45 protein-coding genes and 3 pseudogenes are annotated in these 57671 nt (G+C 43.8%); 26 read left to right on the top strand and 22 right to left on the bottom strand.

The features are described from left to right. Positions 1–374: 374 nt before the first annotated feature. The gene (locus LYNGBM3L_RS22935) at positions 375–1550 is read right to left on the bottom strand and encodes an RNA-guided endonuclease InsQ/TnpB family protein (protein WP_009149317.1); all 1176 of its coding nucleotides are present in this window, start codon (positions 1548–1550) and stop codon (positions 375–377) included. An 824-nt stretch (positions 1551–2374) separates the two neighbouring features. On the opposite strand from LYNGBM3L_RS22935, the gene LYNGBM3L_RS44130 reads away from it, so the two are divergent. From LYNGBM3L_RS44130 to cobN, 4 genes are all read left to right on the top strand, one after another. Beyond that, positions 2375–2536, top strand: a complete 162-nt coding sequence (locus LYNGBM3L_RS44130; RefSeq protein ID WP_154659885.1) for a hypothetical protein — start codon at positions 2375–2377, stop codon at positions 2534–2536. A 218-nt stretch (positions 2537–2754) separates the two neighbouring features. Next, the gene (locus LYNGBM3L_RS22930; protein WP_009149314.1) at positions 2755–3927 is read left to right on the top strand and encodes a sugar-transfer associated ATP-grasp domain-containing protein; all 1173 of its coding nucleotides are present in this window, start codon (positions 2755–2757) and stop codon (positions 3925–3927) included. Positions 3928–3978: 51 nt separating this feature from the next. Further along, complete coding sequence (locus LYNGBM3L_RS22925) at positions 3979–4197, top strand: hypothetical protein (protein WP_009149312.1); 219 nt, start codon at positions 3979–3981, stop codon at positions 4195–4197. 18 nt (positions 4198–4215) lie between these two features. Continuing rightward, positions 4216–8244, top strand: a complete 4029-nt coding sequence (gene cobN, locus LYNGBM3L_RS22920; RefSeq protein WP_009149311.1) for a cobaltochelatase subunit CobN — start codon at positions 4216–4218, stop codon at positions 8242–8244. Between the two features lie 243 nt (positions 8245–8487). Here cobN and LYNGBM3L_RS22915 read toward each other — a convergent pair whose 3' ends face one another. Then, on the bottom strand, positions 8488–9786 hold the full coding sequence (locus LYNGBM3L_RS22915) for a family 10 glycosylhydrolase (protein ID WP_009149307.1): 1299 nt from the start codon (positions 9784–9786) through the stop codon (positions 8488–8490). A gap of 344 nt (positions 9787–10130) precedes the next feature. Then, complete coding sequence (locus tag LYNGBM3L_RS22910) at positions 10131–11294, bottom strand: AAA-like domain-containing protein (RefSeq protein WP_009149305.1); 1164 nt, start codon at positions 11292–11294, stop codon at positions 10131–10133. 499 nt (positions 11295–11793) lie between these two features. Between LYNGBM3L_RS22910 and LYNGBM3L_RS48900 the strand changes: the two genes are divergently transcribed. Both LYNGBM3L_RS48900 and LYNGBM3L_RS22905 read left to right on the top strand, forming a co-directional pair. Continuing rightward, positions 11794–11916, top strand: coding sequence for a hypothetical protein (locus LYNGBM3L_RS48900; RefSeq protein WP_267872079.1), 123 nt, complete (start codon positions 11794–11796; stop codon positions 11914–11916). A 71-nt stretch (positions 11917–11987) separates the two neighbouring features. Next, positions 11988–12305, top strand: coding sequence for a DUF4359 domain-containing protein (locus LYNGBM3L_RS22905; RefSeq protein WP_009149304.1), 318 nt, complete (start codon positions 11988–11990; stop codon positions 12303–12305). Between the two features lie 159 nt (positions 12306–12464). Here the strand turns inward: LYNGBM3L_RS22905 and LYNGBM3L_RS34210 are convergent, their stop codons facing one another. The 3 genes from LYNGBM3L_RS34210 to LYNGBM3L_RS22890 form a co-directional block, all read right to left on the bottom strand. After that, complete coding sequence (locus LYNGBM3L_RS34210) at positions 12465–13628, bottom strand: hypothetical protein (RefSeq protein ID WP_009149302.1); 1164 nt, start codon at positions 13626–13628, stop codon at positions 12465–12467. A gap of 332 nt (positions 13629–13960) precedes the next feature. Next, entirely contained in the window at positions 13961–14215 is a 255-nt protein-coding gene (locus LYNGBM3L_RS22895; RefSeq protein ID WP_009149299.1) for a hypothetical protein, read from the bottom strand. Positions 14216–14495: 280 nt separating this feature from the next. Next, complete coding sequence (locus tag LYNGBM3L_RS22890; RefSeq protein ID WP_009149298.1) at positions 14496–14765, bottom strand: hypothetical protein; 270 nt, start codon at positions 14763–14765, stop codon at positions 14496–14498. Positions 14766–15009: 244 nt separating this feature from the next. Between LYNGBM3L_RS22890 and LYNGBM3L_RS22885 the strand changes: the two genes are divergently transcribed. Further along, positions 15010–15492 carry an IS607 family transposase gene (locus LYNGBM3L_RS22885; RefSeq protein ID WP_044494422.1) on the top strand — a complete coding sequence of 161 codons (483 nt, stop codon included), beginning with the start codon at positions 15010–15012 and terminating at the stop codon, positions 15490–15492. After that, positions 15449–16711, top strand: coding sequence for an RNA-guided endonuclease InsQ/TnpB family protein (locus LYNGBM3L_RS22880; protein ID WP_009149294.1), 1263 nt, complete (start codon positions 15449–15451; stop codon positions 16709–16711). The genes LYNGBM3L_RS22885 and LYNGBM3L_RS22880 overlap by 44 nt, the downstream gene beginning before the upstream one ends. Before the next feature lie 181 nt (positions 16712–16892). On the opposite strand, the gene mutS is transcribed toward LYNGBM3L_RS22880, so the two are convergent. Beyond that, on the bottom strand, positions 16893–19934 hold the full coding sequence (gene mutS / locus LYNGBM3L_RS50535) for a DNA mismatch repair protein MutS (RefSeq protein WP_009149291.1): 3042 nt from the start codon (positions 19932–19934) through the stop codon (positions 16893–16895). 558 nt (positions 19935–20492) lie between these two features. On the opposite strand from mutS, the gene LYNGBM3L_RS22870 reads away from it, so the two are divergent. The 3 genes and pseudogenes from LYNGBM3L_RS22870 to LYNGBM3L_RS22860 all read left to right on the top strand — a co-directional run bounded on the left by LYNGBM3L_RS22870 (position 20493) and on the right by LYNGBM3L_RS22860 (position 23290). After that, positions 20493–21038: a tachylectin-related carbohydrate-binding protein gene (locus tag LYNGBM3L_RS22870; protein ID WP_131827198.1), complete on the top strand. Its 546-nt coding sequence runs from the start codon at positions 20493–20495 to the stop codon at positions 21036–21038. 506 nt (positions 21039–21544) lie between these two features. After that, positions 21545–22832, top strand: a pseudogene (iscB, locus tag LYNGBM3L_RS50530) (RNA-guided endonuclease IscB). A 197-nt stretch (positions 22833–23029) separates the two neighbouring features. Continuing rightward, positions 23030–23290, top strand: a complete 261-nt coding sequence (locus LYNGBM3L_RS22860; protein ID WP_009149283.1) for a MoaD/ThiS family protein — start codon at positions 23030–23032, stop codon at positions 23288–23290. Positions 23291–23459: 169 nt separating this feature from the next. On the opposite strand, the gene LYNGBM3L_RS22855 is transcribed toward LYNGBM3L_RS22860, so the two are convergent. From LYNGBM3L_RS22855 to LYNGBM3L_RS22835, 5 genes are all read right to left on the bottom strand, one after another. Then, positions 23460–24653, bottom strand: a complete 1194-nt coding sequence (locus LYNGBM3L_RS22855; RefSeq protein ID WP_009149282.1) for an RNA-guided endonuclease InsQ/TnpB family protein — start codon at positions 24651–24653, stop codon at positions 23460–23462. Continuing rightward, a complete protein-coding gene (locus LYNGBM3L_RS47755) occupies positions 24644–24781 on the bottom strand; it encodes a helix-turn-helix domain-containing protein (RefSeq protein ID WP_229414658.1) in 138 nt (45 codons plus the stop codon). The genes LYNGBM3L_RS22855 and LYNGBM3L_RS47755 overlap by 10 nt, the downstream gene beginning before the upstream one ends. An 899-nt stretch (positions 24782–25680) precedes the next feature. After that, positions 25681–26997, bottom strand: coding sequence for a recombinase family protein (locus LYNGBM3L_RS22850; RefSeq protein ID WP_009149277.1), 1317 nt, complete (start codon positions 26995–26997; stop codon positions 25681–25683). 27 nt (positions 26998–27024) lie between these two features. After that, entirely contained in the window at positions 27025–27402 is a 378-nt protein-coding gene (locus tag LYNGBM3L_RS22845; protein WP_009149275.1) for a VOC family protein, read from the bottom strand. 592 nt (positions 27403–27994) lie between these two features. Beyond that, positions 27995–29479, bottom strand: a complete 1485-nt coding sequence (locus LYNGBM3L_RS22835; RefSeq protein WP_009149271.1) for an Ig-like domain-containing domain — start codon at positions 29477–29479, stop codon at positions 27995–27997. 1442 nt (positions 29480–30921) lie between these two features. Here LYNGBM3L_RS22835 and LYNGBM3L_RS50525 point away from each other — a divergent pair. From LYNGBM3L_RS50525 to LYNGBM3L_RS22810, 4 genes and pseudogenes are all read left to right on the top strand, one after another. After that, a pseudogene (locus LYNGBM3L_RS50525) lies at positions 30922–31317 on the top strand (DUF29 domain-containing protein); the annotation flags it as partial. 36 nt (positions 31318–31353) lie between these two features. Further along, positions 31354–31689 carry a XisI protein gene (locus LYNGBM3L_RS50520; RefSeq protein WP_044494438.1) on the top strand — a complete coding sequence of 112 codons (336 nt, stop codon included), beginning with the start codon at positions 31354–31356 and terminating at the stop codon, positions 31687–31689. Between the two features lie 371 nt (positions 31690–32060). After that, entirely contained in the window at positions 32061–32489 is a 429-nt protein-coding gene (locus tag LYNGBM3L_RS22815) for a hypothetical protein (RefSeq protein WP_131827199.1), read from the top strand. A 189-nt stretch (positions 32490–32678) separates the two neighbouring features. After that, a complete protein-coding gene (locus LYNGBM3L_RS22810) occupies positions 32679–32915 on the top strand; it encodes a hypothetical protein (RefSeq protein WP_009149254.1) in 237 nt (78 codons plus the stop codon). A 241-nt stretch (positions 32916–33156) separates the two neighbouring features. Here LYNGBM3L_RS22810 and LYNGBM3L_RS48895 read toward each other — a convergent pair whose 3' ends face one another. Continuing rightward, on the bottom strand, positions 33157–33291 hold the full coding sequence (locus LYNGBM3L_RS48895) for a hypothetical protein (protein ID WP_267872078.1): 135 nt from the start codon (positions 33289–33291) through the stop codon (positions 33157–33159). A 368-nt stretch (positions 33292–33659) separates the two neighbouring features. Here LYNGBM3L_RS48895 and LYNGBM3L_RS22805 point away from each other — a divergent pair, with 368 nt between their 5' ends. Further along, entirely contained in the window at positions 33660–35468 is a 1809-nt protein-coding gene (locus LYNGBM3L_RS22805; protein ID WP_009149253.1) for a DUF7380 domain-containing protein, read from the top strand. 301 nt (positions 35469–35769) lie between these two features. Here the strand turns inward: LYNGBM3L_RS22805 and LYNGBM3L_RS22800 are convergent, their stop codons facing one another. Then, entirely contained in the window at positions 35770–37371 is a 1602-nt protein-coding gene (locus tag LYNGBM3L_RS22800; protein WP_009149252.1) for a serine/threonine-protein kinase, read from the bottom strand. Between the two features lie 604 nt (positions 37372–37975). Here LYNGBM3L_RS22800 and pheT point away from each other — a divergent pair. Next, positions 37976–40420, top strand: a complete 2445-nt coding sequence (pheT, locus tag LYNGBM3L_RS22795) for a phenylalanine--tRNA ligase subunit beta (RefSeq protein ID WP_009149251.1) — start codon at positions 37976–37978, stop codon at positions 40418–40420. 165 nt (positions 40421–40585) lie between these two features. Here the strand turns inward: pheT and iscB (LYNGBM3L_RS22790) are convergent. The 6 genes and pseudogenes from iscB (LYNGBM3L_RS22790) to grpE all read right to left on the bottom strand — a co-directional run bounded on the left by iscB (LYNGBM3L_RS22790) (position 40586) and on the right by grpE (position 47806). Beyond that, positions 40586–41882: pseudogene (gene iscB, locus LYNGBM3L_RS22790) on the bottom strand (RNA-guided endonuclease IscB). Positions 41883–42132: 250 nt separating this feature from the next. After that, entirely contained in the window at positions 42133–43260 is a 1128-nt protein-coding gene (rsgA, locus tag LYNGBM3L_RS22785) for a small ribosomal subunit biogenesis GTPase RsgA (RefSeq protein ID WP_009149234.1), read from the bottom strand. Further along, the gene (locus tag LYNGBM3L_RS22780) at positions 43253–43528 is read right to left on the bottom strand and encodes a sulfurtransferase TusA family protein (protein WP_009149233.1); all 276 of its coding nucleotides are present in this window, start codon (positions 43526–43528) and stop codon (positions 43253–43255) included. Before LYNGBM3L_RS22780 ends, rsgA begins: the two co-directional genes overlap by 8 nt. Then, positions 43525–44649, bottom strand: a complete 1125-nt coding sequence (gene dnaJ / locus LYNGBM3L_RS22775) for a molecular chaperone DnaJ (protein WP_009149232.1) — start codon at positions 44647–44649, stop codon at positions 43525–43527. Before dnaJ ends, LYNGBM3L_RS22780 begins: the two co-directional genes overlap by 4 nt. 198 nt (positions 44650–44847) lie before the next feature. Next, positions 44848–46860 carry a molecular chaperone DnaK gene (dnaK, locus tag LYNGBM3L_RS22770; protein ID WP_009149231.1) on the bottom strand — a complete coding sequence of 671 codons (2013 nt, stop codon included), beginning with the start codon at positions 46858–46860 and terminating at the stop codon, positions 44848–44850. 148 nt (positions 46861–47008) lie between these two features. Continuing rightward, positions 47009–47806 (bottom strand): nucleotide exchange factor GrpE, encoded by a 798-nt coding sequence (gene grpE / locus LYNGBM3L_RS22765; protein WP_009149230.1) that lies wholly within the window; start codon positions 47804–47806, stop codon positions 47009–47011. Between the two features lie 588 nt (positions 47807–48394). Between grpE and LYNGBM3L_RS22760 the strand changes: the two genes are divergently transcribed. From LYNGBM3L_RS22760 to LYNGBM3L_RS48890, 5 genes are all read left to right on the top strand, one after another. Continuing rightward, entirely contained in the window at positions 48395–50401 is a 2007-nt protein-coding gene (locus LYNGBM3L_RS22760; RefSeq protein ID WP_009149227.1) for a GspE/PulE family protein, read from the top strand. A gap of 98 nt (positions 50402–50499) precedes the next feature. Continuing rightward, the gene (locus LYNGBM3L_RS22755; RefSeq protein ID WP_009149225.1) at positions 50500–51618 is read left to right on the top strand and encodes a type IV pilus twitching motility protein PilT; all 1119 of its coding nucleotides are present in this window, start codon (positions 50500–50502) and stop codon (positions 51616–51618) included. A 255-nt stretch (positions 51619–51873) separates the two neighbouring features. Beyond that, positions 51874–53091, top strand: coding sequence for a type II secretion system F family protein (locus LYNGBM3L_RS22750; RefSeq protein ID WP_009149224.1), 1218 nt, complete (start codon positions 51874–51876; stop codon positions 53089–53091). A 4-nt stretch (positions 53092–53095) separates the two neighbouring features. After that, on the top strand, positions 53096–53692 hold the full coding sequence (locus LYNGBM3L_RS22745) for a hypothetical protein (protein WP_009149223.1): 597 nt from the start codon (positions 53096–53098) through the stop codon (positions 53690–53692). 131 nt (positions 53693–53823) lie between these two features. Further along, complete coding sequence (locus tag LYNGBM3L_RS48890) at positions 53824–53946, top strand: hypothetical protein (protein WP_267872077.1); 123 nt, start codon at positions 53824–53826, stop codon at positions 53944–53946. Positions 53947–53955: 9 nt separating this feature from the next. On the opposite strand, the gene bioU is transcribed toward LYNGBM3L_RS48890, so the two are convergent. Next, positions 53956–54996 (bottom strand): (S)-8-amino-7-oxononanoate synthase BioU, encoded by a 1041-nt coding sequence (gene bioU, locus LYNGBM3L_RS22740; protein WP_009149222.1) that lies wholly within the window; start codon positions 54994–54996, stop codon positions 53956–53958. 85 nt (positions 54997–55081) lie between these two features. On the opposite strand from bioU, the gene LYNGBM3L_RS41530 reads away from it, so the two are divergent. From LYNGBM3L_RS41530 to LYNGBM3L_RS22720, 4 genes are all read left to right on the top strand, one after another. Continuing rightward, on the top strand, positions 55082–55261 hold the full coding sequence (locus LYNGBM3L_RS41530; RefSeq protein WP_154659884.1) for a hypothetical protein: 180 nt from the start codon (positions 55082–55084) through the stop codon (positions 55259–55261). A gap of 379 nt (positions 55262–55640) precedes the next feature. Further along, positions 55641–55850: a DUF2997 domain-containing protein gene (locus tag LYNGBM3L_RS22730; protein WP_044494432.1), complete on the top strand. Its 210-nt coding sequence runs from the start codon at positions 55641–55643 to the stop codon at positions 55848–55850. A gap of 39 nt (positions 55851–55889) precedes the next feature. Next, positions 55890–56276 (top strand): DUF1257 domain-containing protein, encoded by a 387-nt coding sequence (locus tag LYNGBM3L_RS22725; RefSeq protein WP_009149212.1) that lies wholly within the window; start codon positions 55890–55892, stop codon positions 56274–56276. Next, on the top strand, positions 56276–56728 hold the full coding sequence (locus LYNGBM3L_RS22720; protein WP_009149209.1) for a ferredoxin: 453 nt from the start codon (positions 56276–56278) through the stop codon (positions 56726–56728). Before LYNGBM3L_RS22725 ends, LYNGBM3L_RS22720 begins: the two co-directional genes overlap by 1 nt. Before the next feature lie 121 nt (positions 56729–56849). Here LYNGBM3L_RS22720 and LYNGBM3L_RS47750 read toward each other — a convergent pair. After that, on the bottom strand, positions 56850–57671 hold an 822-nt coding region (locus LYNGBM3L_RS47750), incomplete at its 5' end, for a zinc ribbon domain-containing protein (RefSeq protein ID WP_009149207.1).

Genomic DNA, 57671 nt, shown 5'->3' with positions numbered 1-57671 from the left:
TTAGGTCAGTTCAATTTGCCTATTCTCCTCTCAGAGATTACGGATATCGTAGTAATGACTCCGTGAGAGTAGAGAATTTATTCCACATATTTTATTCAGGTTGTGGTTGCCGTCTTAGACACTTTTTTAGAACTACTTAGACCTGGTCGCCTCCCCGTTAGCGCCAGTGTTGTTACCTGCTTTTGGTCAACTGATTGCGCCCTGTTACCAGCGTCACTCTGTGAGTTGCCGCTCACTCGGTGTGGTCAGATAGGGAGTCACTTGTCTCTTCAAGGGTGGGACTTTCACCCACATCCTGAGGATAGTTAGGATTTTTGAGGTTAGACCTCACGAATCCCCCTAATCATACCCCTTTCTATTACGAAAGGCTCCTATTAGGAACGAGCCGCACTACTACTGACGGAATGCCCTACCGCCAAATTTAATACATTGATCGCCGCATTCACATCCCTATCTGCTGTGTATCCACAATGAGGACAAGAATGAATGCGGTCTTTAAGTTTTTTTGGTACCTTTTTCCCACAATTTGAACAGTTTTGGCTAGTATTTCGAGGATTCACTGCAACTGTAAGTAACCCAGCATTTTCGGCTTTGGTTGACAGTATAGACAGGAATTGACCCCAGCCAGCGTCTAGTACAGACTTGGCCATTTTAGTCTTAGCCAAACCCTTAATATTTAACTTCTCATGAGCAACTAGGTCGTGATTGTCTAGTAAGTTTTTCGCTGTTTTGAAGTGAAAATATTTTCTAGTATCGGCCACTTTTTTATGAGCTTTCCCTAGTTTAATAACAGCCTTTTTTCTGTTGTTGCTACCTTTTTTGGATCTGCTAACGGCTTTTTGAATCTTCTTTAGTCGTTTTTGAGCTTTCCGATAGTATTGAGGAATTGGCACCTCAGAGCCATCCGACTTAACCAGAAAGGACTTAAGACCCATATCTATCCCAACAGGACTAGAGGCGCTATCTACTGGGATAATATTTGGAACAGAATCATCCTGAATAGATAGTGTGACGTAGTACCCGTCAGCTTTTCGGGTTATGGTAGCCGTTTTGACTTTAAACCCTTCGGGGATAGGCCGATGGTAAATCATTTTGACCTTCCCAAATTTAGGAAGAGTCAAAATACTCCCAGTTATCGGGTTCTTAGAAAGAGCGGGGAAAGTAAACGATTTGTATCTATTTTTACTTTTAAATCTTGGCCTGCCACTTTTCTTTCCGTTACTGTCTCCTTTCAGGAAACGTTTAAAGGCTAAGTCTACCCGTTTAACGCAATCTTGCAAAACTTGAGACTGAACTGCCCCGTACCAAGGTCTATCCTTTTTTAGTTGAGGTAAAGTCTTTTTCTGAGAAAAGTAATCAGGATTATTTCTTAGTTCTGGCAAGTGACACACCAAAGGACAGGAGTTTATAGAACAACGATTTTGCTCATACCAGCTAAACCGATCAGCCAATAAGTAGTTATATTGATGACGGAGCATATCCAACCATCTTTCTACTTCCGCTTCTTGTGGCTTTGTTAATCTTAACCGGTACTGATAAGCTGACCTCATTGTTGCTATCTCCTATTTTTCGACCTACTATAAAGGTAATAAATGTTATAACATTTGTCAATTCAAAAATAAAATATCAACAATTTGTAATCAGAATGAATAATTTTGAAAAACACCAGTTAAAACAGGAAGCCGACCGAAGGGGGATGACTTCATCTGAGTTGCTAAGAAGTTTAATAGCTCGTTTCCCTGAGCCAAAAAATACCTAGTCGGCAATTCCGTTTCACTTCATTGCCCCGCTATCATCCTAGGGACGAAACCTTAGAATAGTGGAGCCTTAATCAATAAGTTTTAACTCTTTTATGCATAGCCTGCCAACCATAAAGGCTCCACTATTCTTACGGTAACTTCAAGACGCTCACCTTATCAGGTAGAGCGCGGGGCTTCTCGCGGACTAGCTAATAATACGGTATTACAACTGGAATTGAATTTATAACTCAATAATTTGATATGATCAAGCCGATTGATAGGTTGGTTTGAAGGACAAAGCCCAACAAGACCCCAGCCATCCCTAGCCGTGTTAACAGGGTGACAATGGGCAGGTCGAAGCTGGAGATTATTATAGGGATTCCCAGTTATGCTCCCAGTTACCGCCTTTTTACTCCCCTTGAAAAATTGGTCACCAGTGGCTACTGTAGCATTAATCCTGTCACCTCAGCACTAGGGCAGAGGGACTTTCACCCTCACGGTTATTCAGTTACAAGGCGCAAGTCCTTGCAATTTTTCCCTAAGTCATAATAGCCTAATTTAGGATGAACGAATCGTACACACCTGGCTGCACCTGAAGCTTGGTATTTCAAGGCGTCCGGGCACATTTCTCAAACTTGTCCACCCAGGTAAACCCCATCGTTAGACGGAATGGCAGCGTAAGCATTCAGCACTCAGCCGTCAGCCGTCAGCCGTCAGCCTTGTGGCACAGGCTTTGGCCTTGGCCGTTGGCCACGCTACGCGAATGGCCACGCTGTGCGAACGATGCTGGGAGGTAACTCAGCATTATTCCAATGCTTACCGGTTTTATTCAAAAGCTGTTCGCTTAGCGTGCGAGGAGTAGCGCATTAGCTGATACGCGACACGCTGATAGCTGAATACTTACATGGCAGCAGATTTCCAAGCTGACAAAAGAGCGCCGCTAAATATTTGGCGTTTTGGTATATAATACAGAAATAAAACCTAATTTTCTGGAAAATTGTGTGTTTAAAGCTTAATGTATAACCTTAATGATTTTTTAAAATATGCTAATGTTTCACAGCGCCCAATCCTAGAAATTGCCTTGGAAGCTTTGAGGCTCCGATTCTCCTCCCCTTATCTCGATCTATCCGAGTATCTAGATTTTAAACTATACCTTAATGACCTTACTTTATCCGAAAAGGCAGCCTTTTGTGGACATCGCATGCAATCTACTCTTATAGAGATACTAGTCGATGAATACTCTAAATTTATGAGTATTGACAAGGTAACAATGTACTTATTGTTTCGTGCTAGTGGTTTTCCAACACCCGAGATTCATGCAATTTATCGGTCTCGTCGCCCAAGTGTTTTACTAAATATTGCTACACCACAAGACCTTGAAGACTACCTTAGAAAGCCAGGATCATTACCGATTTACTTTAAGCGGTCTTCAGGTTCCTATGGTCACGGTAATACCTTGGCTGATCACTTAAATGGCGACATGCTCCACCTTGGTACGGGTTCTTCAGAACCACTCAGGGATTTTTGTTGCTCCCTTGATGACGGAGGAACCCTGGGATGGATTTTGCAGGAACCTCTCACTGCTCATTCTGAAATTGCTGAGATTTCTGGTACAGAGAAAATTTCGAGCATCAGAATACACACTATTTTATTGGACTCTGGCCCGCAAATAATGAAAGCAATCTTTAAAGTAAATGTGGGCAATTTAGACTGTGACAATTTTCTGAATGGTACAAGTGGAAATCTGTTGGCGGCTGTAGATATCAAAACGGGTAAAATCTTCCGTATTATCTCTGGTACTGGCCTGGATCAAATTGAAAATCCTTTACATCCGAAAACTGGCAGGAATCTACTTGGATTTCAGATCCCCTACTGGAACAAGGTAGTCGAACTTGTAATCGAAGCACATCTGGCCTTTCCAGGCTATCTTTGTCCTTCTTGGGATGTTGCTATTTGTGAGACTGGACCAACAATACTTGAGCTTGGCTACTTTGGTGATGCTAACGTTTCTCAGCATGCCTATCGGCGTGGATTTATGGATCCAGAATTCATGAATTTTCTCCAGATTTGGAAAATTAATAAAATGCTCTACATGACACCAAAAAGAAGACGAAAACTCCTAGCTTCATCTGGGGCATCATCAATTAAGGGACATGTAGGCATAAAAAGATATCATTGGCAATGGTAATTAATAACAAATTTTCAGGTTAAAAAAAATCAACTAAACTAATACAATAAAATGAAAATTCTATCTCCAAAAGCGTCATTTGATGAGTATTATACCCTTTATTATCCTAAGCGTTATGTTCCTGCCTTGCTCAAAGAAAAAAATTATTACTTACCATTTTATGCTATGGAGCTTCTCGGAACCTATCTGAGACAGATGAACTCTCCAAAAATTTTGGAAACAGTCTTTCTTGGAAGTGGGCATGGCTTAGAGGTTACAGCATTAAAATAACGAATCGCACCCTAAACTATGCATCGCATCGCCGCAACTCCAGGAGGATGGAACCCTGAAGCTGAAGGGGTTATCTTCATCGAACAAACCCCAGCACCAATTATTTTCCTGACTGCTGCTGACACCGATATCCAAACCCTAGCCGCATCGGTATCCCAACTTCCCCCAGATTTCCCAGCTATCCGAGTCGCTAATCTGTTGCAGTTGCAGCAACAACTAACCATTGATACCTATGCTGAGGATATCTTGGGCAAAGCACGGATTATCATTATCAGATTATTGGGGGGACGCTCGTACTGGTCTTATGGCTTAGAAGTGGTGAAAGAAACAGTAGAACAAACTGGCGCTACATTATTTGTTTTACCAGGGGATGACCGACCAGATCCGACGTTAACTAGTCACTCCACAGAAACTATTCCGATAGTGAATCAATTATGGCGCTACTTTACAGAAGGCGGTGTTGAGAATTTCACTAACGCTCTGAAATTTGTAGCAGATGTATGCCTAGACCAAACTAATAATCCACCACCACCAAAACCTGTGCCTCGGGTTGGGGTTTATCCATGGAAATCGGAGATAACTGCAGAAGCTACTGGCAATGTTACAGGAAATTTCGCCCCCCTAGCCCCCCAGCGAGCAATCCCTCGCTGGGGGGAAATGAAGTTAAAGTCCCCCAGAATTGGGGGATTTAGGGGGCTTGCAGCTAAAGGTAGTGAGGTAAATTCATCTGAAAACGGCTGTAAAGCCAATCTTAAAGTAGGTATCCTGTTCTACCGTGCCCATTACTTAGCGGGAAATACAGCACCGATTGATGGGTTATGTCAGGCTTTGGTAGAACGGGGGTTGGAACCGGTGCCAGTATTTGTCTCTTCTCTACGGGATCTAGAGGTACAACGGGAATTGTTAGGCTATTTCCAAAATCCCGATAGCTCTAGTAGTGCGATTGAGCTTTGCTCACGCTACGCGATCGCAGTGTTGCTGAATACGACAAGTTTCTCGGTAGCTAAGTTGGATGCTGAGGTACATCAGTTGGAGTTGTGGGAAGGGCTGGATGTACCTGTGTTGCAGGTTATTTTAAGTAGTGGCACGGTGGAACAGTGGGAGTCTGGGTTTCAGGGATTGATGCCTAGGGATACTGCTATGAATGTGGCGTTGCCGGAAGTGGATGGGCGAATTATTAGCCGTGCGATTTCCTTTAAGTCGGCGCAACGGTGGAATCCTGCTCTGGAAACGGATGTGGTGGTTTATGAGCCGGTATGCGATCGCATTCAGTTCGTAGCAGATTTAGCCATGAATTGGCTACGGTTAGGGCAAACCCTACCGAATCAGAGAAAAGTTGCTCTGATTTTAGCTAATTATCCTAATCGAGATGGCAGGCTGGCCAATGGCGTAGGATTAGATACCCCGGCCAGTTGTGTAGAGATTTTAAAAGGGTTACGGGATGCTGGGTATTGGGTTGAGAAGATTCCGGAAAGTGGCGATGAGTTGATTGAGTGGTTAACCGCTGGGGTGACCAATGATCCGGAAGGATGGCAGTTACGTTTGGTACGACAAGAGTTGAGTTGGCAGGAGTATTGGGACTATTTTCAAGAGTTACCGATAGCGGTTCAAAAAGGAATCCGTGAGCGTTGGGGAGAGTTTGATCTTAACGGTAATGACAACAAAGATGGCCAGGGAGAGATAACAGAGATTTCAGCATTTCCCATTTCAGGGATTCAGTTGGGAAATGTGTTTGTAGGGATTCAACCCTCTCGGGGTTATGATATTGACCCAGCTTTGAATTATCATGCTCCCGATTTGGAACCAACTGATGGGTATTTGGCATTTTATTATTGGTTGCGGAAGTGTTTTGGTGCCCAAGCGATTGTTCATGTGGGCAAGCATGGGAATTTAGAGTGGTTACCGGGTAAGAGTGTGGCCTTGTCAGAGTGCTGTTATCCAGAAGTCGCCTTAGCAGCCATGCCTCATTTGTATCCATTTATTGTTAATGATCCCGGAGAGGGAGCTCAAGCAAAGCGTCGCGCTCAAGGGGTGATTATTGATCATTTAACCCCTCCCATGACTCGTGCTGAACTTTATGGTCCTCTGCAACAGTTGGAGGGATTGGTTGATGAGTATTATGAAGCGCAGAGTTTGGATTTGTCTCGGTTACCAATTATTCGCGTCCGCATTGTTAAACTTATCCTTGATGAGCACTTGCACGAAGATTTGGGGATTGCAGTAGATGACATCGAAGCTGGAGAATCGGAAATTACTAATCAAATTGATGCTTATCTTTGTGAATTGAAAGAAGCTCAGATTCGAGATGGTTTACATGTGTTTAGTCAATGTCCCCAAGGACGTCAATTGCAGGATTTAATAGTAGCAATTGCTCGTCATCCAGGAAAGAATCGCATCGGCTTAACTCGTGCTTTGGCTCAGGATTTAGGTTGGGATTTTGACCCCCTAACGGAAGAGTTTTCAGTGGTTAAGGATATCGCAAGAAGTAGTATAGATTCGATATCAAAATTAATGACAAGGGAAGAGGCAACAGAGGAATGCTATACTGGGAAATATACTGTTGGTGATTTGGTTGAAGTATTGGAAGAAGAAGCATCTGAATTAGTAGAACAAATCATCACTAATTCCCCAATAGCGATTACTGATTACCGATTACCGATTAGTAAAACAACAAAACAAGAATTAGATTGGATACGCGATCGCCTGTTACCAGCACTGCAACAAACTAATCAAGAACTCACCCAATTGTTAAGGGGATTAGATGGGAGATATGTACCCAGTGGGCCATCTGGTGCGCCGACTAGAGGACGACCGGACGTTCTGCCCACAGGTCGCAATTTTTACTCTGTTGATATCCGTGCCATACCCACAGAAACAGCGTGGGATGTGGGCAGAAAGGCAGCTGAAGTGCTAGTGGAGCGCTATACCCAGGAAAATGGTGAGTATCCCAAAACCCTAGGGATTTCCGTATGGGGCACATCTACCATGCGTACCGGGGGAGATGATATTTCCGAAGCCCTGGCGTTGTTGGGAGTGCGACCGATTTGGGATGGGTCCTCACGGCGGGTGGTAGACTTTGAAATATTGCCAGTGTCTGTGTTACAACGTCCCCGGGTGGATGTGACCCTGCGCATTTCTGGCTTCTTTAGAGATAGTTTCCCCAATTTAATCGACCTATTTCACAATGCAGTAGTTGCTGTGGCAAGCCTGGATGAATCACCATCAGACAATCCTCTAGCAGCCCAGGTGAAACAGGAAACAGACTCTTGGTTACAGGTAGGGTTGAGTCAGTCCCAAGCCCAAATGCGATCGCACTACCGCATCTTTGGCTCAAAACCAGGAGCCTATGGTGCCGGGTTACAAGGTTTGATTGAATCTCAAAACTGGCAAGATGAGCAGGATTTAGCTCGCGCTTACATTAACTGGAGTAGTTACGCCTACAGCTCATCTTCCCCCAAAGGAGCCCCAGAAGCCTTTGAGCAGCGTCTCAAACAGATGCAAATTGTATTACACAATCAGGATAATCGGGAACATGATTTACTTGATTCAGATGATTATTACCAGTTTCAGGGGGGGTTAACCGTAGCGGTGCGGGGGTTGACTGGCAAAAATCCTCAAACCTACTTTGGGGATAATTCTATCCCTGAAAAGCCCAAAGTTCGACAGCTAAAGGAAGAGATTGCCCGAGTGTACCGTTCTCGTGTCGTGAATCCTAAGTGGATTGAGGGAGTGATGCGCCATGGTTACAAAGGAGCATTTGAAATGGCAGCAACAGTAGATTATTTGTTTGCCTATGATGCTACCGCTAATTGTGTGGCAGACCATATGTATCAAGGAGTAGCTCAAGGGTATTTATTTGACCCAGATGTCCAAGAGTTTGTCCAACAAAAGAATCCATGGGCATTGCGAGATATGGCAGAACGGTTACTGGAAGCCAATCAGCGGGGATTGTGGCAGTCAGTTGAACCAGATACTTTAGAAAAATTGAGAGCGATCGCATTAGAAGCAGAAGCAGTGATTGAAGGGGAAAATTTTGGCATTGTATAGCTCCGGAAGTCTAGTTAGATGCTTAGTAAGCATTCAGCCGTGAGCCAAAGCTCACCCTACTTGAGGTGCGGTCAGCCGTCAGCTTATTTTATTCAAAGGTGCGCTTGCGCGTAGCCCATTAGCTGATAGCTGATAGCTGATAGCTGATTGCTGATAGCTGATAGCTGATTGCTGATAGCTGATTGCTGATTGCTGATAGCTGATTGCTGATAGCTGATAGCTGATTGCTTACGACGCTTACATCTATTTAACATAAAATTGTTTTAACTTAGAAGCTACGTCTTCTGGATTTGTCCGATCAGGAAACACTAAAATAGCCTTAATTTTATTATTAGCCACTATTTCTGGCAAGCGATGGAATTGTTGATCAGTAATAGCAATTCCATCATAGGTTTCGGCATAATCTACTTCTTTGGTAAAATTTTTATCATTATAAGCTTGAATAAAAACTCGATCTACATTCCATTTTGGCCAGTCGGCAGCAAAATATTTTTTAGCCCAATAAGGATTATGATGACAAAGATCAAAACTAACCTTTGGGTTAGCTTGTTTCATAGCACCGATCATTTCTTGTGAAAAAGTGGTTAGCTTCTTAGTGCGATTTACTTTCCCTGGTAACTCGGCATGGTAACCCAGATAATCGTCCCATTGGACTGCATCAATTTTAGGATATTTTTGGACAAATTCCACTAAAATATCTCTAAAGAAATTAGCAACTTCAGGAATTTCTACATCCAGAATATAATGCTCGATTCCTGGATAGGTGCGGTCAACGCCAGGTACAACCCATTTGCGTTCAATAGCTAAATCAAAAATCGGGCTATTTTTATCTATTTTGATACCTTTTTCAAAGTAAGCATGAACTTCCATGCCGTGTTTGTGTGCTTCATCAATTAGCCAAGTTAACCAGCGGTCGCGAAACTGATTGGGACAACTTTTATAACCGAAAGTTTTTTGCATCACTTCACTAGTGTACATAGGACAAATATTACCCCATACACCATGAATAATCGTATTAATTCCTTGAGAGTGATAATGACGAACTTGTTTTCTAATTTTCTCTTCACTAGCATTATTAGTTACGTTATAACGACTTATATAAATTCCTCTGATTGCTTTTTTCTCCAAAGGAGTTTGAGTTGTTGGTGATGCTGGCTGATGATTAGGTTTAACAATTGGTGTTTTTAATTTTTGAGCTGTTTGAGGTTTTTGAGGTTTTTGAGCTGTTATTGGTGTTGGTGAAGGTGGCTGATGATTAGGTTTAACAATTGGCGAATTTGGGAAGGAAGGTGCAGTGGTTACAGAAGGCTTAGTAGGAGCCGAAGGTTGTGGTTCGGCTGGTGTCGAATTTAAACCAGGAATAGCTATTGGTAGATTTTGAGGAATAGCTATGGGGAGATTTTGAGGTAATTTGCTAATAATAGCGAAACCTCCTTGATGGTTCAACCACCAATAACCACCGCCTAAAACCAGTAAGATTACAGAAATGGGAATATTTGCGCATCCACATCCACTGTTTTCCTTTGACTTTTTATTAGACATGGTGAAATTCTTGCCTAGCAAGAGTTTGGGACATTAGTTTAAGTTAGTTTAAGCGGCTGAAGCAAAAAATCGTAAGCATTCAGCCGTCAGCCGTCAGCCGTCAGCCGTTGGCCACAGGCCCAAAGCTGATACGCGACACGCTGATAGCACCTCAAGTAGCGTGGCACAGGCTTTGGCCTTGGCCGTTGGCCACGCTACGCGAATGGCCACGCTGTGCGAACGACGCTGGGAAGTAGCTCATTAGCTGATAGCTGATACGCGACACGCTGATAGCTGAATGCTTACAAAAAATCGAGATATAGCTAGGGTTTTAGTCGCTTAAACTAACAGTATATAATACTAAGTCAGGAATAGCAAAATTGTTTACTATCGGGACGCAGATTCTCTAGTTGTTTGGTAACCCATTCACGATTAAAAATTGCTTTGTATATAGGGTTGTTCACCCTTAGCCGTCCTTGTTGATTAACCACCAAACCCGATAGCAACAATTCGTTGCACTCTTCGCTGTTATCCATCGGTACATCATCTCCAGCTAAAATCTGCTGATAACGTCCCAGCAATTTGTCAGCATAATATTTATTACTCAAATTATTACTCAAAAGGCGAGCCGAGATACTTCGTAAATGCTCGGGTTCATCCTGGGATTCCCAATGATCAATAATTTGATTATGTACGATTTGGCTAACCCAAGATTCCTCATTACCAGGAGCAATAGTCAACCCGACCCTTACTGAGTCTACTACCAACTGACATAGTTTTTGGGTCAGAAAGGGTTGTCCTCCTGTCCAAGCCAGTATCTCCTTGAGAATCCTTGTAGGGTTACCCCCTGTTCCCTCTAATCCCTTGGCAAGGGGATATGCTTCATGGAATTCAAAGCCATGTAGTTCTATGGCTTTCCCGATATTAAACAGTGTCCGCTTTTTGCCAGTAATCAAATCCCTTGGCTTAGCTACTCCGAACAAAGCAAAGACAATGCGATTATAGTCGGGATTAGTTGCTCTTTGGTTATAGCAGAATCGGATCAGGGCCAAAAAATCCTCAACCGGAAAAGGTAAGTTGAGAATAGTATCAATTTCATCAATGAAGATAACAATTCGTTCAGTAGTAAATTTTACCAGCAGGATATCTTCCAGGAAATTACTCAATCGCTGAAGCAGTGAAAGATACTTTTCCTGGTGCCACCAGGATTGGAAATTAAAGTGACCGAATAACTTCAACCCTCGTACTAACTCAGCCACCACTCCTTTGTACCACTGAGTTGGGGTAATTATTTCGCTACCGATGCGCGTCATATCAATAGTACTGCATTTAAATCCTTCTTGTTCTAGCTGATGTCTGATTCGCACCGCTAGAGAAGACTTACCCATTTGTCGGGGAGCCATAACATAACAAAACTCACCCCTTTTTAAGGCGTTATAGAGTTGGACATCTGCTTGTCTTTCTACATAGCTAGGCGAATCACTGGCTAGACTACCACCGACTTGGTATCGAGGGTAATTATTAATCATATTGTTTTATTAATTATGGTCTGTTATTCCGACATAAATCAAAGGATTTTACTTTGATCAAAAAAATAACTCATAACCAGATTACTATAACGTTACTAGATAAAAAATATAATCATAGCTTGTGAATAAAGTGTGAAAATACCGTAGTAATTGGAATTGTAAAGTTTACTATTTTAGGGAACGGGGAACTTAATATCGGCGAAAATAGAATTATATCAAGTCCGGTTAATCATTTGGAAAATAGCCGATTTAGCAGCAATAGCAATCAAGAGGTTAGATTATCCGGAATAGACCCACAACGTAACGAAAAAATATTTAACAAAGGAATTTAACTGGGCTTTCCCTAGGTCGAGCTTAGATCAAATCCGGTTGACTAATCATCCTATGGCTGACCGGGTAGAGTGCATCTCATTAAAGCTGTTTGACCCGGTGAGTGGAACCGGCATCTTTTAGGTGCGCTTTCCGCATCTAATTATTAAATTCGCCACGGGTCGCACCTGTGGAACGGGCATCAGGCGTGGAACGGGCATCTTGCCCGTTTCAATTTCCGGGCAGCAACCTAACACTGGCGGTGCGTTACGGGGCGGACTATCCCAAGGCTGGCGGTCGAGGCGAACAATAAGGGCAAGTCCGCTCCTAACACACCCTACGCACCCTACGCAACTAATTACCAACATTTAATAACAAGAAATTATGTATCAGCGCATCAATAACACCGTTTTCTTAGCTTTAGTGTCCAGCATTATGGCACTCACCAATCCAACTAAAGATGCTTATCTTGATCATGCGTCATGGCACTTACACGATACTTACTGCCAGCAGAAATCCCTTCCTCTTGGGGTAAAAGCAGCTTGTTTTGTCGGTAAACCTTTACCACCTGGTGCAGTTAAGCCAGTGATCGAAAGCTACACTCGTCACCAAAACTATTTTCTTTTCAGTATCTATACCACCAACTTCTGGGGGAAAAAATTCCACACTGTTGGGCTAGGGGGCAAATTTTTTGTGTTTTAATTATATAAGCATTCAGCTATCAGCTATCAGCTATCAGCTATCAGCTATCAGCTATCAGTTATCAGCTATCAGCTATCAGCTATCAGCTATCAGTTATCAGCATATGCCCTAGGCGCATATGCTTACTTAATTCTATCAGAATTGCAGCCCTATAAGAAACTATGATCGTGGAAAATCTTCTATATCAAGGGATTCATAGTCTAAATCAGAGGCTGTAAACCGATATCTTTTACCTCGTTCTAAACTCCTGGTTTTGATAGTACATTCTTTAGCCTTGCTTCCATCCTCGGTTCCTACAGAGCAAGATTCAAACTTTATGTTTAAAAAGTTATTGGTATAGATTTTATCGCTTCCTGATGACAATTTTTGTATCCTATCATTGATCCAATACTTTACCGAGTAGGGAGTCTGATTGGATATAAGTGTAGCAACTTCAGGGGTATTTGGCATGAGAAAGCTTCGGAGAACCCAGTTGCTCCGACATTTGTACTTAGTAAGAGTCCTGATATCAGCACACAAAGACATAGGAACTTCTGAGTTCATACAAACTGATTTGGTAATAGGATACGAATCTCTTTGTCTGACATCCACATTTCTTTTAATTACAGCAGTGAAAACTCCAGACTCAAGTACACGATCGCGTTCTTTAATCTCGTACTCAAATGTATTCTCTCCGTCTAAAACGTGAAATTCTTTACTATCATGTCTTGTTCCAAAACTCATCCGTGTCCCTTCTGAAGATCTACCCTCATCGTACTCTCTGTCAGTGTAAGGAAATGGGTCACTAGCTACTCCTCTGGTAATATTTTTAACAATTACACGTCTTTTACGAGCTGGTGGAGTAGTACTGGAAGTAAACCGGGCTTCCCGAGAAGACCAGCTGTAACCTGGGCACTCACCTTTATACTTAGTTTCGTGAATTTCTACTTGATTGAGTTCTCGGCTACCTAAGAACTCCCATCCGATTTCAGGTGCAGGTTGTATTTCCGAACCCTCTTCAATTCCTATTTCAGGTGCAGATTGTGTTTCCGAACCCTCTTCAATTCCGATTTCAGGTGCAGGTTGTATTTCCGAACCCTCTTCAATTCCTATTTCCGGTGCAGGTTGTGTTTCCGAATCCTCTTCAATTCCTATTTCCGGTGCAGGTTGTGTTTCCGAATCCTCTTCAATGGGCAATTGTTTTAGTGGCGGCAACTGTGCTAGTGAGGGTGCTCTAAAAAACGTCAAAACCAGACTAATGCTCAAAGCAGTGAGCAACAAAAATTTGCTATTTGATGTGATTTTATTAACTATTTTGTTCCATAATCGATTGATTTTAAGCATCAGAAAAATTTAATTTTGTTAATGTATTTAAATGTCAAAAAATACGTGTTAGAGTTTGCAATTCCACTTATCGTATCAATTAGATCTGAATTTAAAGTTCGATCATTTCCTTGAGTGTGTTAAGACTAAAACCAGCAAGACGCTGAGCCTCACCCAGATCAGAAAAGCCATGCTTATGATACAAGTTGAGGTCAAAGTTTCCGACAATTGCTCAAATCTTTAGCAGTGCAATACTAGCAGGGCAGATCACTGGCGCAATCAGAATGAAATAGCCCTGAATGATCAGCAATAGTTAGGAAAGTGGTTTACCATCTTCCTGAGCTATCTAATAATTAGCGAAGAGGATGGTAAGTTGCTTGAGGAGCTATCTGTTGAATACTGCTATCTACCTGCGGTATTGATGCAATTAAGCCATCGAAAACGGCAAGTAAAAACATAAAAAACAAGAAACTCATGGGAATCGAAATAATAACTCCGATCAGTGTCTGTCCTAAATAATTCCTAATGGCTAGCCCCATCAGATGATCAACTCCATAGTCGATCTGCCAATTTCCTTGTTCATCTTGATAGACGTCTTTAACTTTCATAAGTTTCCTCACTCATTCAATAAAGTATAAAAATAACTACAAAGCTTATAGGTGATATTCCGCAAGTTAAACCAAAAATAATTTTATAAAGTCACTAATCGTAGGGTGGGCAGTGCCTAGCAACGTGGTTTGCAAGCTTCATTATCTGTCTGATGCACTGCCCACCCTAAATGAACCTTACTCATCCTACAAAGCTTATAGATAAAATTCCGCAATTCAAAACAAGGTATTTTTATTTAATTGAATCCCTGGCTATTTAAGGGGTAATCGATCATTTAAACTACTCATTTACTATAATCATTATAAGAGAGCCATTTTCTTGAGGAACTATCTGTTGAATACTGGTATCTACCTGCGGGATTAATTCAATTAAGGCATCGAAAACGGAAAGTAAAAACATAAAAAACAAGAAACTCATGGGAATCGAAATAATAAATTGGGTCAGTGTCTGTCCTAAATCATTCCTAATGGCTAGCCCCATCAGATGATCAACTCCATAGTCGATCTGCCAATTTCCTTGTTCATCTTGATAGACGTCTTTAACTTTCATGATTAGCCTCGCTCATCCAATAACTTAAAAAAAAAAACAAATCCACAAAATTTCTACATCACATGGCGCTATAATCGAAGATGCTACCCTTTAGAAACTAAAGGTTTATCGCTATCAAGAGTTACAGGTGGCGTAGTATCTAGTCACGGAGCTGCTCCCCAAATTGATTCGTTAAGGCTTGTGACAGTTAACAAAAACCTCCACTAATCTACCACTTACTATTAAATTATGGTAGATTAAGGAGATGGCATTAATACCACTCCGTAAGGCGGTCGAACTTACGGGACTCTCCAAGAACACACTAAAGAAGTATGCAGACAATGGGACACTCAGATGCGAAAGGACACCAGGAGGGACTAGACTCTTTGACTCAACAGATCTTCTCCGTTTTGGAAAAGCTCCAAAGTCTGACAAATTGCGCTGTTACACCATCTGTTATTGCCGAGTCAGTAGTACAAAACAGCGAGACGATCTTGCCCGCCAAGTCGCTTACCTCCACTCTCTCTTCCCGGAAGCAGACATCATCTTTGACATCGGTTCCGGTCTCAATTACAACAGGAAAGGGCTTAGAACCATACTGGAACGAGTCGTGTCTGGAGATCAGCTCACGGTTGTTGTTACCTGTAGAGACCGACTTACCCGTTTCGGGTTTGAACTCATTGAGTACTTGGTCGGTCTCAACGGTGGAAAAATCCTGGTTCTCGACCAACCTGAAAGTTGTCTTTGATCAGAACTTACCGCAGATATTATCTCCATCATTCACGTCTTATCCTGCCGGGTTCACGGACTCAGAAAGTACGGTAAAAAAATCAAAGAAGATTCATCTGTTCCTAAACCCTGAACAGCGAGCAATTATCCGTAAGTGGTTTGGAGTGTCCCGTTATGTGTTCAATAAAACCATCAAAATCCTCCAGGATGGCGAAACAAAAGCTAACTGGAAAGCCATTAAAACTGGCATTTTGAATGACCTACCCGAATGGTGCAAGGAAGTCCCTTATCAAATTAAATCGATAGCGATAAAGGATGCTTGCACCGCTGTTAGGGAGGCCAAGAAAAAGTACAAGAAAACGTTTCAAATTCAGCGAGTAAGGTTTAGGTCTCGCAAAAATCCCATTCAATCTTGCTATATACCCAAGTCAGCAGTTTCGACCTTGGGGATATATCACACTAAATTAGGAGAGATAGGATACACTGAAAGCCTTCCTGATCAGGTATGCGATAGTAGGCTAACCAGTAACAACGGGAATTACTACCTAGTTGTCCCCTATAAAGAGACTAAAAAGAAAACCGAAAACCAAGGTAGAGTAGTCGCTTTAGATCCTGGAGTCAGAACTTTTATTACTTTCTTTAGTGAGACATCTGTAGGAAAAATTGGAAATGGAGACTTTTCTCGTATCCAACGATTATGTCAACATCTAGACAATTTGCTATCAAAGATCAGTAAATCTAGTGGTGGACAGAAACGCCGAATGAGAAAAGCGGCTAGGAGAATGATCGTCAAAGTTCAGAACCTAATTAATGAACTTCATCACAAAACAGCTAGGTTTTTGGTTGACAACTTTGACGTAATTCTGCTTCCAACTTTTGAGACCTCTCAGATGTCTAAAAGAAAGAACAGAAAAATCCGATCTAAAACTGTCCGTAATATGTTGAGTTTTGCTCACTATCGTTTTCAGGAATTTTTGAAGCATAAGGCAATAGAAGCTGGGAAGATAGTAGTAGATGTCTGTGAAGCTTATACCAGTAAAACGGTTAGCTGGACAGGTGAATTAGTCAACATTGGCGGCGGTCGAATAATTAGATCAAAAGTTGATGGTCGATCTATGGATCGAGACATTAACGGCGCTCGTGGGATATTCCTACGAGCCTTGGTAGATACACCCTGGTTGAGAAATCAACTTGCATTAGTGAGCCAAAATTTTCCCTTGAGAGATTCTGGTAGCTAAAAAGTATCGGTCTATATACTAATCAGGGCTAGCTCAGAAATTTATGCAATCGGATCTTTTTTCCGTAAGGGCAGTGGGCGGGAATGCTTTTGCTTAGCGGCTCCTAGGTCTCATCCCATCCTCGTTAAGTGATCAGCTGTGTTAACGGTGTAGTTGTTGATCAGATCACAACCATGGTGGCTTAATCATCAAAAATATCCAACTGCTCGATGGTCACCCTTTGGTCTGTCACCTTTTGGCCAGTTGTATTCCTAGCTGACAATTGTTTGCCAATCCCCTTGCGCAACCCCAGGGCAATTTTACTGTGCTTCTCAATTTGCTTCATCACCTGTTTCGCCCGATTAATCACTGAGGTTGGTAAACCCGCTAAACGTCCTGCCTCAATCCCATAAGAACGGTTAGCTCCTCCTGGCTGTACCTGATGCAAAAAGATGATTTCATTCGCTAACTCTTTTACGGTCACCTGATAATTAGCTACATTGGGCAAAATCGAGGCTAACTCATTCAACTCATGATAATGGGTGGCAAAAATCGTCCGTGCCTTAATTTCCATGGCCAGATACTCCCCGACCGCCCAAGCGATGGAAAGACCATCAAAGGTTGCTGTGCCTCGACCAATCTCATCCAACAACACTAAAGACTTATCCGTAGCATGATTGAGAATATTCGCTGTCTCGTTCATTTCCACCATAAACGTAGACTGGCCTGTTGCTAAATCATCCACCGCACCGACTCTGGTAAAAATGCGATCGCATATCCCCAAACTTGCTTCTGATGCTGGCACAAAACTTCCCACCTGTGCCATCAACTGAATCAATCCTACCTGACGCAAATAACAACTCTTCCCACTGGCGTTAGGTCCGGTCAAAATAATCAAATCAGGAATATCCGTTTCGGTGGCAGGTTGCAGGTTGTTTGGTTGCAGGTTGTTTGGTTGAAGGTTAGAAGGTTGAAGGTTAGAAGGTTGAAGGTTAGAAGGTTGAAGGTTAGAAGGTTGAAGGTTAGAAGGTTGAAGGTTAGAAGGTTGAAGGTTAGAAGGTTGAAGGTTAGCAGGTTGCTCGTTATCGGGTTGCTCGTTATCGGGTTGCTCGTTATCGGGTTGCTGGTTAGAAGGTTGCTCGTTAGAATTTTCAACGTTCAACTCAGAAGAACCTTCAACGTTCAACTCCCCGTCAACCTTCAACTCCCCGTCAACCTTCAACTCCCCGTCAACCTTCAACTCCCCGTCAACCTTTAACTTGTTTTGACCTAAAGACGCGGAATTCGGGACAAACAAGCCACTGGGCAAGGACTGTTCCACCACTGGATGCCGTCCATCTATAATCCGAATTTCCCGGCTTTGATCCATATCGGGACGACAATATCCCTGATAAACAGCGACCTCTGCTAATCCACACAACACATCCAATGCTGCTACCGCCCGAGACACACCCCGAATCCTGTCAGCTTCCAGCCCTACCTCATGGCGCAAGCCCACAAAAATTTCATACTCTAAACGATTCAAATCCTCCCGGGCCGTGAGAATCCGTGCTTCCCGTTCCTTCAGCTCTGGGGTTATATAGCGCTCTTCATTAACTAACGTCTGCTTCCGAATATAATCATCTGGTACCTGAGCTGTCTTAGCACGAGGTACACTAATGTAATATCCAAAGGTCTTATTAAACCCTACCTTCAGCTTGGGAATATCTGTCTTTTCCCGCTCCGTTACTTCCAAATTAGCAATCCACTGCTGATCCTCCTCGGCTTGAGCACGCATTTCATCCAACTGCTGATTGACCTGAGGCCGAATTAATTTTCCCTCAGTCAGATGCAAGGGTGGTGACTCTACCAGATGCTCCTGCAGTGTGTGCCCTAACTCTTCCAATTGTGGCGGTACATTCTGCATCACTTTCAGATAGGGAGAAGAGCCATAAGCCGCTAGGTCAGCTAATTCCGGTAACCTCAACAGAGAATCCCCTAAGGCTACTAAATCTCTGGCATTAGCTCTACCAGAACTTGCTTTCCCTGTCAACCGATCCAAGTCATAAATTTTCCGAAGCAGCTGCTGTAAGTCCTGGCGCAGTCCAGTATTGTCCACTAATTCCGCGATGGTATCATGTCGCGCCCGGATTCCCTTAATCTCTAGTAATGGTTGGAGTAGCCAGCGCCGCAATGCTCTACCTCCCATGGCTGTACTGGTTCGATCTAGAGCCCAAAGCAGGGAACCGTTAAAGGTGTTATCTCGGACAGTAGCAGTAATTTCGAGATTGCGACGAGTCTGGTGGTCGAGAATTAAATAATCAGCAATGGTATAGGTCCGTAATATCTGTAACGCTACATAATTTTCTTTTTGGGTATCTTTCAGATATTCCAACAACCCACCAGCAGCACGGACACCAAGGGGCAGATGTTCACACCCTAACCCTTCAAGCGATCGCACTCTGAACTGTTCCAACAGTCGCTGTCGGGCTTCTGCCAAGGTAAAGTGTCGTTGGGGACGGAGTGCATAACAAAATGAATTTGGTAAACAATCCGGTAAACTCTCAGAGGTCTGACCAGGTCGTAGCATACTCCCCAAATCGGGAGCATTGGTGGGAATTAATACCTCCGACGGCTGCAAGCGCATCAATTCCTGAACCAGCAGGTCTAAATCTCGGTCTTGAGTAGTCAGAAATTCCCCAGTGGAAATATCTGCATAGGCTAAACCCCAATGATTCTTAGCAATTACTACTGCTGCCAAGAAATTGTTACGACGAGCATGGAGCATCTCCTCTTCCATCAAGGTACCGGGGGTAAGGACACGGGTGACTTCCCGGCGCACCTGACGTCCTTCTTTGGCTGCTACTGAGGCATCTTCCACTTGGTCACAAATTGCGATCGCATAGCCTTTTTCCACTAGCATGGTGCTGTAGCGGTCCAAAGCATGGTGAGGAACCCCTGTCATTGGCACCCGTCCCACTCCCTTACCAGCTTCTTTGCTGGTTAAGACCAGTTCCAGGGCTTCAGAAATTATCCTGGCATCCTGAAAGAAGGTTTCATAGAAGTCCCCAACTCTGTAGAGCAGCACAGCATGGGAATACTGGTCTTTTAGTTCAGCAAAATGGTGCATCATCGGTGTCAGCTTACTGCGGTCCACTGTCCGATGGTCAGTATTCTCAGGCGCAACTTTCCTTGCTGCTTCAGTTGCCCTTTTGGGAAGGTTATCGTTGGATTCGGGAGTAGATGCTTGAGGGGATCTGCTCATTTACTAAGCTAGAAATACCAATACTCTATATTAAGAGGTAAATCCAACTCACCCTCGGTTTGTTAGATTCATTTCCACTAAGGGTTTATTACTATATCGCAATATTTTTATCAAGACTAGGCAGCAGAGTAAACACATCTAATTGATTGATTCATACATATAGTGTTTATTGATTTCCATAAACACTATATGTATAAAATATCTTGTCAATAAGCACAATAACACCGGGTTTATTGAGAACTACCCCCAGTTTGTTGACAAGATGCGCTTACCCTGGCATTGTATAGCCTAGCCAGAATGTCTAAATTATTCTAAATCATTCTTAATTATTATTAATTTTTTATAACTTTGCTAACTAAACTATTCTCAATTGTGCTAACTAAATTATTATCAATTATGTGTATGTTTAATACTTAGCAATTCCCTTGCTGATGCCCCTATAAAGTGGAATAAATTAAACAGCTGTTGATGACAGTATTGTGTTTATTTAAAATATTCTAAATTATAGCTTGGGAGGGAATCGAATCACATTTATTCACATGAAACGGCGTATAACAAATGAAAAGTGTCATCAGACGTCGAATGTTTTTGGTTGTACTCGCTACCATGACCGGGCTATTTACAACCTTGACCCCTGTTTTGACTGAAGGTAAGTCTGGTTTTCACATTCTTTATGCCTTGAAGCCCAACGGTCAACTGTCCTACTATAGCTATAGTGGTCTACCGGATCCTAATAACTTTCAGAATCAGGGTGCGGAGACGGTTATTTCAAACGGTTGGAACGAATATGGTAAAGTTTTTTCCGGAGGTTCTGGAGTTTTGTTTGCTCTAAAGCCCAACGGCCAACTGTCCTACTATAGCTATATTGGTCTACCGGATCCTAATAACTTTCAGAATCAGGGTGCGGAGAAGGTTATTTCAGACGGTTGGAACGAATATAGTAGAGTTTTTTCCGGAGGTTGTGGAGTTCTGTTTGCTCTAAAGCCCAACGGCCAACTGTCCTACTATAGCTATATTGGTCTACCGGATCCTAATAACTTTCAGAATCAGGGTGCGGAGAAGGTTATTTCAAACGGTTGGAACGAATACCAGAATATCTTCTAGGGTCAGCCAGGTTTATAGCTCAGGGTAAGAGCATCTCAATCACGCTTGACAAAAGGAACTAGGGCAAACGCATCTAAATTGCAAAACCCTTATCCAGTAAGGATTTAATCAATTGATTTCAAACAGAACTCGATCGCTGAAATCCTGACCCCGCCAGCATGTACAAAAATAAGATGCGTTTCCCCTGGACTAGGGAGTTGATCAATCTAGTCAAATATGTCACTTAAGTTTTACAATACATCTGAATTAGGGTCAATACTCCTAGTTTAAGCCTTGGTAATTCCCGGTAACTCCTGGAATTGCCAACTAGGATGCAGGCTAAGGATTGAGTCCTACGTTGATTTGGTTATGACACCTAGGAATGACCTCCAGTTCCTGGCTCTGTCGCTAATCATTAAAGTGAAGGCAAAATGTGTGGTTAGCCTAACAAGCCATTTCAACATTGCCGTTCGCGCAAGCGTGTGCGAAGCACTTGGAACACATAACCGACTTGAGACGCACTAAAAATGCAAAATTACGTATTTATCATTGACACGAACAAACGACCACTAAATCCCATTTCGCCAAAGAAAGCACGCCGATTATTGAAAAAAGGTAAAGCGGCGGTCTTTAGGATGTATCCATTCACAATCATCCTAAAAACAGGGATTCGGCAAAGCCGACGCTGCGCGAACGATGATCCAACTATCTCACCCTGTCAAATCAAGATCGATCCTGGCAGCAAGGTAACTGGATTTGCCTTAGTCCAAAATGATCAAGTTATTTGGGGGATGGAATTAGAACACAGAGGAGGATTAATCAAGAAAAAACTAGAGTCTAGAAGAGCTGTAAGAAGCGGAAGGCGCAATCGCCACACCCGCTACAGAAAACCTCGATTCCTTAACCGTAGACGCCCACAGGGATGGCTGCCCCCTAGCCTAGAGCACAGAATTCTGACTACCTACCCAGACTTGGGTAAAACGATTGATAAAATTCTGCCCGGTCAATGAGATTTGGCTTGAAAAAGTTAAGTTTGATACCCAAAAAATGCAGAATCCAGAAATTAGTGGCGTTGAGTATCAGCAGGGGGAACTAGCTGGCTATGAAGTCAGAGAGTATTTGCTTGAAAAATGGGAAAGGGAATGTACCTATTGTGGAAAGCAAAATGTCCCCTTGCAGATTGAACATATCCATCCAAAATCGAAAGGAGGAAGCGATTGCGTAAGTAATCTTTGTTTGGCTTGCGAAAAGTGCAACCAACGAAAAGGAAATAAGCCTATAGAAGATTTTCTAAAAAATAAGCCAAGTCTACTTCAGAAGATTAAGACTAAAGCTAAACAGCCATTAAAGGATGCGGCGGCGGTTAATGCAACCCGTAAAAAGCTAGTAAAAATGCTCCAAAGTGTAAGACCAGTAGTAACTGGGACGGGAGCACAAACTAAGTACAACCGAACGAAGCTAGGACTCCCTAAACAGCACTGGATTGATGCCGCTTGTGTTGGGGATATTGAGACTTTAACTTTGATAACCTCTCAACCTCTTCTAGTAACCTGCTTTGGGCAAGGAGGAAGGCAAAAAGCGGCACTCAACAAGTACGGCTACCCCATTAGACATAACCCATTGAAGCCGATTAAAGGCTGGGTAACCGGAGACATAGCCAAACATCAAAAACTAGGGATAGGCAAAGTTACTCCCAGAAGTAAAGGAAGTTTTGGATTTACCCCGTTAGGAATGAAAGGCTACAAAAGCTGTAAACCTCAAGATATATCGGCAATACACCGAAAAGATGGATACACTTACGGCTTTTGTCAATAAATACCGGAACTTGCCTTGTAATAGCTGTCCTAAACTTACCTGCTGTGATCATGACGGTGCATCTATTTACTTCGATCTAATTTTGTCAAGTATAGTGCCAAGGGTATCAGTCTAGCCAGGCAGACTAAAATTAAACAGAACCAAATATAATAAAACAGAATAAAATAGAATAAAAGAGCTTGAACCCAAATTAATCTATGTCTGAACCATCAATTACTGTTACAGTCAAGCTTTTTGCTGCCTATCAAGAAACCTATGGCTTGCCAGAACTCCAGTTGGGATTTCCCCCTCAAACATCAGTATCAGCGGTGTTAGACCGTTTACTGAGTGAACACCCAGAGCTGGAGCAATGGCGTGAAGTGACCCGCTTTGGCATCAATCTACAATTTGTTCCCCCCGATACCCCCTTGCAAGATGGGGATGAAGTGGTTCTGATTCCTCCTGTTAGCGGTGGCTAATCGATTATTGTGCCTGCAAGCCTTTTGCCTCCAAGGGTCATATTTCTCAGAAAAATTGACTGATATGCAGCGTTGCTTCACCATGATCAGGAATCCAGGATACCCACTGGTCTTCTGAAACCTGGCACAGCAGCAGCGCTTCATCAAAGCTATAGGGAGTGACATCCTCCTACACTATACGCTTCGCGTATAGTGTAGGCTTCCCATTCTCACAAATAGGTATTCCTGCCCAAAGCCACTTATCTAGGATTTCTCCCCCGACAGATCGACTACTTGACAGGCTGTTTCCATTTCCCGAATTGTCCACGGGTACTAATTCTAATCCTCGCCATCTCACCATCTGAGCGGCTGCATGATCTCTATGTGTCGTGTAGCCGCATGTCTTGCATTTATGTTCTCTAACCCTCAAATCTTTCTTCACTGTGGCCTGACACTCAGGGCAAGTCTGACTCGTCCCACGGGGGTCTACTCGCTGAAAGTAACACCCACGTTTGAAAGCTACCCATTTGAGGAGATCTAAGAATTGACCAAAAGATGCATCAATGCAGTCTTTCCTTAGCATTCCTCGATTGAGTCCTATTGTGTTGAGATCTTCCGCAAACATTGTCTGAGCCTGGTCACAGAGCAAATGTGCTGTTTTCAGATGGAAGTCTTTACGAGTGTTGGCAATCTTATGATGCAATCTGGCCACCTTCAGTTGTGCTTTTTCCCAGTTGTTAGAACGCTTCTGTTTTTTAGCTGCTCTACGTTGTAGCAATTTCAGCTTACCTTGCAGTTGCTTTAAAAACTTAGGACGCTCAACTGTGAAACCATCTGAAGTTGTCAGAAACTTTTCTAACCCAAGGTCTATCCCTATTGCCCGACCAACGGCAGGATGATCTGGGATATCAACTTCCATTGCAATTGATATCACAACATACCATTCTGTTTGTCTAGCCTTAGCCAGAACTCTGACCTGTTTGACTTGGAATCCAACAGGAATTTCTCGATGGAGCCGAATAGGAACTAGGCCAATTTTAGGAAGCTTGATATGTTCGTGTTCTACTGGATTTGACTTGAATTGCGGAAATAAAAACGACTTGTATTGACCCTTTTTCTTAAATCTTGGAAAACCAAATCCTCGCTTACTCATTGCTTCCCATGAGTCATGCAACCTTCTAACGGTTGTCTGTAACACCTGGGAATGCACCCTTGACATAAACGGATTAGTTTTCTTGGCTTTGGGTAGATTGTTTTGCTGACGATGGTAACTGGGGAATGGTGTATCGGCAGGGATTATGTACTCACTCTGCAAAGAACACCTATCCACAGGTGCGACCCGTGGCGAATTTAATTCGCCAACGGAAAGCGCACCTAAGGACATTTACGACTTGCAATCCAGTCTTTTAACTCTCTTAATGAGTAGTTATAGACTCGTCTACAAGTCTCAAGCCATTCCTTGATGATCTGTTGTTGATCTTGGCTCGGGTAAATCCTGTATGTATAGTTCATCATTAACATAATCTTATTTTACCACAGAAAAAGACAATGGTAAATACAGATAGAGAGGGCGTCGAACCCTCTCTATCTGTCTGGCTGGGGGAGTCCATGTATCCCACCACTAACACTCCGTGTATAGTGGGGGACTTATAGCTCCCCCAGACCCCCTCACTAGTTAAGTAGCTCTAACAGACGTACCCAAGTCCCAGGTTGGAACGCATCTTGGGACTGATCTAAGTTGGGATTAGGGGAGCTGTTCCAAGTCGGGCTTTGGGTCTGCGGTTCTAAAAGTTTCATAGTTCGTCATCAAGATAAAAAAATTCCCGTCTACCCTAGCTGAGACTGCTTCGAGCCAAAATCTTCCCAGACAATGGGTAAACTTTAACTATTTTCTGTATTTAATTTTACAAAAATTCCTGAGCAGGACTAGCTTAGTGAAAGCTAATGTAATTAATCTTTGGATAACTTTACAGGATGCCTCGCCAAACGGCGTTACTTAAACTAAGAGTAATGTGTCGGTGCGTACAACTGATGATATCTTGAATGTGCCAGCTATCAGTAGCACCATTGCTGGGCAAATTATAGTCTAAAAACTAGACAATATTAGGCTAAAAGATCAACCCTAAAAAAGTAAGCATATGCGCTATGCGCAGGCTACTTGAGGTGCGGTCAGCGGTCAGCCGTCAGCCATTCGCGTTCGCACAGCGTGGCCAAAGGCCAAGCATGGCCTTTGGCTGATAGCTGATACGCGACACGCTGATAGCTGATACGCGACACGCTGAGAGCTGATAGCTGAGAGCTGAGAGCTGAGAGCTGAGAGCTGAGAGCTGATAGCTGATAGCTGAGAGCTGAGAGCTGAGAGCTGATACGCGACACGCTGATACGCGACACGCTGATAGCTGATAGCTTACCTAAAAAATAAACACAAGTTGCAGCTGCAATTCTTTTACCTGACGCAGGATTTCAATTTTTTGAATAAACTCCCGAAAGTAAAACCGACGCTCTGATTCTGATAAATCAATCCAGAATTGAGGAATGGATACTGTCTGAGCGATCGCTTTTAAATTCACTGGCGGCAAAGCGGCTAGCTGCTGCTGTAATTGGGAAATTTCTGTGCGTAGTTTGTATGCTCGTAAATCAGCCGTGTCTTGATCAAGCACCCCACTAGACGTTAACAGAGGTAGTTGCTCTAAATTATCTTTTTTTTGAGTAATTTTATCCTTAAGGGATTCCTTGACCCCATCCAAGCTGGGAGCATTCATAGCAGCAACAGCACGGGGTAATTCCTGACAGATCAGTTGAATAGTCTGCTCCAAAACCTGTTCATAACTAATAGCACGGCATTTTGGATGCTTAGGACAATGAATCGGACGTAGGTAGAGATATTGTTTGTTTTTACGATATTGAGTAACACTAACAACGGTCATCCCCGACTGGCATTCCTGACAAACCACCAACCCGGCCAAAGAACGGGGAGCACTGGCGGTACGAGGAGGTAATTGTCGGTTGCGCCTGAGCAATCGGTCAATCTGTGCGGCTTCTTCGCGATTCAAAATGGCGCTATGGGTATCGGAAATGACTTCACCATTTTTTTGATAGCCAAGGTCTCCCCGATAAACCGGATTTGTTAGCCAACGACGCCCGGTAGTCACGGAAATCCGTTTACCATATTTTTGCTCTAAATACCGTACTGCACCCCGCAAGGAACCATAAAGCAGAAACTGTTCAAAAAAATCCTTAACCACCGGTGCAGTACTGCGGTCAATTAGATAGCGGTCTTTGCCCCGCCGATAGCCATAGGGGGCTTTTCCTGGTGGAGGTAAGGCTTTGAGGCGATTACGAGCATGTCCTTGCCGAAGGCGGCGGCTGTTGACTTCCTGCTGGATTTCGTGTATTAGTTTCAGTAAGCTAGCGCGAATTGTAGTGTAGTTGGTAGCATCCGTTAGCTGAGCAGAATTGTAAGATTGCTCTGTGGCAACCAAGCAAACACCAAGGCTTTCAACTTGGCTAATGCGATCGCTAATTTCAGCCAAACACTCTCCCAGTTCTTCCAGACGACGAATTAGCAAGTAATCAGGAGCTTGAGCTTGGCAATCCGCAACTAACTGCTGCCACTGCTGGCGTCCTCCCAAATCTAGATAGACCTGATCCACCTCCAAACCCCAAACTTCTGGGTCAGGCACCGGGTCAAGTAGAGGATTGCTGTACAGGTAGGCAATGGTTTTCATTTATTCTCCCCATCCCTACGTTAAACCCTAAGTGCTAATCTTATTAATCTCACTAAGCTCAATAATATTACAATCTGGATCTTGGGTAAACAATGCCGCACGACCAGATGAGCTCAATTGAATCGGGTAACCATGAGCGTGTAGACATTCCTTCGCTTCATCTAAATTTACTACACTAAAGGCAATGTGGGGATTACGACCCCATTTTTCAGGATTTTTTAGGTCAACTTTAGCATTAGGATTAACCATCAGGTGAATTTGGAATTGACCAACTTGGTACCAAGCACCAGGAAATCTCAGCTCTCGATTAACTTTAGATAATCCCAAAATATTACCGTAAAAATGCTCTGCCTTTTCCAAATCAGAAACTAAAACAGCAACATGAAGACACTGATTAATTTCCATAGTCTTTTGATGTCAAGTTACAGGTTATTAGGTTGAAGGTTATTAGGTTGAAGGTTGAAGGTTGAAGGTTGAAGGTTGAAGGTTGAAGGTTATTAGGTTTAAGGTTGAAGGTTTGATGGTTGAAGGTTGAAGGTTTAAGGTTGAAGGTTATTAGGTTTAAGGTTGTTTGGTTACAGGTTGTTTGGTTACAGGTTGAAGGTTTGAAGGTTTCAAGGTTGTTTGGTTACAGGTTACAGGTTACAGGTTACAGGTTGCTCGGTTATTTTACCAACCTTCACCCTTGGCCAAAAGGCCACGCTACGCGAACAACCAAACACCCTTCCAAAAAAAAACACCTTCAACCGGCTAACCTTCAACCGGCTAACCTTCAACCTACTAACTTTCAACCAGCCAACCTTCAACCAGCCAACCTTCAACCAGCTAACCTTCAACCAGCTAACCTTCAACCAGCTAACCTTCAACCAGCTAACCTTCAACCAGCTAACCTTCAACCAGCTAACCTTCAACCAGCTAACCTTCAACCAGCTAACCTTCAACCTACTAACCTTCAACCTACTAACCTTCAACCAGCTAACCTTCAACCTGCTAACCTTCAAGGTAGCCAACGAGCATTAAATCCAGTTAGGAGTGGTTCCGCTTCCAGCTTCACTGGAGTATCTGACGATGTATCATCCACTAAAGGTAATAGCCACAGTCTAGCATTGGCAATTATTTGTCCTTCATCAGTGATCAAACCTTCCTCAGATGACCGTTCAGGAACCAGTTGATCAAAGAGTATGCCTAAGTCATCTGGGGACAAACTCATATGAACTTCCTGTTGCTCCGGTAAAACTATCAAGCGCTTTAAGGTATACTCATTCTTTTCATTAGGTTTAAGGTTAATCGCTGCTAGGAAAGGTTCTTCTTTGAATTCTTCCCCAGCAATGAGTTGGCTGAGCAGACAATAGAGAATCTGGTTTTGCGCCGAGAATTCACAACTATGGACAGAACCAGTGGTGCGCAGTATCTCTTGCTCAGAGCCCTGGTTTTTGACTAAAAATAGCGATCGCGTATAGTCAGAATTAAACTTCACCATCACTGCTGCTGAACCATCCTTAGCAAAGTTTATGACCATGCCAAACTTCGGTAAAAAGTCTAGGGGTTGAGCATTTGGTGTCAAGGGTAAAATGCCCACTCCCTGACCTTGAGCCATCGCGATTGCGTTGCTATCAGGAGTAATCATAAAATCTCCTCCTGGTTCATGGTCTAATGGTCTCGGTTTGGTACCAGGTTGTATGGTCCACAGCCCAAATTCCGAAGGATTACTCCGACTGACCCGCTGCACCACAATCGTTTTACCATCAGCAGACAAATCAAACTTCAGATTCTGGTAGTCTTTGCTATCGAGAACCTGCTCAACTAACCCATCAGAGTCTGAGGATACGGGAGCTTGAGCTGGGGCACGAGTAGATATGCCCGTGGTCACAGTATATAATTTGGCCGAGAGCAAGTCCTGTTCTTGATTCTGACTATCAACAGCAGAGAAAAGAAGTCGGCTGCCATCAGGATAGAACTTAAAGTCCATAACCACCAAATCTGGAGGCGTCAAGATAGTTTTTTGTTGGCGAGTGAGATTATAGAAAATTAATCGCCCCTTTTCTTCTGCCTGAACACCCACATAGGCAAAGGCTCGGTCACGGGTACGGAAAGATGCCTTGAACGGTTCCATGGCAGTCTTGTTGCCAGGCTTAGCGAATTGATCTACTGCTCCAGTGAGCTGGAATTGATACTCGGTGCCATAGGGTAAAGGGAGCAGCGGAGTATAAGCCATTTTACGTCCAGCCCAGCTAATTTTGCCCGGTATGGGTGGAACAATCTTCAGATTAGTTTCCACACTAGTCTGATCCATAGGACGGCTGAAGGTTAGGATAAACGCTTTATCCTCCGCACCGACTTGTTTATCTTGCCACGTAAATTTCCGTACCCTGGGGGCAGTGCGATCGCCAGTCCACAGTAATATACCAATCAGTAGACTCAGTATAAGTATGACTGCGCCAGCAGTACGGTCAATGGGTTGAAGAAAGGTTTGACTCTTCATCTAATTAAATCCATCAGTAAAATTAGTCCAGAGTTCTAGTCTAGAGTTTCCAGAGCAAATGCCATTTAATTTATACAACCAAGACTTTATCTAGCGGTTCTGATAGTAATGAGGTACACATAATTTTGTACCTATTCCCTACTGCCTACTCCCTACTGCCTACTCCCTACTCCCTACTCCTTACTCCCTACTCCCTAAAACCTAGGACGAAAGTACCTTAAGCAATTGATAACTGAGAAATGCTATAGTTAAAATCCCTGATATCGACTAGTTTAATTGATCACCAGGTGATCAGGTTTATCACAAGACAAATTCTCAAAATTAGATCAGACAAATTGTCAACCTTTTTGGCTTTGTAATAAATCTTAAAAATTCCTGAAAAATCTACTAACACCTAGGGTTAGCTGGCTATACTAAGACCAGGTGATATATCTGAATTCAGGTCTGGCTATACTTGCTCTATCTAGTGGCTATATCTACTAACTGGAGCTAGCTGCCTGCTTTTGAAACCGTGTCATTTGAGACAATTCATTTGACACAAATGGTTGTTGGGTTAAAAATTACCCTGCACTAACTATATATCTGCCAAACTATCCGCTAAATAAAATAAATCCACATTTTTGAGGATTTATACCTAAGTAAACCAACTAGAAATTAGGAGAATCGCAGTGATTTTTTGGAAAGACATCAAACCACAACAATTTTATGTTATTTTATTGCTTATCACTCTGAACCTGGTCGTTTTTATGGCTCTAATCTCAAAGATGCCAACTAATTTTATAGTATCCTTTTAGTGTGATTTATTAGTGTAAGGTTTGAGAGCAATTCCTAATTGAGACCTGATTGAGAACAATATCCTAGAGTATCTCGCCCCACTCAACGATCACCACTTGCCGTATCCCAAGACAATTGCTCCGATTGTGGTTCATTTTGTGATTTCCATGATATTGTTTGCGGTCTTTGGTGACCCGATCGGCTACTTTCCCCCTAATTATCCCTGGTATGAGGTAAGTTGGTAGAATTTATTTTTTGCGACTATTTCTATGGTTATTGCTGTTATTTTTGGGTAAATTGAAGCCGGATTAGCAGAACCCTACACAGCAGCAAAGGGAATATTGAAGCTGCATACGCTGATTGGCATGTCTGCTGTCTGGCATCATTACAGGGGTGACAGCATAGCGCTAGATCATTGGTTTTCGCAATCCCAACGACAAACCCCATGCCTTTTCTGGGGGTGGGGGCGTTGTTAGTGGGGCGGTTTTCCTTTTGGTGTTACCGATGGGGTATTTGGCAGCACCTTTTATTTGCTAACCAGGTTTCTTGGTTTGCAGGCGCTGACGGCAGTCCTGTTCAGTCTAACACTAGCGTTATTCGTAGGTTGGGTTAGCGGGAGCAGTTCGTTCCACCCAACCTACAGGTTTAGTTAGATTTCGGAGGAAAAAATGCTCTATGAAACTGACATCATCCAATGGGTTGAACAACAAGTTTCCCTGATCAAAGAAGAACGATATAGTGAAGTAGACTGGGTTAATCTCCTAGAAGAGATTGAAGACTTGAGTAAACGAGAGCGAGACCGCTTTTTCTGCTCTATTCGTTTAACGATTCAACATCTGTTGAAATGGGAATATCAACCTGAAAAACGGTCTAGGTCTTGGGAAATCACGATCAAACGAGAGCGCAATCACCTTAAACGCTATCTCAGAGATACTCCTAGTTTAAAGCGATACTGGGCAGATTTATCAAAAGTTTATGGTGATGCGAGAGCCGATGCTGCTAATGAAACCGGAATTTCCGATTGGGACTTTCCTGACCACTGTCCCTATTCCCCTGAGCAAATCCAATCGGATTGGTTTCCTCCAATTAGAGGTCAAACAATGGATACCCAAACGACCTATCGAGAAATAATAAAACAAGTTATTCTAAAATACGCTCAATTTCGTCCCTCTCATGGAGACATCCGACTTGACCCCATTTTTGACGAAACACGAGAGCACTATGGATTAATGCAGGTAGGATGGTCACAGGGAAAAAGAATCAGAGGAAACCTAATATATATTACTCTAAAAAATACTAAAATTTATATTGAATATGATGGAATAGAAACGGGGATCACTACTGATTTAATTAATGCTGGCATTCCTAAAGAAAATATTGTTTTAGCTTTCTATCCTCCCGAAATGCGTCAGCAAACTGAATTTGCCGTCAATTAAAAATTGGGCGTTGCTGAATGAAGGAATGAATGCGCGATTATCTGGTTTTATTAAAGCCCCCGTTGGTCCCCCAAGCGAGGGATTGCTCGCTTGGGGGACTTTCCGAGTTTTGTTCCCCCCAAGCGAGGGATTGCTCGCTTGGGGGGCTAGGGCGTGTCTTCAAACTCCGAGATCCCCCGTTTCCCTTAAAAAAGGGGGACTTTGAGTATGGCTCCCCCCTTAATAAGGGGGGCTGGGGGGGATCTAATATCTTGCGGAAAACTTTGAAAACACACCCTAGGGGGGCGAAACCATACCCAGAATCAGCAACGCCAAAAATTGATTCGTGTTTGATAAAATCAAGGCTATAACCAATTTAATTTTAAATGACCATGGATAGAAAAGACAGGTTACCGCTTATAGTAGTAGGGTTGACTATTAGCTTAATCTTAATGGGTTGTAATCCCTCTGATGATGCGTTAGAAAAATCTCGTTATCAACCCTTGAATCTAGCTGAGTTCAAAGGTAAGCGAATAGGAGATGATCCGGAAGCGATCGCATTAGAGTTATTTGGTAACAAAGCAACGGTCAAGAGTGAGTTTACTGAAGAAATCAAGGTGATTGATCAGCAAGCTTTTGAGAAAATCGTGATTCTGACCCAGATGAATCTACCTGATGACAAAGTTAGGGGCAGGCGTTATCGACTTCAGTTTAAATTCGATCAATCTACCGGTAAATGGAATTTAAAAGAAGCAGGTCGTCAACAGTCCTGTTATAAAAGTGAGAAACCTAAAGATTGGACAATTGAACCTTGTCCCTAGCTAAACTTGTTGATAGCGTTTGTCGTATTTATGAGGTACAGTCAACTGTAAGCATATGCGCTACGCGCACGCTACGCGAACAGCCCTCAGCTATCAGCGTGTCGCGTATCAGCTATCAGCCATCAGCCCTACTAGATTCAAAATTTTTGGCCAATAACCTATAAATCATTACTGTACTAAGTTACTGCTATGTCAATCAGCACCGAAGCTATCAAGCAAGACCTGGATCTACTTACTGCTGAACAACTTCAGCAAGTCGCTGATTTTATTGCATTTCTTAAGTTTCAAGATAAACGTTGTCGGATTGTTCTTGATCCTGCTCAGTTAAAAGCCCTTTCTCATGAGTTTGCCCAGGAAGATCGCGCTCTTGCTGAAGTGGGAATGAGCGATTATGCGGCAAGTCTTGATCAAGAATATCAGCTATGATCAATCAATATCAACGTTTGGAGAGCCCGCCCCGTAACGCACCACCTTTAGACTACGTCAATATCTAAGACTCGATACTGTTGTTTGATACTTCAAAGACTCTTAGCTCGATTATTGCTTCTGGAGTCTTTATCAGCAGACTGCAAAATCTCAAGCTTCTGTGGCTGTTAAGGAAATCATACCAGATAAACCGACGACTTTCAGGAAACTTCCCGCAGAATCACTGATTAGGGCTTAACACCTAACCCAGTAGAATATTAACATAACTCTCAAAAAAAAATATATCTCGGATTAGGGTATATGCGATCGCATGGAATTCCACACCAGCCCTAATCCTTGTTTTATCCGTAATCTCCTCAGGAAATAATAACAACAATGAGCCACTTGATACCTCCTCAGGGTAGGAAAACTACTGAACAAATAATCTCAGAAATATTAGTCAACTATCAAGAGCATACTGATAGAGATAATATTCAAGATTTTTGTAGAGATGTTATCCACAACTGAAGTTATAGTAAATAGGTAATAAATTATGATTTTTAGTCTCAGCTGAATCCTTATAAATATAAGGTGCCCGTTATTATAATTAGACCGTATGATCAAACAATTTTAGTATAATAATTAGTAATTCGATTGCTTAAGTTACTAGTGGGGTAGTCCTTGAAAATTTATTATTCAGTGTTTATACTCAAGCTAATTGAATAAAATTTTGGCAAAGTATAAAAAAAAGAATGAATTAGCACTATGTCAGAACTGAACCCACCTCTTAAAAAAAATGACTTCACTAACACTTGCTGGCAAGATGTAGTGAACAGCAGCGAACCGAAGAATTGTATCACCTATTGTATTGCTTTTGATAAAAAAGTCCAAGAGGCGCAAGAATCAGGAAATTTCACAAAACAAGCTGTTTTTGAAATTCTGGCAGCCGTGACTAACGCTCCAATGAATCCAGCATTAACCGAAGAGTTGTTTACTGATAGGTTTAAGAATCTTACAGAGGAGCAGCTAAATTTTCTTGCTGAAATCGCACCTGAAATATCAGATCCTGAACTTCAAGCGCGAGTAGCAGATATTCTCTGGGTCAGACGACGTGACGATCTAATGGCTCAGTTGTCAATTACCGCTTACTTACAATCAGCAACTACCTTAGAAAGCTCTAATAATTGGAAGGATTCTTTGGACAGAATAGAACGAGCATTTCGGCTGGAACGCCAATTTAAAAATAAGGACAAAGTTGTTTTTAAACATATAGAAGCAGTTCTTGAATGCTATGAAGGCGAAGACTCTTGGTGGCCATCTCCAAGGTTAATGGAGCTATTGCAGGAACATAAATGTGGAGAACCAGTCAAATATGCAGCCCTGGCTGAAAAAGCAGCAAATTTAGCAGAATCAAGCTCTAATTGGGCAATAGCAAGAAGATTCTGGAGTATTAAAGCAAAATGGCATCGTATGGATAAAGACTACAGCAAAGAGCTTGCTGCTTCAATGTCAGCCGCTGAGACTTATGTCAAGGAAGCCGACTCTGCTCTCAAAAGAACTCCACCAAGCTACATGGCCGCATCAGGCTTGTTACAACAAGCTGTTAAAGCCTTTAGAAGCATTCGAGGAACAAAGGAAGAAACTGTGGATGCCAAAGCAAGAGCCGAGGAACTTCACAGGCTGCTTCTTCAGTACCAAGAAGAAAGTCGCAACGAGATGATGACCATTTCTCATAAAATGGATATTAGCAAGGTCGTAGAGGAAGCCATAAATTCGGTTAAGGGCAAAGACTTTAAAGAGGCACTCTTCGCTTTGTCTGTTTTGGCTGTTCCAACTAATGTCTCTAAATTGAGACAACAAGTACAGCAGGACGCTCATAACTCTTTAGGAATTCATCTTGTCCCTATTAACATAATAAATGAAATGGGCAAAACTGTTGCTATTCAACCAGCTTCTGTTCTCTCCAGTGATCCTGAAGAAGCGGAGCGTGCAACCAATTTTTATATGTGCCAGAAAGCCATTGAGTATTATCATCTACAAGCTCAAGCATATATTGAACCTGCCAGATATCAGATTAATTTAGAGCATTGTGTGCGACTTAACGATATTCTCTTCATAGTTCGCCATAGTCCATTTATTCCACCTCAGCGTGAGTACCTGTTTGCAAAGGGGCTGTATGCTGGACTTACTGGAGACTTTTTCACATCTACCCACATCCTAATTCCCCAAATTGAAAACTCTATCCGTTATATCATGTGGCAAAGAGGCATCATTACTTCTAAGTTGAAAGACAAGGGTATTCAGGATGAATTTAGTTTGAGCAAGACTCTTGCTCATTCAAAGATAACCTCTATTTTTGATGAAACTATGCTATTTGAATTGAAATGTTTACTGGTTGAACATGCTGGTAGTAACTTAAGAAATCGTATGGCTCATGGTTTGATTAGCGATGGTGACTTTATGAGTCCATTGATGTCATATGTCTGGTGCCTTACATTGAGGCTTTGTTGCTTGCCTATGTTGATACATCAGCAGCAAGTTGAGCAATCAAAGACAAGTACTGACGCAATCTAACATTAGTGCGATCGCTAATTTTGTAGGGTGTGTTGGGAGCATGTCAAATTCCCATAACAAATGTACTCAAATAACTCATGACCGCTACTGAACCACCAAAAAAGTTTAACCAATCACTTCACCCGACCGCAAGCTAGACAATTTATTATTAAAATTGCGGCTTTATCATAACACCAAAAAATAATCGCATCTCTTTCTTCCTATTCCCGATTCCCGATTCCCGATTCCCGATTCCCAATTCCCTACTCCCTACTCCCTACTCCCTACTCCCTACTCCCTACTCCCCACTCCCTTTGCTATATCACCAAAACCCCCGCTTACCAGTAGGAAGTACCGTTGTCCAATTAGTCTTAGCTTGAGCCAATTGTTCCTGAGTAACTTTAGCATTAGCAAGATTTGCCCCACACAAATTTGCTCCCCGCAGATTAGCATTTTCGAGATGAGCATAACTAAGATTCGCCCCACGCAAGTCTGCTCCTGTCAAAATAGCTTTTTTCAGGTAAGCTCGACCCAAATTGGCATTGCGTAAGTCGCCTTGATGGAGATTCGCTTCACCAAAATTAGCACTAGATAAATCCGCTCCCTTCAAACTAATATTTAACAGTTTGCCCTGGCGGAAAATTATCCCAGATAACTGGGCATTATTAAGGTTAAGTCCCCTCAAATCTTTAGCCGCAAAGTCTCTTCTGCCAGAGCCGTAAGCTTTTAATAACGTTTCCGCCTCCAACTTGCCATTACCCTTCGACTTGCCTGTAATGCTACTCCTACTACCGCTCACAGCTGTAGAATCCCTGTGACTGGTAAAACCTCCACCGTTTTTAGGTTCTGATCTTCGACCATTGCTCAATCCCCGACGCTCCCGCCATTCTCTAATTTGCTCTGCCATTCTTCGGGATTGAACTGACGACGGGGATGAATAACCATTCACAGGACCCAAATTCCCTGAGTTGAAGTGAGAATTAGCGTCATCAAGGGGTTGCGACACTAAGCTTTTGTTTAAACTCTCCAGATATGGCTCTAGGTCAAGAGCTCTCAGGATGTCTTCTGAGCACTGATAGCGATAACGGACAGAAGACTCCAGCATTTTTCTTAAAACCTTAGCAAAGTGGTCACTAACGTTGACATTAGTCTGCCAGACTATTTCTCCAGTAGAAGGATTATAATCGAGGTCTTTGGGAGATTTACCCGTCAACAAATAAAGGCAAGTAACCCCCACTGCATAGATATCGCTAGCAATTACAGGTCGCAATGCCATTTGTTCAGGAGGGGCAAAGCCTGGAGTTCCTATGGCATAGTTGGTCAATACTGTGTCTGAGGAATTGGAGGGATTGGTTTGGCTGTTTTTCACAGCCCCAAAATCAATCAGTACCAGTTTGCGGTCTTGGTCACGACGAATTATATTCGCTGGTTTAATGTCCCGGTGAATTACGTTTTTCTGATGAATATATTGCAGGAGTGGTAGAATTTCACTTAAAAATTGTTTAACTCCCTCTTCCGAGAATGAACCAGACCGTCTGACTTGCTGTTGCAGTGTCAAACCGCTAATGTATTCCTGAACCAGATAAAAATGCTCATTGTCTTGAAAGTAATCGAATAACTGTGGGAATTGGGGATGATTCCCAATTTCTCCCAAGGTTCGGGCTTCTCGCTCAAACAGATCCCTTGCCATCGGTGAAATCTCTGAACTTTTAGCACTTGGGCGGAGTTGTTTGATTACACGGGTCGGCTTACCAGGCAACGATTGATCTGTTGCTAAGAAAGTTGCTCCAAATCCCCCTTGACCGAGTGGTTTGATCACACGATAGCGGTCAAGTAATAATAATTTAGAACTGCACGCCTGACAAAAGTCGGCGTGTTGTGGGTTTTTTGCCTGAGTGCAGGTAGGATTTAGACAGTAGCTCATTCAGCGTTACTGATGTTCCTTTGCCCATACTGGAACTAAAACTTTGGCTCGGAGTACCTGAGCAGCAAAGATTATTTATAGTCTTTTACTTTTCTTTATTTTCTGCAAAATGCCTTTTACTACCCCCTTAGTTAGACAACTATTCCGGTGAAACCTGATCCTCAACCAGGATACCCGATTTTTGGCATCCATCTAAGGGTACAAAGGACAATTTTGAGTTAAGTAAAGGGTTATTCAAGTAAAACGTTTATGAAGCTACCTATATTTTAGAGCGTTTATTTAGCATTGACCATAGATAGTGTACTTTTGTCAAGCCTTAAGGGGTTATGCCCATCACAATAGAAAAATGTTTCGGTGGAAGGTAAGCTATCAGCTATCAGCTATCAGCTATCAGCTATCAGCTTATGCCCACGCTACTTGAGGTGCCATTGGTCTTTGGCCACGCTAAGGGAACAGCTTTTGAATAAAATAAGCTGACGGCTGACCGCTGACTGCACCTCAAGTAGCACCATCTGTAGCGCATATGCTTACGGTGGAAGTAACCGGCAACTTGCACCTTATTTATTACCTTATATTAGAGTTCAGCAAAAAAATTTAGGAGTCCATGCGTATATCGTTAAACTGGCTGCGAGAACTAGTAGAGGTAACTCTGACACCAGAAGAGCTAGCTCAAACCTTAACTATGGCTGGGTTTGAGGTAGAAGATATTGAAGACCTGGGAACCCTGGCCGATGGCGTGGTGATTGGCAAGGTTCTGGAGGTAGAGCCTCACCCTAATGCAAATAAGCTTCGGGTTTGTCAAGTGGATATTGGTGGGAGTGACCCATTGAATATTGTTTGTGGTGCGTCGAATGTCCGACCAGACATTTACGTGCCGGTGGCCACCATCGGAACCTACCTACCAACTATTGATTTGAAAATTCGCGCCTCAAAACTGCGAGGTGTTCGCTCAGAAGGGATGATTTGTTCCTTAGCAGAAGTGGGCTTGGCCAAGGAATCCGCTGGCATTCATATTTTCGAGGCAGAAACTATACCCCTAGGCAGTGATGCTCGTCCTTTACTGGGGTTAACTGATATCATTCTTGATGTTACGTCTACGGCTAATCGGGCGGATGCTCTAAGTATGGTGGGCGTGGCCAGAGAAGTAGTGGCCTTAACTGGGGCATCCTTAAGCTTGCCAGAAACTGTTGAGGTGTCTATTCCAGAAGCATCCCATGCCTTGACCTTGAAAGTATCTGAACCGAAAGCTTGCCCCGCCTATATTGGCACTGTGATTGAAGGGGTGAAGATTGGTCCTTCTCCGGATTGGTTACAACAGCGCTTGAAAGCCGCTGGAGTGCGACCGATTAATAATGTAGTGGATGTCACTAATTACATTCTCTTGGAATGGGGTCAGCCCCTCCATGCCTTTGACCGGGAACGCTTGCAAGCTGTTGCTGGGGTCGAAAACCTGACCATTGGTGTCCGCTTTGCTAACAGTGGGGAATCCCTGACTACTCTTGATGGTCAAACCCGTTCCCTGGAACCACAAGCGTTACTGATCACAGCTAACGACCAACCGGTTGCTATGGCTGGGGTTATGGGTGGGGAAGCCACAGAAGTGAACGACAACACCCAAACTATTGTTTTGGAAGCAGCACTGTTTGATCCAGTGACTATTCGTCGTTCTTCCCGCAGTCAAAGCATACGGACAGAATCATCTGCCCGTTATGAGCGTGGTGTCAATCAAGCAGAATTGGATATTGCTTGTAAAAGAGCGATCGCATTAATTACTGAGTTAGCTGCTGGTACCCCCACAACCCAGAGTATTGCTGACCAGCGCCCTGACCCCTCCACTTGGGCACGTTCGATTGAGTTACGTCTTGACCGTGTCAATCAGATTTTAGGACCAGTTAATGAGGCAGAGGAGCTTGGGGAAATCCTGCCAGAAGATGTGGAAAGAATCCTTACTGCCCTCGGATGTCAACTACAACCGCGCTGCACCGAAGATTCTCCCCAATGGAAAGTGATTGTACCGCCCTACCGCTACCGGGATTTAGAGCGGGAAATTGATTTAATTGAAGAAATTGCCCGTCTCTACGGCTATGACAACTTCTGTGATAGCTTACCAGACAAGACTGAACCAGGTTATCTATCTGCTGAGGAATTTTTAAAGCGAAAACTGCGATCGCAATTCCGTGCAGTTGGGTTGACCGAATTAGTCCAGTATTCCTTGGTCAAGCCAGAGGAACAGACCCAAATTCGTCTCGATAATCCCCTGTTTACGGAATACTCATCCCTACGGACGGATTTACTATCAGGGCTGATTGATGCCTGTCAGTACAATATCGAGCAAGGCAACGGTGTACTCAACGGTTTTGAAATTGGTCGGATCTTCTGGCGACCAGAAGAGGGTTTCGCAGAAGCTGATGCTATTGCCGGGATTTTAGGGGGAAATATCACCCAAGGTAACTGGGTCAGGGGAGGGCATTCCGAACCCATGACCTGGTACGAGGCTAAGGGAGTACTAGAGAGTGTGTTTTCCCGTTGCGGTCTGACAGTAGAATACCAACCAGACCACAGCGATCCCCGTCTTCACCCAGGACGCACTGCATCCTTGTGGTTGCAAGGTGAAAAATTAGGAAAATTTGGGCAGTTGCACCCCCAGCTACGCTCAGAAAGAGGTTTTCCCGATCAGGTTTATGTATTTGATTTGGACTTGGATCTAATTCTAGAGGCTCTTGATCGCGATGAAATTCTGACTCCCCGATTCAAAGTCTATTCCAGCTACCCAGCCATTGACCGGGATATTGCGTTCTTTGCACCACTACAAGTGTCAGTGGCAGAAATCGAACGTTCAACTCGCAAAGCTGCGGGGAATTTGTTGGAGTCAGTGCAATTGTTTGATGAATATAAAGGGGAGTCTGTTCCTGAGGCACAGAGAAGTTTGGCATTTCGGCTAATCTACCGTGCTAGCGATCGCACTCTTACTGATGCAGAAGTCGAGCCAGTACATCAGAAAGTGCGAGAAGCCCTAGAGGAAACATTTGGGGTTAGCCTTAGAAGTTAAACGGAGAAGTTAAACGGTTGAAGGATGAAGTATTCATACTTCATCCTTCATCTGTCTGCCTCCCGGTCGTCTCCCGCTATAATCGCGAGATTTAGCGGGAGACGTGCCATATAAACACCTGGGGTTCCCCCAGGTGACAGGCACTCAGGAAAGGGAGGACAGGATCTAAGTCGTATAAGCATAACCATCCTTCCTGTGAATAAATTGACAATATTTGTGACTGATGCCCTGCACCAATCCTGATTTAGTTGAGATATTGAAAAACCCTGATTTTCTGGTTGCGACCCGTCCTATATAGGTACCGATCTTTTTTCCTTTGGTTACTACAGCACGAACGATGTCGCCTGTTTGAAAGCCTTTGTGAAATTTGATTCTGGAGCAATGACGAGTGGGAAACCCATACTTATTGGTTCTACAGAGCTGACGAGTGCCATGTCCTTTGGCGGTTATTATCAAAGGATTGGTTACTTCGATAATCAATGTTTCGACTTTCCCGACATTTGCCGCATCCAACCAATGAGTTTTCGGAAGATTTTGACTACACCTATTGAATTTGGTTAATCCGCCACTACCTACTTCAACAGGTAGCCCTGTTGACTTGAGATCGTGGTACAACTTCCATCGGGTTGTATTGACAGAAGCCGCATCAGCCAGAGGGCGTTTAGCTTGACTTAGTATGCGTCTCAAGATACTAGGCTTTTTAGACAAGAAAAGTTCAATGTTTTGATTAGATTTAGCCTGGTTACATGGGTGACATGCAATCGCTAAATTAGAAACTCGATCGCGTAGCGTGGCCGAAAGGCCAATCAGAGCCACCTTTGGATAATGGCTTAATATGCTCAATTTCTAATTGAGTTCCTGTCGTCCCACAATAAGCACATTTACGATTCCATTTTTCAAGTAAATATTCTCGGAGTTCATAGCCATAAAGTGTTCCTTGTTGATACTCGATTCCAGATATTTCAGGATTTTGCAGTTTTTGAGTATCAAACCTGACTAATTCTTGAGAGATGCCGGTAATAGGGCACAATCGACTCAACCTTTCAACCCAAGTTAAAATGTTTTGAACTCTAGACATTAAGCTAGGAGCTAGCCAACCTTCTGGTCTGGTTCTATTAAGAAATCTGGGCTTGCGGTATCGAGTCTTACGATTCCGTCTACTGCGTCTTAACTGCCTGCGAGAGATCAAAGAATCTCGTATTTGAAAACCTCTATGGGTGAGTTCTGCTCCCCAAATTACTCGCTTTCCTTGAATAATAGCTAAACCGCTTGTTTTTGCTCCAGGGTCTATTTTGAGCTGGTGATTATGAGTTATTGGCTGTTTTATTTCCTCCGTCAAAATTATGGTAAATGGGTAACGACGATAGACCTTCGCTTTTCCTGACGAAAGTAAAATCCTAGCTCTTACAGGTTTACACGGATCTAAAGGTTGTCGGTTCTTGTTGAGTACAAAGACACGCATAATTGTGTTTACTCCTATTACTAGGGTTAAGTTAGCTTAGTCAATGTTATTCCTCGGTACTTTCCTAGTCGCACTGGCTTAACCCAAATACACCTGTTTAACGACCGGGTTCTAGAGCTGAAGACTAGCTACGCATCCTCAGGTAGGAACTTTAACACTTAGGAATAACGTAGTTCTTATAGAACTTAGACTGGTCAACTACGAGCTTTTAACAAGCTCCCGCTATAGTCCCATAGGACTTAGCGGTGAGTTATTGACTCATATCGTCATAGAGTTCATCTAGGTTCTGGTGCTGAGTACGGCGGGAGCGACGGCGGTATTTTTTTGTTTCTAGCTTAGGTTCGTATTGACGCCGACCAGAAGCTTTAATTTTTAACTTCATACTGGATTCGATATCAGCTTTTTGCTTCAAAGCCTCTTGTCGTGCGATCACTTCTGCTAAAAAATCCAGATAATGCTGGTACCGTTCCCAGTCTCCTCGCACAGCACAGTTTGGCTCATCCCGATGTAGGCAATTACTGAATTGACAGCGGTGTTGGGCTAAACGCTCTCTTGCTTCTGGAAAGTAATAGATTAAATCCTCAGGAGAACAAGTCAAGTCAGGCTGATTGAATCCGGGGGTATCTGCCAAAAAACCACCTTTAGGCAACTCAAATAATTCTACATGGCGAGTGGTGTGGCGTCCTCGACCCAGTTTACCAGTCACTGCTGCCACCCGGACCCTTGTTGCTGGAATCAGATAATTAATTAGACTCGATTTACCGACACCGGAAAGACCAGCCATAACGCTGATTGTCTGACTCAACAGGTCAGTCAGTTGTGCTAAACAAGTACCATTATGAACGCTGATCAAGACTGGCTGATAACCCCATGCTTCCAGACGCTGTTGCCAATCCTGCTGTTGCTGTTGTGTTACTAAATCAAGTTTATTCAGACACAAACATACCTTGAAACCAGTAGATTCTGCTTTCACCAAAAACCGACTCAGCTGATAAGCATCCAGGGTCGGTTCTTCCAGAGCAAAAACCACCAGAATTTGCTGAGCATTGGCGATTGGTGGGCGGTCGAGCTGGCTTGTCCGGGGCAGCACTTCCGCAATCACCCCTCGTCCACCAGCCCAGTCAGGTTCCTCTACTAGAACCCGGTCTCCCACCATGACTTGCTGGCCAATTTTTTTCAACCGGGCTCTACGGGTACATAAGAGGTTTGAAGGTTGTAGGTTATTTGCTTGAAGGTTATCTTCGTAACCTACAACCTCCAACTTGTCAACCTTCAACTGATCTAAACGCACCTGATAGAAATTTGCCTGAACCGCCAGCACGGTACCCAGCCAAGGGGTTGACAAGTTTGATGAATTAGTGTATTCTAATTCAATCATGAAGATGCTGGTGTGGACGACGCACCTTCAGAGCAAAATAGCGATCGCGTTCTTCAACGCCCTCTATCGGGTAACCCTCCATAGTCAGACTATCAGGAACCTGTTCAATGGGTTCTCCTGGGTCGAGCCACACTTCTAATAGGGCACCTGGAGCCATTTTCTCTAGATATAGTTTAGTGCGAACAAAGTTAATCGGGCAAGGGGTACCCCGCAGATCCAGCTGATCATCAGGTAATGAACTGATCTGGGAGGAGGCTAGTGTACTCATGAGCCAAACAACCCTCCCAAGAATCCTTCTATACCACCTTTACCAGTGCGCTCACCCTTAATTTTCGCTAGCTTCTCTAGCAATTCCCTTTCCTCAGCGGTAATTCGAGTGGGGATATCTACCAAAATCGTGATTAGGTGATCGCCCCGACTGACTGGGTTGCCCAATTTGGGGACACCGTGATTCTCTAAAGTTAATACAGTATTGGGTTGAGTACCGGGTGGAATAGTTAATTCCACTGGACCGTCTACTGTCTCTGCTTCGATAAGACAGCCTAAAATGGCTTGTAAATAGCTAATTTTCATTTCAGACAGAATGTTAATGCCATCCCGCTGAAACTGGCTGTCTTCGTTTACAAATAGATAAACGTATAGGTCTCCTGGTGGACCAGCACGTAATCCAGCATCCCCTTCTTTAGAAACCCGTAGCCTGGTGCCATTATCCACCCCTGCTGGAATGGTGATTTTCAGTTTTTTGGTTTCTTGTTTACGACCAGCACCACCACAGGCTTCACACTTATCCTCAATGATTTGACCTTCACCGTTACAGGTAGGACAGACTGAGACTTGGGTGAAACTACCAAAAGGGGTACGAGTAGCACGCCGTACTTGACCTGAACCGTTACACGTTGGGCAAGTGCGGGGTCGAGTTCCTGGCTTTGCCCCTGTGCCGTTACAGACTTTACAAGTTTCTAGGTGAGGAATGCGGATTTCCTTTTCACCACCGAATATAGCTTCCTTGAAAGCCAGCTTCAAGTCTAGTCGCAGGTCGTCACCACGCACCGGGCCACTACGCCGACGACCAGTTTGCTGACCCATACCACCAGCAAAGCCGCTGAAGAAGCTTTCAAAAATATCAGCAAAGCCCATATCCCCAAAATCTGAGTAGGCTGCTCCCGCACCTGAGGAAACACCAGCTTCCCCAAAACGGTCATATCTTGCTCGAGTTTCTGGTTCTGAGAGGACTTCGTAAGCCCGGTTAATTTCCTTAAAGCGCTCTTCAGCTCCTGGTTCTTTGTTAACATCTGGGTGGTACTTCCGTGCCAAGCGACGGTAAGCACGTTTAATTTCATCTTTGTCGGCATCACGAGAGACACCAAGCAGATCATAATAGTCAGCCATAGAGCGCTGATCGGTATTCCATTTACATAGTAGGGGCTATTGTTATTCCTCAGGTTATTGCTATCAAAGCACCATAAGCGCATTTCAGCATTACCTGCATCCTATATCATTGTCTATCAAAAAAATCAGCTGATTGCCACCTGCTTCTGTGACCATACTCTCGCGGTCGGCTTGAGCTAGTCAAAGCAGCGAATTAAATTATCTATCTGTTAGAGAGCTGTTGCCGTAATCAACTGCTTCGTAGTCAACATTCACCTCTAAGGTTTCATCCTCAAAATCAACCACAAATTCTCCTAGAGCATCCGGTTCTCTTTGGCTGGAGTCGTTGGAATTTGAATCTTGAACTGTTTCGTCAGAGGTGATAAATTCCGGGTCTGACCCAAAGCTGGCACTGGCGTAAATGATACCCCCAATTTCCAAGACAGTTTTCTGCAAAGTTTCAATAGCTTCTTTCACCTCCTCGACCTCAATTGAGGGGTCTGTCATTATGGTGTCTAGGTGCTGCTTTTGTTGATCTGCTTGCTCCTTTAATCCGTGAGCCTGAAGGTTAGCGCTAATCAATTCCCCATGGTCTTTGATGGTAGATTCATAGTTATATAGTAAGCTATCGGCTTGGTTTTTGAGTTGCACCAATTCCATGCGACGGCGGTCTTGGTCAGCATAGTCTTCTGCCTCACGGCGCATCCGTTCCACCTCCGCTGGACTTAATCCCCCCGTATTGGTAATCACAATACTTTGCTCTTTCCCAGTGCCTCGATCAGTGGCAGCGACTTTAAGAATGCCGTTGACATCGATTTCAAAGGTGACTTCAATTTGAGGGACACCACGGGGAGCTGGGGGAATACCAGTCAGCAGGAATTTTCCCAGGCTTTTGTTATCTCTAGCCATTGCCCGCTCCCCCTGCAATACGTGGATTTCTACGGAGGTTTGTCCATCGGTAGCGGTGGAAAATACCTGGGACTTACTGGTAGGAATAGTCGTGTTGCGCTCGATAATTTTGGTGAACACTTCCCCTAAGGTTTCTATACCCAGGGACAGGGGAGTAACATCCAGTAGCAGGACATCTTCGACTTCCCCACCCAAAACACCAGCCTGAATTGCTGCTCCCAATGCCACAGCTTCATCGGGGTTCACCGAACGATCGGTAGCCTTACCATTAAAAAACCTTTTAATAGCATCCTGCACCGCCGGGATACGGGTCGAACCCCCTACCAGCAAAATGCGGTCAATGTCCTCTGGCTTGAGGTCACTATCTTTGAGCGCCTGCTTTACCGGTTCTATAGTTGCGTTAATCAAGTCCCTGGATAGTTCTTCAAACTTAGCCCGGGACAACTCCATCTCTAAGTGTTTTGGTCCTGTTTCATCAGCAGTAATGAAGGGCAAGTTGATGGGGGTGGCTACCATGCTAGACAGTTCAATTTTTGCCTTTTCCGCCGCCTCTCGCAAACGCTGAAGAGCCATTTTGTCTTGGGTGAGATTGATGCCCTCTTTGGCTTTAAAGTTTTCCACCATCCAGCGGACAATCACGTTATCGAAGTCATCTCCCCCCAAGTGATTGTTACCAGACGTTGCCTTTACTTCAAAGACCCCATTACCCAGTTGCAGAACTGATACATCAAAGGTACCACCCCCCAAGTCAAACACCAATATAACTTGGTCTTGATCCAACTTATCTAAGCCATAGGCAAGAGCAGCAGCAGTGGGTTCATTTATAATGCGCAACACTTCCAATCCAGCAATGGTACCCCCATCCTTGGTGGCTTGTCGTTGCGCATCGGTAAAGTAGGCCGGAACTGTGATCACGGATTGAGTCACTGGTTCCCCAAGAAAGGTTTCAGCATCAGCCTTGAGCTTTTGTAAGATCATGGCCGATATTTCCTGAGGGGTGTACTCGCGATGCCGAATCTTTACATCTACCGTCTCATCACGACCCTTAACACAGGTATAGGGAACACGGGAACGCTCTGTAGCGGTTTCATCCCAACGACGTCCGATAAAGCGCTTGATACTGTAGACACTGTTTTCCGCATTGGTCACTGCTTGACGCTTGGCCAGTTGACCCACTAGGTGCTCCCCTGACTTGCCAAATCCCACAATACTCGGTGTGGTTCGCCCACCTTCCGAGCTGGAAATGACTATGGGTTTACCTCCTTCTAAGACAGCAACACAACTATTGGTTGTGCCTAGGTCGATGCCAATAACTTTTCCCATAGGGTTGCAGCTTAACGGTTAGTAAAGTTATTTTAGTTTGATTTTTTGTTGAGTTGCTCAAAATAATAGAACTTCCCTTGGTGCTACATCCCTTTTGGTAGGATGATCAGAGGCTGACACCAAAGGAAGGTTAACCAATCAATGGCAGCTAATTTTCCGCCTCAGCAGACTTCTGACCTTCCGAGGTTTCCTGTGGTTCTGCCGCAGCAGCTACTTTCACCATAGCGTGACGCAGCACCCGCTCCCCAAGTAAATAACCCCGCATTAGCTGTTCTATGACCACTCCTTCTGGATAGTCATCCGTTGGTTCTCGCATCACCGCTTCGTGGAGATTGGGGTCAAACTCTTGCCCTTCTGGTCGCATCGCAGCAACCCCAAGGCGCTTGAGACTGTCTACCAGCTGTTTATAAACACCTTGATAGCTTTTGTGAATCGACATTTCCCCATCATTTTGAGGCTTAATTTGGGTACGCGCCCGTTCAAAATTATCTACTACTGACAATAACTCAGTGATCGTGTTTCCTTTAACTTGATGTTCCAAGTCTTCTTTCTCTTTAGTTGACCGTTTGCGGAAGTTCTCAAAATCTGCCGCAATCCGGATGTATTGAGATTTAAAGGAGTCACATTGCTGAGTTCGCTCTTCTAGTTGAGCTTTCAGGGCTTGATTTTCCTGCTTGATTGTTTCTAGAATCTTGGCATCGTCCTCGGTAGGTGATTCATCGGTAGTAGCTGTTGCAGCTACATCGGTCTGGGCTTCTTGGTCGTTGAGCCCTGACTCAGATGCTTCAGCAGCAGGGGATTCAGTTGGTTGTGCTGCTTCAGGGTTGACATCTGAGTCAGATGCTACGGCTACCGCTTCCGCCTCATGATTGTCTTCGAGTACCGTGGTGGACTCTTCGTTTGTCTGCTGCGAAGTGTTATCTGACTGTTTTGCTTCGTCAATCATGCTCCACTCATCCCAATTCAATAAAGTGCTAGTTTATCTATAATTTCTTACTAGCCAACCAATTTTCCAGCAAATTTTGTAAACTAACCACGTTCAGTCTAACGACTATAGCATTGGTTTCTAACCTGATTGAGAGTTACTCCGACCGTAAACTTACCTCAACTGTGTGGTCTTCCACACCTCCGTCAGCAAGAATGCTGCTGTTGGAAGTGTAGCCGATCAGATCCTTATGGCCTGTACCCTTACCACTGTCCTTGATGGCGCTACTTCCGTTGGCTGGTCTTGTTGCATACTTTGGCTGGTCTTGTTGCATAGTTGAATGTTGTGGCTAAATCAGTCATTAATCAAAATCTAGCATCTGAGATTGTGAACCACCTTGATGGATTAGGGGTTGATAATAATTATACAGCCAATGACTTGACTGAGTTTTTATTATGATGTATAATGCAATATTTAACTGCGACAAATTATTCTAGTCCGTCAATCTAACTAAAAGGTAAAAATAACCAGAGTGGCAGCCACTCCTATGTTAGTTAACATAAGGCTTTTGGGAATACTGTGTAAAGTAAGGAGAGCTCCTATTCCGTCATGACTTACTCCTCATCTCAACGACGCGCCCTAGTAGTCCGTAACGATTTTTCTCCATTTGGCAATAAACTGATTCAGGCTGGTTACGTTAATGCTGACCAGATGCAGCAAGCAATGCTGGAAACTCGCAAGTCCGGAAGACCACTGACGGAAGTCGTCGAAGCAATGACCGGACGTCAGTTACCACCGGACTTGATCCGTCAATACAAGAAGCAGCAGTTGTTTGAACTAAAAGTTCTTTTTGGTGTTGAGTCTCTAGATCCGGAAATTAGTGATATTTCCACTCAGCAAGTCGGTGGCTTGATCGAAACCCTGATTCCCATTGATATTTGCCGTCGCTATCACCTGCTCCCCATATCTAAGCATGAAACTGAGCCGCCATCGGTTTTGGTGGCAATGGTTTCTCCTGATGATCTAGAAGCCCAGGATGATTTGAATCGGATTCTACGACCTCAGGGAATCAAGTTGCAACGGATGGTCATCACTAAGGAAGACTATCAGCAAATCATTAGTCAGTATCTTGACGATCAGTTGGCACGGCAAAAGCAACTAGATCAACAAAAATCCGTAGATGTAAAGGAGGATTTAGAGAATTTAGGCTCATTCGATACTTTACAGGATGCCCCAGAGGAAGCGGAAGCAGACCTAGATTCTTCTTTGAATGAGGCAGGTGGGGCTCCGATCATCAACTTGGTTAACAAAATCCTGGCTAAGGCTTTACAAGAAGGGGTTTCTGACATTCACATCGAACCCCAAGAGGAGCAGTTGCGGGTGCGCTATCGCAAAGATGGGGTACTGCGTCAAGCCTTTGATGCCTTACCACAGCGAATACATACAGCGGTGGCGGCTCGTTTCAAAATCATGGCAGATCTCGACATTGCGGAAAGACGCTTACCCCAAGACGGTAAAATTCGGCGTATGTTCCAGGGGCGAAAAGTTGACTTTAGGGTCAATACCTTGCCCAGTCGTTATGGGGAAAAGGTGGTTCTGCGGATCCTAGATAACGAATCCACCCAGTTGGGGTTGGATAAGTTGATCACAGACCCAGACACCTTAGAATTGGTCAGGGAAATGGCTAAGCGTCCCTTTGGATTAATCTTGGTGACGGGTCCAACGGGATCGGGGAAATCAACCACCTTGTATTCAATTCTGGCAGAACGTAATGACCCTGGGGTGAATATCAGTACTGCAGAAGACCCGATTGAGTATTCGTTACCTGGGATTACCCAAGTGCAAGTTATCCGGGAAAAAGGCATGGATTTTGCCTCAATTCTACGAGCCTTTCTGCGCCAAGACCCGGACGTGATTCTGGTGGGTGAGACCCGAGACAAAGAAACAGCCAAAACGGCGATTGAAGCAGCTTTGACTGGTCACTTAGTCTTGACTACTCTACACACTAATGATGCGGCTGGTGCGATCGCTCGTTTAGATGAAATGGGTGTTGAACCCTTCATGGTTTCCGGTGCCTTGCTGGGAGTGTTGGCTCAACGATTGATGCGGCGTGTTTGTTCCAATTGCCGCATTTCTTACCAACCAAGTTCGGCAGAACTAGCGCGCTATGGTCTGTCCGCCTCTAGGGATGGGGAGATTACCATCTATCGCGCCAATACCCTGACACCAGAGCAAATCGTTGAAGCTAGGGCACTTGGTACACTGTGTCAAACCTGTAATGGTATTGGTTACAAAGGAAGGGTTGGTGTTTATGAAGTTATGCGCGTCTCTGAGAACCTGCAAGCCTTAATCAACCAAGGTGCCCCCACGGAAAGGATTAAGGAAGCTGCTGTAGAGGAAGGGATGATCACCATATTAGCCTATAGCTTGAATTTGGTACAGGAAGGTTACACCACCTTTGAAGAAGTCGAACGAGTAACCTTTACTGATTCCGGCTTAGAGACAGAAATTAAAGCTAAACGCAAGAGTTCTCTGACCTGTGGCACTTGCTCAGCTCAATTACAGGCGGAGTGGCTAGACTGTCCTTACTGTATGACACCCCGTTTTCAAAATTAATTTAGTTATTAGTCCATTGTTAATGAACAATTGGCTATTTTATTTTGAGTAATGACTAATCACTAACGACTACTGACGTTTTTAAGGCAGAGAAGATTATGGAACTGATGATTGAAGACTTGATGGAGCAGATGATTGAGATGGGGGGGTCAGATATGCACATCCAAGCGGGTGCGCCAGTCTACTTCCGCGTCAGTGGTAAACTCCAACCCATTGATGACGAATCCCTGAACCCTCAAGCCTGTCAGCGATTGATTTTCAGTATGCTTAACAATTCACAGCGTAAGGAATTGGAGCAAAACTGGGAACTTGATTGTTCCTATGGTGTCAAGGGGTTGGCTCGCTTCCGTGTCAATGTTTACAAAGAACGGGGTTGCTATGCGGCTTGCTTGAGGGCGTTGTCTTCCAAGATTCCTAACTTTGACAAATTGGGTTTACCGGATGTGGTGCGCTCGATGAGTGAACGACCAAGGGGAATGGTATTGGTCACCGGACCCACGGGTTCTGGGAAAACCACTACCCTAGCAGCCATGATTGACTTAATTAACCGCACTCGGGCAGAACATATTCTGACAGTGGAAGACCCGATAGAATATGTGTTTCCTAACATCAAGAGCTTGATTCACCAACGTCAAAAAGGTGAAGATACCAAGAGCTTTGCCAATGCCCTGAAGGGGGCACTGCGGGAAGACCCGGATGTGATTTTGGTGGGTGAAATGCGGGATATGGAAACAATTGCTCTTGCTATTTCCGCAGCTGAAACCGGTCACTTGGTATTTGCAACGCTACACACTAACTCAGCTGCTCAAACTGTAGACAGGATCATTGATGTGTTCCCATCTGGACAGCAAGCTCAAATCCGAGCTCAGCTGTCTAACTCTTTGATTGCAGTCTTTAGTCAATGTCTAGTACCGAAGAAAAACCCTAAACCCGGTGAGTTTGGTCGGACGATGGCTCAGGAAATCATGGTAGTGACACCTGCTATTTCTAACCTGATCCGGGAAGGAAAAACGTCTCAAGTGTACTCTGCTATCCAAACCGGTATGAAATTGGGAATGCAGACCCTGGAACAAGCTTTAGCTTATCAGGTGAAATCTGGCTTGATCTCTTTGGAAGCAGCAGTTGGCAAAAGTTCTAAACCAGACGAATTGCAACGTATCCTTGCTGGTTCTGGAGGGATGAATGCTAAGGGCGCTAGAGCAAAGGCAACCCGCTAGTCGTAAGCTATCAGCTATCAGCGTGTCGCGTATCAGCGTGTCGCGTATCAGCATAGGCTTTGATCGGCTTTTCCCCAGACTTTCAATTCTCTAAAATCTCTTAATATTAAATTATCCCAATCGATGTTTATTTTAAGCTGACGGCTGAGGGCTGTTCGCGAAGCGTGGCCAACGGCCAACGGCTTACCGCTAGTCTAGAGAAAGCAGGGACTGGATCGATAAAATTTGCGATTAGACTTAATCTAGAAAAAAGCCATGCCTACTTTTATTGCTCAAGTTCGGGACAAATCAGGCAAATCCAAAAAACAAAAAATTGAAGCTGCTACTCCTGAACAAGCCCGCAGCATCCTAGAAAATCGGTATTCTGCTGTTGGCAGCGTCAAGAAAAGCTTAGATGTTAGCTTTAGCCTCTCAGACCTTTCCGAAAAATTTACCAATGTCACGATCAAAGACAAAGCGGTCTTTTCTCGTCAGTTTGCCGCTATGGTTAATGCTGGTGTGGCTATCGTCCGCTGTCTTGGGGTATTAGGGGAACAGTGTTCTAATCCTAAGCTGAAAAAGGCTTTGATGAACATCAGTGCTGAGGTACAACAAGGAACTAATCTATCGGATGCTATGCGTAAGCATCCAGATTGTTTTGATAATCTTTACGTGAGTATGGTTCAAGCTGGGGAGGTTGGGGGTGTCCTTGATGAAGTGCTCAACCGATTAGCTAAGCTGCTGGAAGATATGAATCGGCTGCAAAACCAAATCAAATCAGCTATGGCTTACCCTAGTGTGGTAGGATTCTTAGCTCTACTGGTTTTTCTGGCAATGACGATGTTTCTGATCCCAATCTTTGCTGGGATATTTCAAGATTTAGGAACGGAATTGCCAGCTTTAACTAAGTTTATGTTATGGTTGAGCGGCATCCTCAGAAGTTGGAAAGTATTGATTCCCATTGCTGTTATAATTGTATTAGTTACAGCTTTTAAATATTACTATAAAACCCCCATGGGTAAGTTACAGATTGATGCATTGCAGTTGAAAATACCTCTGTTTGGTGAGTTGAATGAAAAAGGCTCTGTAGCTCGCTTTTGCCGAGTGTTTGGCTCCTTAACTCGTTCGGGAGTACCGATCCTGAATTCCTTAGATATTGTAAGAGATACAGCGGGTAACCAGGTAATTTCTAATGCTATTAACTCAGCTAAAAATGAGATTCAACAGGGTGGGATGATTAGCCTGGCTTTACAACGAGAAAACATTTTTCCTCCTTTAGCAATTCAAATGATTAGTATTGGAGAAGAGACGGGTGAGTTGGATTCTATGGTGATGAAAGTTGCTGACTTCTATGAAGATGAAGTGGAGCAAGCGGTTAAAGCACTAACTAGTATCTTGGAACCAATTATGATTGTGGTTTTGGGAGGCATGGTTGGTGTGATCTTGATATCTATGTATCTACCAATGTTTAAAGTGTTTGAAACTATGGGCTAATTCGATGCCTGTTCACAAATCTGATTACGAAGCTTGGCTAGCAGAGTATAGTAACCATGATGGTGCGATCGCACTCCTTAAATCCTATCGACCTTACCTGGAAATGATTCCTAGTATGCGCCGACCTAATGAGTGTGTGATCACCATTCCCTTGCCAGTGGTGAGAATTCGTCACTCGCCATCCTCCTTAGGGCATAAAAGCGTTAGCCATGGCACGATCACCGAAGCCGTAGGTTTACCCTGTGATCTAGCTATGGTAATGTGTGATCCCGAATGGAAAGTCAAGATGGAGATCGAGATTGTTCTATTTATCCATCGCCCCCATGAAGACTTTTCTGATTTGCTCAGTCGCTGGCGTCATACCCAAGTGTTACTAGACAAAGACTATGAATGGCTAATGCCTCCTGGCTATCAACACATTCTCAGTGATGGCGTAAACCGTATCTATCCCCTGTTTGTGGTGTTCCCAGAGACACCCCAACGGATTCAGCGAGGCTTACTAGGGGCTAGTCTACCATTTGTGCTGCAAACGACCGATGCTATTAGTCTGGAACAGGAGGAAACATCAGACAGCTGCTCCAGCAAAAGTCCACCAGCTTAGTTTAATAATTTGGGGAGATAGGGAGGTGGGGAGTTTGGGAGATGGGGAGATATTTATTAAGGGTAATTATCAGGAAATTATTTTATTATAGCGTTTTTTAGAGCTATAGACAGAAGAGGGCTCGCCCAAAGGTGGTGCGTTACGGGGCGGACTATCCCAACCCGGGCGAAGAAGCGGAAAATCATGGCAAGTCCGCCCCTAACGCACCCTACGCACTGTTCCCTACTCCCTACTCCCTACTCCCTACTCCCTAAAACCAATGACTATTTCACAAACTGGGGCATGACTTCAGCAGCAGTCAATAGACCATAAATCCCCTTGTGATGTAGGGAAACTCCTGCTTTTAGATAACCAAAGGCGGGACCACAGACATTAGCAGCCATGCTGGTTTCATCACCAAGGGTAAAGGTGTGAGTGGAAATTTTACCCTCAAAGGTGCGACCTGTGATTTGGACATTGGTACTGAGGGGTTTTTTAGGATTGCGGGTATCAACAACACCACCAACAGAAACGCGATCGCGTGAGCAAATCCCTGCTAGTTCCAGCATCACATCATCAGCATGTTCCATATTCTCTAGGCTGATGATGCCATCGGTTTGATCTAATAAGGCTTCGACCTCAGCATCACTCATGGCTTTGGCTCGTTCTACATCGTAACCAGGAAGGTGAGCAATATCTTCTCGAATTGTTGCTCGATAGGCTTCCCAGTTAGCAATCCCTACCCCAAAGGTAATGTTGACACTGTGAATCTCGGCATAGCTTTGAGATGCGATCGCAGCAGCAGCGGTCAATAGTCCTGGAGTAGCACCGCAGCCAGTCATATAGGTAATTCCAGCTGCTTGCAATTCATCTTGCAGTTGCAACAGTTGTTCTACAGCACTAGTGCGCTTGAGAGCATCTACTAAAACTCCCTGCCAACCCGATTGAATAAATTGCTTAACCACCGATGCCATAAAGGTATTGGGTAAATTTGGCAGTGCTAGGAAATATCCATCTACTGTCGCGTTTTGGATTAACTCTTCGATACTCTTGCTACTTAAGGTGCCACCTGGTTCTACATAACCCAAGGAACCTTGGGATTGGTAGGTCTGGATACAACGCTCAGGGTTTAACCCAGCTGCGTCATAAACATAACCTTTCCGGTCAGCTGCTGCGACCCAAAGCATTTCTCCCTTAGGAGCTAACACTCTGGTAGCGGCTTGACCTAATCCCCCAAAGCCTAAAACCCCTACTCGTATTCGCTCTAATCCATTGGGATTAGCGGTTTTGGGGTTATTTACACCTCTGACTTGCGTTTCACTCATAACGGTTATTAAACTATCTCGCTGAACTTTAATAATTCATACTTCATACTTCATACTTTGCCCAGTCCCCTAGATTCTCTACATTTTGTTAATATCAGCCGTCAGCCGTCAGCCGTCAGCCGTCAGCCGTCAGCCGTCAGCCGTCAGCCGTCAGCCGTCAGCCGTCAGCCGTTGGCCTTTGGCCACGCTACGCGAACAGATGTCAGATATAGGCCAAGGCTTTTGGCTGAGAGCTGATAGCTCAGAGCTGATACCTGATACCTGAGAGCTGAGAGCTGAGAGCTGATCGCTGATAGCTGATACCTGATAGCTGAGAGCTGATCGCTGATAGCTGATACCTGAGAGCTGATAGCTGAGAGCTGATAGCTTACTTGTTAACAAACCATTTTTGGGTTATCCCACCCCTTGACTGATAGCAAAAGTTACGAGAAACTAACAAAATATTAAAGTAAACACTCGATTTACTATAAACTTATGTTAATGTTGTTTGCGCCATGATCTGAATTATTATCATTTGATTAGTAACCAGCTATAGCACTGGTCAGTGATCAGTGATATCAATCCAGGATTTAGATACTCCTGGACTGGTGCAACAACCGGTGCCACAACCTGCAACTAGGGATAAACCGAGCACTAAGGCGACTATGGAAACATTAGAGTTTGTAATTTATCCAGATGGTCGAGTCCAGGAAAAAGTCACTGGGATCATCGGAGCCTCTTGCGCAGAGGTAACAGCTGCTATTGAAGCTCAGCTAGGACAAGTCGTATCTGTTGAGAAAACATCAGATTACTTCGACCAAAAGCTTGAACTGTCGGCAACAGCCACAACTCAAGCTACCGTTAGCCATTGGTAAATTTGTGTTCCAGTTAGTAAATTCGTTTTATTACCAAAAATGTCTCATTTCAGCACTATCAAAACCCAAATCCGTAACCGTTCATCCTTAGAAACTGCTTTAAATGACTTAGGGATTGATTGGGAATCTGGTCCTAGCCCTGTGCGCGGTTATCAAGGTCAAACTCGCACTGCTGAAGTAGTGATTGAGCAAGAGAATGACTACGACATCGGTTTTAGTTGGAATGGTAACGCTTACGAACTAGTTGCTGATTTTCAGTATTGGCAACAGCCTTGGTCTGTAGATGGTTTCCTACAACGGGTAACCCAGCGTTACGCTTACAACACAGTAATTAAGGAAACTGCTAAGCAAGGCTTTGAGGTTGCTGAGCAACAAGATAATAAAGATGGTTCAATTCGTTTAGTTGTACAACGCTGGAGCGCGTAATGTCTGAGTTCTCACCGACGCCAGAGTCAGAGCGTTCGGGTTTGGAACCAGAGTTAGGGGGTGTCTTTCGAGATGCTCCAGAGCGTTCTGGTTTTGAGCCAGAGCTAGGGGGTATTCTGCGACAAAAAGGTGTTTACGTTGATGAAATTACCTGCATTGGCTGTAAACACTGCGCCCACGTCGCTCGAAATACGTTTTATATGGAAGCCGACTACGGTAGATCCCGGGTTTTTCGGCAAGATGGGGACCCAGAAGAGGTGATACAAGAAGCGATAGACACTTGTCCAGTAGATTGTATCCACTGGGTTGATTACACTAAGCTTAAAAATCTAGAAGACGAGCGACAATATCAGGTAATTCCTAGAGCAGGATTGCCCATTGACCGCAGTATTGTTGCTGCCAAAATTAAGGAGAGGAAGCTGGCAAGGAAGCGTAGGAAAAAACGAACCTAGGGATACTCTTAAACCGTAATTAATCGGGATAATCCCGGATAAGACGGTCAAGGTGCATTTTATTGTGGTCTAAGTGAGGGGTGGTCATCGGCAATTGGAGTTAAGCCTGCCACCCATCTATTTAGACGTTCCTGGCATCCCGACCAGGAGTTCCTTGAAAGCCCGAGCAAAGCTCATGTTTACAATCAAGCCATCCAAGCTCAATTGCATCAAGCAAACTCAGTCCCATCCCTTCCAAGAAACGCGCGGTACGGCGCAATAATACTGCCTGCACCTCGGTTTTATTCATGTACCGGGTAATGTCCTTGTCCGTACCTCTATCAAGGACGTTTTTGGCAGCATTATAGTCAGCCTGCAACACGACCCCATCAAATCCGGTAAAATTGTCCCCAGTCCTTTTCCCGAGAAGGGTTCCATTTCTGGAGTCAACTTGCGACGTGTAACTAGGTTGAACTTCTGTAACAACCGACCCAGTCCAATTAGCCCACTTCTGTAAGGAGTCCCGCATTTGACCCTTCATCCAACTATTAAGCTTACGGGACATGGCCTTGGACTGACGTTTATTTTTTATTGGTTGTGTTAAATCTTCCGCAAAAACTTTCAACGATTCACCATTAAAAAGAGATTTAGAAGCGGCTCCTATAATGGCTTTAAGTTCCGATTGATTTTGTCTGTAGCGTTTATTTTCTGTCTTTCGACTAAGATTGTTTTTCAGTATTCGAGCAGATCTAGATGGATTTAGTTCCTCTAGCTTTCTATGAAGTGCCCATAGTTTCCCTCTATTGCGATTCTTGGCACATATTCTATCTGATTTCTTGGTAGTTTCTTTCCCTAGTCCCTTCCCATGGGCGTGACCATCCGAATCATAGAAAGCTTCGGTGTATCCCTTGTCTACTCCTACACTCTTGAGTTCAGATGGTATTTCTACGGTTCCATGGTCTAC

This window comes from Moorena producens 3L (assembly GCF_000211815.1).
GTDB lineage: Bacteria > Cyanobacteriota > Cyanobacteriia > Cyanobacteriales > Coleofasciculaceae > Moorena > Moorena producens.
Note: the sequence above shows the minus strand (reverse complement) of the source record. Positions and strands in the feature narration are given on the sequence as shown.

What these genes read in the sequence shown, in the direction of transcription:
- LYNGBM3L_RS22800 (WP_009149252.1), bottom strand. Translation starts at nt 37,371, where the DNA reads ATGAGCTACTGTCTAAATCCTACCTGCACTCAGGCAAAAAACCCACAA.
- dnaJ (WP_009149232.1), bottom strand. Translation starts at nt 44,649, where the DNA reads ATGGCTGACTATTATGATCTGCTTGGTGTCTCTCGTGATGCCGACAAA.
- LYNGBM3L_RS22915 (WP_009149307.1), bottom strand. Translation starts at nt 9,786, where the DNA reads ATGTCTAATAAAAAGTCAAAGGAAAACAGTGGATGTGGATGCGCAAAT.
- LYNGBM3L_RS50520 (WP_044494438.1), top strand. Translation starts at nt 31,354, where the DNA reads ATGGATACCCAAACGACCTATCGAGAAATAATAAAACAAGTTATTCTA.
- LYNGBM3L_RS22760 (WP_009149227.1), top strand. Translation starts at nt 48,395, where the DNA reads ATGACTTACTCCTCATCTCAACGACGCGCCCTAGTAGTCCGTAACGAT.
- LYNGBM3L_RS22720 (WP_009149209.1), top strand. Translation starts at nt 56,276, where the DNA reads ATGTCTGAGTTCTCACCGACGCCAGAGTCAGAGCGTTCGGGTTTGGAA.
- LYNGBM3L_RS22930 (WP_009149314.1), top strand. Translation starts at nt 2,755, where the DNA reads ATGTATAACCTTAATGATTTTTTAAAATATGCTAATGTTTCACAGCGC.
- LYNGBM3L_RS22730 (WP_044494432.1), top strand. Translation starts at nt 55,641, where the DNA reads ATGGAAACATTAGAGTTTGTAATTTATCCAGATGGTCGAGTCCAGGAA.
- grpE (WP_009149230.1), bottom strand. Translation starts at nt 47,806, where the DNA reads ATGATTGACGAAGCAAAACAGTCAGATAACACTTCGCAGCAGACAAAC.
- LYNGBM3L_RS22780 (WP_009149233.1), bottom strand. Translation starts at nt 43,528, where the DNA reads ATGAGTACACTAGCCTCCTCCCAGATCAGTTCATTACCTGATGATCAG.
- LYNGBM3L_RS22805 (WP_009149253.1), top strand. Translation starts at nt 33,660, where the DNA reads ATGTCAGAACTGAACCCACCTCTTAAAAAAAATGACTTCACTAACACT.
- LYNGBM3L_RS22725 (WP_009149212.1), top strand. Translation starts at nt 55,890, where the DNA reads ATGTCTCATTTCAGCACTATCAAAACCCAAATCCGTAACCGTTCATCC.
- LYNGBM3L_RS22905 (WP_009149304.1), top strand. Translation starts at nt 11,988, where the DNA reads ATGTATCAGCGCATCAATAACACCGTTTTCTTAGCTTTAGTGTCCAGC.
- LYNGBM3L_RS22935 (WP_009149317.1), bottom strand. Translation starts at nt 1,550, where the DNA reads ATGAGGTCAGCTTATCAGTACCGGTTAAGATTAACAAAGCCACAAGAA.
- LYNGBM3L_RS22835 (WP_009149271.1), bottom strand. Translation starts at nt 29,479, where the DNA reads ATGAAGAGTCAAACCTTTCTTCAACCCATTGACCGTACTGCTGGCGCA.
- LYNGBM3L_RS22885 (WP_044494422.1), top strand. Translation starts at nt 15,010, where the DNA reads ATGGCATTAATACCACTCCGTAAGGCGGTCGAACTTACGGGACTCTCC.
- LYNGBM3L_RS22860 (WP_009149283.1), top strand. Translation starts at nt 23,030, where the DNA reads ATGTCTGAACCATCAATTACTGTTACAGTCAAGCTTTTTGCTGCCTAT.
- LYNGBM3L_RS22810 (WP_009149254.1), top strand. Translation starts at nt 32,679, where the DNA reads ATGTCAATCAGCACCGAAGCTATCAAGCAAGACCTGGATCTACTTACT.
- mutS (WP_009149291.1), bottom strand. Translation starts at nt 19,934, where the DNA reads ATGAGCAGATCCCCTCAAGCATCTACTCCCGAATCCAACGATAACCTT.
- LYNGBM3L_RS22755 (WP_009149225.1), top strand. Translation starts at nt 50,500, where the DNA reads ATGGAACTGATGATTGAAGACTTGATGGAGCAGATGATTGAGATGGGG.
- pheT (WP_009149251.1), top strand. Translation starts at nt 37,976, where the DNA reads ATGCGTATATCGTTAAACTGGCTGCGAGAACTAGTAGAGGTAACTCTG.
- LYNGBM3L_RS22895 (WP_009149299.1), bottom strand. Translation starts at nt 14,215, where the DNA reads ATGAAAGTTAAAGACGTCTATCAAGATGAACAAGGAAATTGGCAGATC.
- LYNGBM3L_RS22890 (WP_009149298.1), bottom strand. Translation starts at nt 14,765, where the DNA reads ATGAAAGTTAAAGACGTCTATCAAGATGAACAAGGAAATTGGCAGATC.
- LYNGBM3L_RS22815 (WP_131827199.1), top strand. Translation starts at nt 32,061, where the DNA reads ATGGATAGAAAAGACAGGTTACCGCTTATAGTAGTAGGGTTGACTATT.
- rsgA (WP_009149234.1), bottom strand. Translation starts at nt 43,260, where the DNA reads ATGATTGAATTAGAATACACTAATTCATCAAACTTGTCAACCCCTTGG.
- LYNGBM3L_RS22910 (WP_009149305.1), bottom strand. Translation starts at nt 11,294, where the DNA reads ATGATTAATAATTACCCTCGATACCAAGTCGGTGGTAGTCTAGCCAGT.
- bioU (WP_009149222.1), bottom strand. Translation starts at nt 54,996, where the DNA reads ATGAGTGAAACGCAAGTCAGAGGTGTAAATAACCCCAAAACCGCTAAT.
- LYNGBM3L_RS22850 (WP_009149277.1), bottom strand. Translation starts at nt 26,997, where the DNA reads ATGAAAACCATTGCCTACCTGTACAGCAATCCTCTACTTGACCCGGTG.
- dnaK (WP_009149231.1), bottom strand. Translation starts at nt 46,860, where the DNA reads ATGGGAAAAGTTATTGGCATCGACCTAGGCACAACCAATAGTTGTGTT.
- LYNGBM3L_RS22845 (WP_009149275.1), bottom strand. Translation starts at nt 27,402, where the DNA reads ATGGAAATTAATCAGTGTCTTCATGTTGCTGTTTTAGTTTCTGATTTG.
- LYNGBM3L_RS47755 (WP_229414658.1), bottom strand. Translation starts at nt 24,781, where the DNA reads ATGAACTATACATACAGGATTTACCCGAGCCAAGATCAACAACAGATC.
- LYNGBM3L_RS22870 (WP_131827198.1), top strand. Translation starts at nt 20,493, where the DNA reads ATGAAAAGTGTCATCAGACGTCGAATGTTTTTGGTTGTACTCGCTACC.
- LYNGBM3L_RS22925 (WP_009149312.1), top strand. Translation starts at nt 3,979, where the DNA reads ATGAAAATTCTATCTCCAAAAGCGTCATTTGATGAGTATTATACCCTT.
- LYNGBM3L_RS34210 (WP_009149302.1), bottom strand. Translation starts at nt 13,628, where the DNA reads ATGCTTAAAATCAATCGATTATGGAACAAAATAGTTAATAAAATCACA.
- cobN (WP_009149311.1), top strand. Translation starts at nt 4,216, where the DNA reads ATGCATCGCATCGCCGCAACTCCAGGAGGATGGAACCCTGAAGCTGAA.
- LYNGBM3L_RS22750 (WP_009149224.1), top strand. Translation starts at nt 51,874, where the DNA reads ATGCCTACTTTTATTGCTCAAGTTCGGGACAAATCAGGCAAATCCAAA.
- LYNGBM3L_RS22745 (WP_009149223.1), top strand. Translation starts at nt 53,096, where the DNA reads ATGCCTGTTCACAAATCTGATTACGAAGCTTGGCTAGCAGAGTATAGT.
- LYNGBM3L_RS22855 (WP_009149282.1), bottom strand. Translation starts at nt 24,653, where the DNA reads ATGTCCTTAGGTGCGCTTTCCGTTGGCGAATTAAATTCGCCACGGGTC.